The 54373-nt window shown below is 71.2% G+C and carries 44 protein-coding genes and 4 pseudogenes; 17 read left to right on the top strand and 31 right to left on the bottom strand.

What is annotated here, in order from left to right:
* From ABT057_RS44990 to ABT057_RS44945, 10 genes and pseudogenes are all read right to left on the bottom strand, one after another.
* A pseudogene (locus tag ABT057_RS44990) lies at positions 1-155 on the bottom strand (sulfate adenylyltransferase subunit CysD); the annotation flags it as partial.
* Complete coding sequence (gene cysC, locus ABT057_RS44985; RefSeq protein WP_352350408.1) at positions 152-688, bottom strand: adenylyl-sulfate kinase; 537 nt, start codon at positions 686-688, stop codon at positions 152-154. The gene cysC and the pseudogene ABT057_RS44990, both read right to left, overlap by 4 nt.
* A gap of 29 nt (positions 689-717) precedes the next feature.
* Complete coding sequence (locus ABT057_RS44980) at positions 718-1428, bottom strand: phosphoadenylyl-sulfate reductase (RefSeq protein WP_352350406.1); 711 nt, start codon at positions 1426-1428, stop codon at positions 718-720.
* Positions 1425-1604: a hypothetical protein gene (locus ABT057_RS44975; protein WP_352350404.1), complete on the bottom strand. Its 180-nt coding sequence runs from the start codon at positions 1602-1604 to the stop codon at positions 1425-1427. The genes ABT057_RS44980 and ABT057_RS44975 overlap by 4 nt, the downstream gene beginning before the upstream one ends.
* The gene (locus tag ABT057_RS44970) at positions 1601-3298 is read right to left on the bottom strand and encodes a nitrite/sulfite reductase (protein WP_352350402.1); all 1698 of its coding nucleotides are present in this window, start codon (positions 3296-3298) and stop codon (positions 1601-1603) included. Before ABT057_RS44970 ends, ABT057_RS44975 begins: the two co-directional genes overlap by 4 nt.
* Positions 3299-3480: 182 nt before the next feature.
* Positions 3481-3564, bottom strand: coding sequence for a putative leader peptide (locus ABT057_RS44965; protein WP_309486338.1), 84 nt, complete (start codon positions 3562-3564; stop codon positions 3481-3483).
* A gap of 127 nt (positions 3565-3691) precedes the next feature.
* Positions 3692-4264 carry a GNAT family N-acetyltransferase gene (locus ABT057_RS44960; protein WP_352350400.1) on the bottom strand — a complete coding sequence of 191 codons (573 nt, stop codon included), beginning with the start codon at positions 4262-4264 and terminating at the stop codon, positions 3692-3694.
* 53 nt (positions 4265-4317) lie between these two features.
* A complete protein-coding gene (locus ABT057_RS44955; protein ID WP_352350398.1) occupies positions 4318-5646 on the bottom strand; it encodes a hypothetical protein in 1329 nt (442 codons plus the stop codon).
* Between the two features lie 195 nt (positions 5647-5841).
* Positions 5842-7128 (bottom strand): GAF domain-containing protein, encoded by a 1287-nt coding sequence (locus tag ABT057_RS44950; protein WP_352350396.1) that lies wholly within the window; start codon positions 7126-7128, stop codon positions 5842-5844.
* Positions 7129-7427: 299 nt separating this feature from the next.
* Positions 7428-9062 (bottom strand): acyl-CoA dehydrogenase family protein, encoded by a 1635-nt coding sequence (locus tag ABT057_RS44945; RefSeq protein WP_352350394.1) that lies wholly within the window; start codon positions 9060-9062, stop codon positions 7428-7430.
* Between the two features lie 122 nt (positions 9063-9184).
* On the opposite strand from ABT057_RS44945, the gene ABT057_RS44940 reads away from it, so the two are divergent.
* Both ABT057_RS44940 and ABT057_RS44935 read left to right on the top strand, forming a co-directional pair.
* Entirely contained in the window at positions 9185-10459 is a 1275-nt protein-coding gene (locus tag ABT057_RS44940; protein ID WP_352350392.1) for a YihY/virulence factor BrkB family protein, read from the top strand.
* Positions 10460-10692: 233 nt separating this feature from the next.
* Positions 10693-11370: an AraC family transcriptional regulator gene (locus tag ABT057_RS44935; protein ID WP_352350390.1), complete on the top strand. Its 678-nt coding sequence runs from the start codon at positions 10693-10695 to the stop codon at positions 11368-11370.
* On the opposite strand, the gene ABT057_RS44930 is transcribed toward ABT057_RS44935, so the two are convergent.
* Positions 11356-11754 carry a VOC family protein gene (locus ABT057_RS44930; RefSeq protein WP_352350388.1) on the bottom strand — a complete coding sequence of 133 codons (399 nt, stop codon included), beginning with the start codon at positions 11752-11754 and terminating at the stop codon, positions 11356-11358. The genes ABT057_RS44935 and ABT057_RS44930 overlap by 15 nt on opposite strands.
* Positions 11755-11830: 76 nt before the next feature.
* Complete coding sequence (locus tag ABT057_RS44925) at positions 11831-12463, bottom strand: VOC family protein (protein WP_352350386.1); 633 nt, start codon at positions 12461-12463, stop codon at positions 11831-11833.
* A 98-nt stretch (positions 12464-12561) separates the two neighbouring features.
* Here ABT057_RS44925 and ABT057_RS44920 point away from each other — a divergent pair, with 98 nt between their 5' ends.
* Together ABT057_RS44920 and ABT057_RS44915 are read left to right on the top strand one after the other, a co-directional pair.
* On the top strand, positions 12562-13173 hold the full coding sequence (locus ABT057_RS44920) for a hypothetical protein (protein ID WP_352350384.1): 612 nt from the start codon (positions 12562-12564) through the stop codon (positions 13171-13173).
* Positions 13174-13264: 91 nt separating this feature from the next.
* Positions 13265-13917, top strand: a pseudogene (locus ABT057_RS44915) (ThuA domain-containing protein).
* Between the two features lie 42 nt (positions 13918-13959).
* Here ABT057_RS44915 and ABT057_RS44910 read toward each other — a convergent pair.
* The 6 genes from ABT057_RS44910 to ABT057_RS49335 form a co-directional block, all read right to left on the bottom strand.
* Complete coding sequence (locus tag ABT057_RS44910; protein ID WP_352350382.1) at positions 13960-15003, bottom strand: LacI family DNA-binding transcriptional regulator; 1044 nt, start codon at positions 15001-15003, stop codon at positions 13960-13962.
* A 283-nt stretch (positions 15004-15286) separates the two neighbouring features.
* Positions 15287-16951 (bottom strand): glycoside hydrolase family 43 protein, encoded by a 1665-nt coding sequence (locus ABT057_RS44905; RefSeq protein ID WP_352350380.1) that lies wholly within the window; start codon positions 16949-16951, stop codon positions 15287-15289.
* Between the two features lie 95 nt (positions 16952-17046).
* A complete protein-coding gene (locus tag ABT057_RS44900; protein WP_352350378.1) occupies positions 17047-17955 on the bottom strand; it encodes a carbohydrate ABC transporter permease in 909 nt (302 codons plus the stop codon).
* Positions 17952-18839 carry a carbohydrate ABC transporter permease gene (locus ABT057_RS44895; RefSeq protein WP_352350376.1) on the bottom strand — a complete coding sequence of 296 codons (888 nt, stop codon included), beginning with the start codon at positions 18837-18839 and terminating at the stop codon, positions 17952-17954. Before ABT057_RS44895 ends, ABT057_RS44900 begins: the two co-directional genes overlap by 4 nt.
* Before the next feature lie 11 nt (positions 18840-18850).
* Complete coding sequence (locus ABT057_RS44890) at positions 18851-20185, bottom strand: ABC transporter substrate-binding protein (RefSeq protein WP_352350374.1); 1335 nt, start codon at positions 20183-20185, stop codon at positions 18851-18853.
* Between the two features lie 342 nt (positions 20186-20527).
* The gene (locus tag ABT057_RS49335; protein WP_502974072.1) at positions 20528-20818 is read right to left on the bottom strand and encodes an MmyB family transcriptional regulator; all 291 of its coding nucleotides are present in this window, start codon (positions 20816-20818) and stop codon (positions 20528-20530) included.
* Here ABT057_RS49335 and ABT057_RS44880 point away from each other — a divergent pair.
* A pseudogene (locus ABT057_RS44880) lies at positions 20748-20967 on the top strand (aldo/keto reductase); the annotation flags it as partial. The gene ABT057_RS49335 and the pseudogene ABT057_RS44880 sit on opposite strands and share 71 nt — an antisense overlap.
* Positions 20968-21027: 60 nt before the next feature.
* Here ABT057_RS44880 and ABT057_RS44875 read toward each other — a convergent pair.
* Positions 21028-22041, bottom strand: coding sequence for a hydroxyacid dehydrogenase (locus tag ABT057_RS44875; RefSeq protein ID WP_352350372.1), 1014 nt, complete (start codon positions 22039-22041; stop codon positions 21028-21030).
* Positions 22042-22604: 563 nt separating this feature from the next.
* Between ABT057_RS44875 and ABT057_RS44870 the strand changes: the two are divergent.
* From ABT057_RS44870 to ABT057_RS44850, 5 genes and pseudogenes are all read left to right on the top strand, one after another.
* Positions 22605-22712, top strand: a pseudogene (locus ABT057_RS44870) (carbohydrate ABC transporter permease); the annotation flags it as partial.
* Between the two features lie 106 nt (positions 22713-22818).
* Positions 22819-24342 (top strand): glycosyl hydrolase family 28 protein, encoded by a 1524-nt coding sequence (locus ABT057_RS44865; RefSeq protein ID WP_352350370.1) that lies wholly within the window; start codon positions 22819-22821, stop codon positions 24340-24342.
* Positions 24339-27497 carry an alginate lyase family protein gene (locus tag ABT057_RS44860; RefSeq protein WP_352350368.1) on the top strand — a complete coding sequence of 1053 codons (3159 nt, stop codon included), beginning with the start codon at positions 24339-24341 and terminating at the stop codon, positions 27495-27497. Before ABT057_RS44865 ends, ABT057_RS44860 begins: the two co-directional genes overlap by 4 nt.
* A 46-nt stretch (positions 27498-27543) precedes the next feature.
* Complete coding sequence (locus ABT057_RS44855; RefSeq protein WP_352350366.1) at positions 27544-28812, top strand: alginate lyase family protein; 1269 nt, start codon at positions 27544-27546, stop codon at positions 28810-28812.
* A 92-nt stretch (positions 28813-28904) separates the two neighbouring features.
* On the top strand, positions 28905-30686 hold the full coding sequence (locus tag ABT057_RS44850; protein ID WP_352350364.1) for a carboxylesterase/lipase family protein: 1782 nt from the start codon (positions 28905-28907) through the stop codon (positions 30684-30686).
* Between the two features lie 36 nt (positions 30687-30722).
* On the opposite strand, the gene ABT057_RS44845 is transcribed toward ABT057_RS44850, so the two are convergent.
* Both ABT057_RS44845 and mmuM read right to left on the bottom strand, forming a co-directional pair.
* Positions 30723-31796 (bottom strand): LacI family DNA-binding transcriptional regulator, encoded by a 1074-nt coding sequence (locus tag ABT057_RS44845; protein WP_352350362.1) that lies wholly within the window; start codon positions 31794-31796, stop codon positions 30723-30725.
* An 85-nt stretch (positions 31797-31881) separates the two neighbouring features.
* Positions 31882-32826, bottom strand: coding sequence for a homocysteine S-methyltransferase (gene mmuM, locus ABT057_RS44840; protein ID WP_352350360.1), 945 nt, complete (start codon positions 32824-32826; stop codon positions 31882-31884).
* Between the two features lie 454 nt (positions 32827-33280).
* On the opposite strand from mmuM, the gene ABT057_RS44835 reads away from it, so the two are divergent.
* On the top strand, positions 33281-34063 hold the full coding sequence (locus ABT057_RS44835; RefSeq protein ID WP_352350358.1) for a protein kinase family protein: 783 nt from the start codon (positions 33281-33283) through the stop codon (positions 34061-34063).
* A gap of 29 nt (positions 34064-34092) precedes the next feature.
* On the opposite strand, the gene ABT057_RS44830 is transcribed toward ABT057_RS44835, so the two are convergent.
* Positions 34093-36210, bottom strand: a complete 2118-nt coding sequence (locus ABT057_RS44830; RefSeq protein WP_352350356.1) for an autotransporter — start codon at positions 36208-36210, stop codon at positions 34093-34095.
* Between the two features lie 302 nt (positions 36211-36512).
* On the opposite strand from ABT057_RS44830, the gene ABT057_RS44825 reads away from it, so the two are divergent.
* Entirely contained in the window at positions 36513-37925 is a 1413-nt protein-coding gene (locus ABT057_RS44825) for an RICIN domain-containing protein (RefSeq protein WP_352350354.1), read from the top strand.
* 7 nt (positions 37926-37932) lie between these two features.
* Here the strand turns inward: ABT057_RS44825 and ABT057_RS44820 are convergent, their stop codons facing one another.
* Positions 37933-39612 (bottom strand): rhamnogalacturonan lyase B N-terminal domain-containing protein, encoded by a 1680-nt coding sequence (locus tag ABT057_RS44820; RefSeq protein WP_352350352.1) that lies wholly within the window; start codon positions 39610-39612, stop codon positions 37933-37935.
* Positions 39613-39801: 189 nt separating this feature from the next.
* Here ABT057_RS44820 and ABT057_RS44815 point away from each other — a divergent pair, with 189 nt between their 5' ends.
* Both ABT057_RS44815 and ABT057_RS44810 read left to right on the top strand, forming a co-directional pair.
* On the top strand, positions 39802-40854 hold the full coding sequence (locus tag ABT057_RS44815; protein WP_352350350.1) for a rhamnogalacturonan acetylesterase: 1053 nt from the start codon (positions 39802-39804) through the stop codon (positions 40852-40854).
* Between the two features lie 104 nt (positions 40855-40958).
* On the top strand, positions 40959-42704 hold the full coding sequence (locus tag ABT057_RS44810; RefSeq protein WP_352350348.1) for a DUF2264 domain-containing protein: 1746 nt from the start codon (positions 40959-40961) through the stop codon (positions 42702-42704).
* 61 nt (positions 42705-42765) lie between these two features.
* On the opposite strand, the gene ABT057_RS44805 is transcribed toward ABT057_RS44810, so the two are convergent.
* Positions 42766-44154, bottom strand: coding sequence for a hypothetical protein (locus ABT057_RS44805; protein WP_352350346.1), 1389 nt, complete (start codon positions 44152-44154; stop codon positions 42766-42768).
* 156 nt (positions 44155-44310) lie between these two features.
* Here ABT057_RS44805 and ABT057_RS44800 point away from each other — a divergent pair, with 156 nt between their 5' ends.
* Positions 44311-44691, top strand: a complete 381-nt coding sequence (locus ABT057_RS44800) for a VOC family protein (protein WP_352350344.1) — start codon at positions 44311-44313, stop codon at positions 44689-44691.
* A 132-nt stretch (positions 44692-44823) separates the two neighbouring features.
* The gene (locus ABT057_RS44795) at positions 44824-45594 is read left to right on the top strand and encodes an isocitrate lyase/PEP mutase family protein (protein ID WP_352350342.1); all 771 of its coding nucleotides are present in this window, start codon (positions 44824-44826) and stop codon (positions 45592-45594) included.
* A 10-nt stretch (positions 45595-45604) separates the two neighbouring features.
* On the opposite strand, the gene ABT057_RS44790 is transcribed toward ABT057_RS44795, so the two are convergent.
* The 3 genes from ABT057_RS44790 to ABT057_RS44780 form a co-directional block, all read right to left on the bottom strand.
* On the bottom strand, positions 45605-46204 hold the full coding sequence (locus tag ABT057_RS44790; protein ID WP_352350340.1) for a TetR-like C-terminal domain-containing protein: 600 nt from the start codon (positions 46202-46204) through the stop codon (positions 45605-45607).
* A 332-nt stretch (positions 46205-46536) separates the two neighbouring features.
* Positions 46537-47874 (bottom strand): jacalin-like lectin, encoded by a 1338-nt coding sequence (locus ABT057_RS44785; RefSeq protein WP_352350338.1) that lies wholly within the window; start codon positions 47872-47874, stop codon positions 46537-46539.
* Positions 47875-48136: 262 nt separating this feature from the next.
* A complete protein-coding gene (locus tag ABT057_RS44780) occupies positions 48137-49222 on the bottom strand; it encodes a glycoside hydrolase family 10 protein (RefSeq protein ID WP_352350336.1) in 1086 nt (361 codons plus the stop codon).
* Between the two features lie 93 nt (positions 49223-49315).
* Here ABT057_RS44780 and ABT057_RS44775 point away from each other — a divergent pair, with 93 nt between their 5' ends.
* The gene (locus tag ABT057_RS44775) at positions 49316-50617 is read left to right on the top strand and encodes an MFS transporter (protein ID WP_352350334.1); all 1302 of its coding nucleotides are present in this window, start codon (positions 49316-49318) and stop codon (positions 50615-50617) included.
* A 145-nt stretch (positions 50618-50762) separates the two neighbouring features.
* Here the strand turns inward: ABT057_RS44775 and ABT057_RS44770 are convergent, their stop codons facing one another.
* From ABT057_RS44770 to ABT057_RS44755, 4 genes are all read right to left on the bottom strand, one after another.
* Positions 50763-51569 carry an ABC transporter permease gene (locus ABT057_RS44770; RefSeq protein WP_352350332.1) on the bottom strand — a complete coding sequence of 269 codons (807 nt, stop codon included), beginning with the start codon at positions 51567-51569 and terminating at the stop codon, positions 50763-50765.
* Positions 51569-52372 carry an ABC transporter permease gene (locus tag ABT057_RS44765; RefSeq protein WP_352350330.1) on the bottom strand — a complete coding sequence of 268 codons (804 nt, stop codon included), beginning with the start codon at positions 52370-52372 and terminating at the stop codon, positions 51569-51571. The genes ABT057_RS44770 and ABT057_RS44765 overlap by 1 nt, the downstream gene beginning before the upstream one ends.
* Positions 52372-53367: an ABC transporter ATP-binding protein gene (locus ABT057_RS44760; protein ID WP_352350328.1), complete on the bottom strand. Its 996-nt coding sequence runs from the start codon at positions 53365-53367 to the stop codon at positions 52372-52374. Before ABT057_RS44760 ends, ABT057_RS44765 begins: the two co-directional genes overlap by 1 nt.
* A gap of 125 nt (positions 53368-53492) precedes the next feature.
* On the bottom strand, positions 53493-54373 hold an 881-nt coding region (locus ABT057_RS44755; protein ID WP_352350326.1), incomplete at its 5' end, for a beta-galactosidase small subunit.

Genomic DNA, 54373 nt, shown 5'->3' with positions numbered 1-54373 from the left:
GAGTCCTTGCCGCCGGAGAACAGGATCACCGGGTTCTCGAACTCGCCCGCCACCTCGCGGAAGATGTGCACCGCCTCGGACTCCAGCGCGTCCAGGTGGCTGAGGGCGTACGGACTCGCCGTGCCCTCCTCGGCCTTGGCGACGGTCGTGGTCACACCAGTCCCCTCTCGCTGAGCAGGGCGTACACCGACGCCGCGGACTCCTGCACGGTCTGGTTCTGCGACTCGATCCGCAGATCCGGCGACTCGGGCACCTCGTAGGGGTCGTCGACCCCGGTCAGCCCGGTCAGCTCGCCCGCCGCCTGCTTGGCGTACAGGCCCTTCACATCGCGTACGGAGCACACCTCGACAGGGGTCGCCACATGCACCTCCAGATACGCCGACCCGCCCTCCTGGTGGCGCTTTCGCACCGCCTCCCGGCTGTCCGCGTACGGCGCGATCACCGGGACGAGGGCCTTCACGCCATGACGGGCCAGAAGCTCGGCGAGGAAGCCGATGCGCTGCACGTTGGTGTGCCGGTCCTCGCGGCTGAAGCCGAGGCCCGCGGAGATGAACTCGCGGATCTCGTCGCCGTCGAGCACCTCGACGCGGTGGCCCTCCTCGCGCAGCCGGTCCGCGAGCTCGTAGGCGATGGTGGTCTTGCCGGCGCTGGGCAGACCGGTGAGCCAGACGGTGGCTCCGGTGGTCACGTGGTTCTCCAATGTCGGTGTCATGGGGGTCAGCCGTGCAGTCCGCACTCGGTCTTGGCCCGCCCCGCCCAGCGGCCGGCGCGGGCGTCCTCGCCTTCGAGGACCCGGCGCGTGCAGGGGGCGCAGCCGACGGAGGTGTAGCCGTCCATCAGCAGGGGGTTGGACAGTACGCCGTGCTCGGTGATGTACGCATCGACGTCTTCCTGGGTCCAGCGGGCGATTGGCGAGATCTTGACCTTCTGCCGCTTCTCGTCCCAGCCGACGACCGGGGTGTTCGCCCGGGTCGGGGACTCGTCCCGGCGCAGGCCAGTGGCCCAGGCCCGGTATCCCTTGAGCCCCTCCTCCAACGGCTGCACCTTGCGCAGCTTGCAGCACAGGTCCGGGTCGCGGTCGTGCAACTTCGGCCCGTACTCGGCGTCCTGCTCGGCCACCGTCTGCCGAGGGGTGAGCGTGATGACGTTGACGTCCATCACGGCCTCGACCGCGTCCCGGGTGCCGATCGTCTCGGGGAAGTGGTAACCCGTGTCGAGGAACACCACGTCCACGCCCTTGAGGACCCGGGACGCCAGGTGCGCGACCACCGCGTCCTCCATGGACGAGGTCACGCAGAAGCCCTTGCCGAAGGTGTCCACCGCCCACTGGAGGATCTCGAGCGCGGAGGCGTCCTCCAGGTCACGGCCCGCCTGTTCGGCGAGGGCCTTCAACTCCTGTGCCGTACGGCCTTCCTGAACCGTCGTCATATCCGGTCCCCTCCCGTTTCGTCACGCTGAACGCCCCGGGCGAGCAGCCCGAGGAACTTCAGCTGGAATGCGCGGTTGCACGCCGCGCATTCCCAGGCGCCATGGCTCTGCTCGTTCGGTCGCAGGTCCTCGTCGCCGCAGTAGGGGCAGTAGAAGGGGGCGGCCCGCTCGCTCATGAGAGGGACTCCTCACTGGCGCGCGCCGCCCAGGCGGCGAACCGCTCGCCGTCCGCGCGCTCGTCCTGGAACCGCCGCAGCACACGCTCCACGTAGTCCGGCAGCTCCTCGGAGGTCACCTTCAGACCACGGACCTTGCGGCCGAAACCGGCCTCCAGGCCGAGCGCGCCGCCCAGGTGCACCTGGAAGCCCTCGACCTGCTCGCCGTCCTTGGTCAGGACCAGCTGGCCCTTGAGACCGATGTCCGCCACCTGGATGCGTGCGCAGGCGTTCGGACAGCCGTTGATGTTGATGGTGATCGGTTCGTCGAACTCCGGGATCCGGCGCTCCAGCTCGTCGATCAGGGACGAGCCGCGCTGCTTGGTCTCGACGATGGCCAGCTTGCAGTACTCGATGCCGGTGCAGGCCATCGTGCCGCGCCGGAACGGCGACGGCTTCGCGGTCAGGTCCAGCGCCTCCAGGGCCTCGACCAGAGACTCGACCTGCTCCTCGGCGACATCGAGGACGATCATCTTCTGCTCGACCGTGGTACGGATCCGGCCGGAGCCGTGCGCCTCGGCGAGGTCGGCGATCTTCGACAGCGTGGCGCCGTCGACGCGGCCCACGCGCGGTGCGAAACCGACGTAGAACCGGCCGTCCTTCTGCCGGTGCACACCGACGTGGTCGCGCCAGCGCTCGACGGGCTGGGCCGGGGCCGGACCGTCGATGAGTTCGCGCTTGAGGTACTCGTCCTCCAGGACCTGACGGAACTTCTCCGCGCCCCAGTCGGCGACGAGGAACTTCAGGCGGGCGCGGGTGCGGAGACGGCGGTAGCCGTAGTCGCGGAAGATCGAGATGACGCCCTCGTAGACGTCGGCCACCTCGTCCAGCGGGACCCAGGCACCGAGCCGGACACCGATCTTGGGGTTGGTGGACAGGCCGCCGCCGACCCAGAGGTCGAAGCCGGGGCCGTGCTCGGGGTGGTTCACCCCGACGAACGCGATGTCGTTGATCTCGTGCGCCACGTCGAGCAGCGGCGACCCGGAGATCGCGGACTTGAACTTGCGGGGCAGGTTCGAGAACGCCTTGTTGCCGATGATCCGGCGCTGGATCTCCTCGATGGCGGGCGAGCCGTCGAGGATCTCGTCCTCGGCGATCCCGGCCACCGGAGAGCCGAGCACCACACGGGGCGTGTCGCCGCAGGCCTCGGTGGTCGACAGCCCGACGGCCTCGAGCCGGTTCCAGATCTCGGGCACGTCCTCGATCCGGATCCAGTGGTACTGGATGTTCTGCCGGTCGGTGATGTCGGCCGTGCCGCGCGCGAACTCCTGTGAGATCTCGCCGATCACCCGCAGCTGCTCGGTGGTGAGCCGGCCGCCGTCGATGCGGACCCGCAGCATGAAGTACTTGTCGTCCAGCTCCTCCGGCTCCAGGACCGCGGTCTTGCCGCCGTCGATCCCGGGCTTGCGCTGGGTGTACAGGCCCCACCAGCGCATACGCCCGCGCAGGTCGTTGGGGTCGATCGAGTCGAAGCCGCGCTTGGAGTAGATCGTCTCAATGCGTGTCCGCACATTGAGACCGTCGTCGTCCTTCTTGAACTGTTCGTTGCCGTTGAGCGGGGTGAAGTGACCCACGGCCCACTGACCCTCACCGCGGTGACGGCTCACCTTGCGGCGGGGCGCGGAGGCGGCAGGGTTCTGCGGGGTGGCGGCCATGGTGAATACGTCCTTCGGGACAGCGACGGGAAGGTGTCGGCGCGCAGCGCCGTCCATGAGGGGGGGTGGTCGGGTGACGGGCGGGAGGCTCATACCTGCGCGTACGGGCGCAGGGGGGTACTACGTGCCCGTCGTTGCGCAGGGGGAGGCTGGATCAGATGTCGGCGCTGCTGGGGCTGTGCTCAGCTCGCCGGACAGATGGCGCTGGACATGCGGCCGAGGTCGACGTGCCGCCGACTCACCAAGGCAATTCCAGTTCCAGACATGACGGAAGCGTGTCACGGCGATCTGGACACAGTCCAGCTTCGTCCGCGATGCGGACACCCTTGTCTCGATATGCGAGATTGGGGTGTCGTCGGTCACATGGTCTGCGGCTCCTCTTGTCGGTGCAGGTCAGACGCGGTATGCACCTGGCCAGGGGCCCGGCGCGGACACCTCGGCCTGCTCCTCGACCTTCGTGTCGAACAGCTGGAAGCCCCGGCGCCGGTAGTTCGCCATGGCGTGCTCGCCGTCCAGGCTGCAGGTGTGCAGCCAGACCCGCTTGGTCGGCGACAGTCCCGGCCAGCGGTCGGCGAGGTCCCAGGCGCGGGCGGCGCCGTACGACAGCAGATGCCCGCCGATCCGCCGCCCCCGGAAGGCCGGGACCAGTCCGAAGTAGACGATCTCCACGACGCCGTCGTCCTGCGGTTCCAACTCCGCATAGCCGGCGGGCGTGCCCCTGTCGTACGCCACCCAGGTCTCCACCCCGGCCCGTGACAGATGCTCCTCCCAGCGCGCGTACGACCAGCCCAGCCGGTCGATCCAGCGGATGTCCCCGCCGACGGACGCGTACAGGTAGCGGCTGAACTCGGGCGAGGGCACTTCGGAGCGGACGATCCGGACGTCGCCGTCCGGCGCGGCGGCCGGAACGAGGTCGGTCGGCGCGGTCTGCTCCAGGGACCAGGTGGTCACGGGGACGGGGCTCATGCGGTTCAGGGAATCATCGTCCCCGCGGATCTGTCGACCGCCGTCCGTTTCCGCTACTGGTCCGCGAGCTTCTGTGGCCGCTGTGCCGCCGTGCGTTCCGCGGAGGCGAGCGGTGTCGCGAACAGCACCCGCCCCGACTGCGTCCAGACCTCGCCGGTCTCCGCCCAGTAGGAGAGGGACTCGGTGCGCGGGCTCCAGCAGTCGTACGAGCCGGCGGCGCCGCACCGCGCGGCCCTCGCGTCGTCCTTCGAGGCGGTGGTCTGCCGCCACAGCACACCGTGAAGCTTCCCCGCCTCGGCAGCCCGGCTCACGTACCAGGCGTCGCCGTACGACAGCACGCCGCGCACGCCGGTGAGTTTCGTCTCGTAGGCCTGTGACACCCGCACCCGGCCGCCGGTGTCCGCGGCGAGCAGCCCCGAGTTGCCTTCGGCCCTGCTGAACGGGTACCGCCACAGCCGGGCGGTCCGGTCGCCGCCGTCGAGGGTCCACTCGCCGGCCACCAGACTGTCGGGGGAGGTGCTGCGGTCGAGGGAGACGGCGGTGGGGCGCGCGGCGTCCGCGGCGTCGTCCAGCCGGTAGGAGCCGACAGCCGACAGCACGAACCGGTAGCCGTGGGCCGACCAGCCGCCTGCCACCCGCCCGACCTCCTCGCCGGTGACGGTGGCGCGCTGGACGCGGTTCATGTCGTACACGTACAGCGCCGCGGTGTCCCCGTCGTCCGTGGTGACCAGCAGTTTGTTCTGGTACCAGACCATCCCGGAGACATGGGAGACCAGCCCGCGGTAGTCGCGCCCGCCGTCCACCGGGACGGCCAGCAGCACCCAGGTGTAGGAGAGGCGGCCCAGGTCGTCGGCGTCGACGAAGGCGACCCGGGCCAGTCCCCGGTCGGCCGCCGCGCCGCCGGAACGCGACCAGCCGGAGAGGATCACCCGATGGGAGCCCCACATGCCGTCGTCGTCCGCGTCGCCCGAGGTGGTGACGGCGCCCGGCTGCCAGCCGTCGGTGTCGCCCGCGTTCCAGCAGTACGCGCGCGTCGCAGCGGGGGAGACCGGCAGCGCTCTGCGCTCGGCGGCCGCGCAGCCGTCCGCCCCGCGCAGCCGTCCGTCGGCGGCGGCCAGCACCGCGCTCACCCCGACCGGCCTGCCCATCCCGGCGGCGAGCCGGTCCAGGTCGGACCGCGGGACCGTCTCCTCGGTCAGGCTCAACCGCTCGGCCCCGGACGCGGAGAGCGGCTTCAGGGCGCCGGGGCCTTCGTCGGTGACCGTGGCCTGGGAAGCGCTGATCATCGTGGCCGCCGCGGTGAGCGCGAGGGCCGTGCCGGCCAGGAAGGCCCGCAGCGCCCTGCCCCGCCTGCGCCGGCGATGTCGGCCGCGTTGTCTCATTCGTCCTCCCGAGGCGAGCCAACTGCGCCTGATGATCTGTACGTTGACCGAGGAGCAGGTGGGGTGGCCCGTAGAGGGATGCTACGGCAGTGAGGTGCCGTCAGGGACGAAGACCTCGCAAATATGCGGAAGATGCCACCGGGTGCCGTATTGCTGCCACACTGTGAGATCCCCTCGCTACAGTGCGCACGCCCGTCAGGGTGCCGCGCGGCCCCGGGCCACCGCGGGCGCCGTCGAGTGCGGCAACAGGTCCACCGGGTCCGCCGGGAGGAGCACCTCGACCTCCGCCTCCTCACAGAAACGATATGGCCGGTGGTCGAGGAACCCCCCGAGATACCGCCGCACCCGCGACATCTCGGCCCGCACCGTCACCGTCCGGGCCGGGTCGCCGAACATGTCCTCGGCCAGCCCCGACGCGCTGCGACCACCCCGGTGCACCGCGAGCAGGTACAGCAACTCGGCATGCCGCGGACTCAGTTCATGGGAGAAACCGCCCGGCCCGTCCGTCACCGTCACCGACCAGCGCCGCGGCCGGGCCAGATCCAGCACGATGCGGGCGGCGCCCGAAGGCCGCCCGCCCGACTCCTCACCCGAGCGCACCAGCCAGCCCTCGGCGAGCGGCTCCAGCGTGCACAACCCCAGCGTCGGCAGCCACCTGCGGCCCGCCGAGGGCGACTTGGACAGCGCGATCCGGCGGACGTACGGCATCCCCGTCACCGCGGCCGTCCAGCCGTCGCGGTCCACCACCGCGGCCCGGCCATCCAGCCGGGCCAGCACCGGCGCCGCCACCGCCCGCAGCCGCTCCAGCGAACGCATGTGCGCCTCGCGCAGTCCGGCCTCGGCGAGCTTCGCCACCGAGTCCACCCACGCCAGCGTCGCCGGATGCATCGTCTCCAGCGGACCGCTCACATCGACCACCCCGAGCAGCCGGCCGTCGCGCGGATCGGTGATCGGGGCGCCCGCGCACGTCCAGCCGGTGTGCGAGCGCGCGAAGTGCTCACCGGCGAACACCTGCACCGGCCGGCGCACCACCACCGCCGTCCCCACCCCGTTCGTGCCGACGACCTCCTCCCCCCAGTCCGCACCCACCTCCAGACCCAGCCCGTCGGCCTTGCGCAGCACGGGCGGACAGCCCTCCCGCCACAGCACCCGGCCCTCCGCGTCGGCGACGACCATGATGTGCTGGGCCACGTCCGCGACCGACAAAAGCCCCTCCCGCAGCACGGGAAGCACCTCCCGCAGCGGTGACTCCTCCCGCCGCCGCCGCACTTCGTCCCCGCTGAGCACCCCCGCTCTGAAGTCGTGCTCCGGATCCACCCCGCTGCGCAGCATCCGCTCCCAGGACTGCTCGATCACCGGACGCGGCGCGAGCCGCGCCCGCCGGCCGGCCAGCCGCGCGTCCCGCACCTCGCTCAGTACCCGCGCCGCCCGCGCGGCGTCGACGGCCGACAACCGCGGCACGTTCATCGGCGAGTGGGCCACAGGAGCCTCCCGGAAGGACACGGACGACAAGGACGGCACGACCGGATGTCAAGTTCTTCCCACCGACTGTTTCCGGTCTTGCTGAAGGCCCCCATCTTGCCGTCCACCCGGCACGGACGGACCCCCTCCGGTCGCAACCGCCGACAAGTTGCAACCCCCTGCAACCCTGGTGAACATCCACACCGTGTCCGAAACTTGAGCCACGCCGTCCCGAGCGGCGATTCTGGCCTCGCAGGGCCAATACCGCGGGGGTGGTGCCGTGTCGGCGCAGCACCACCCCCGCTCCCTGTTCCCGCAGCTCACACCCCAGGCGCGGCCCGTTCCACCACGGCCGCCAGATCCAGGCTGTGCGGCAGCGTCCCGAAGGCCGCCCCCGCGTCCCCGCCGAGCCGCGAGGCACAGAACGCGTCGGCCACCTCCGGCGGCGCGAACCGGACGAGCAGCGCGCCCTGGAGGACCACCGCGAACCGCTCCGCCAGCCGCCGCGCCCGCGCCTCCACCCCCTCCAGATCGGCCAACTCCGTCAGCAGCCCCTTGATCGCACCGTCCAGCCGGTGATCCGCCCCGCGCGCCCGCCCCACCTCCTGGAGATAGGCGTTCAGCGCCTGCGGCTCCCGCCTGAGCGCCCGCAGCACGTCAAGGGCCTGCACATTGCCCGCACCCTCCCAGACCGAGTTCAGCGGCGACTCACGCACCAGCCGCGGCATCCCCGACTCCTCGACATAGCCGTTGCCCCCCAGACACTCCGCCGCCTCCACCACCAGCGGCGCACACCGCTTGGTCACCCAGTACTTGGCGGCCGGCACCGCGATCCGCAGCAGCGCCGACTCCTGCTCGCCCCCGTCGTCGCAAGCCGCCGCCAGCCGCAGCGCCAGCGTCGTCGCCGCCTCCGACTCCAACGCCAGGTCGGCCAGCACGTTCCGCATCAGCGGCTGGTCGACGAGCTTCCCGCCGAACGCCTCCCGGTACGCGCAGTGATGCACCGCCTGCGCGACCGCCTGCCGCATCAGCCCCGCCGACCCCAGCACACAGTCCAGCCGGGTCGCCGCGACCATGTCGATGATGGTGCGCACCCCGCGCCCCTCCGCCCCGACCCGTCGCGCCCACGTCCCGTCGAACTCCACCTCGCCCGACGCGTTCGACCGGTTGCCCAGCTTGTCCTTGAGCCGCTGGAGGAAGAACCGGTTGCGGCCGCCGTCCTCCAGGACCCGCGGCACCAGAAAACACGTGAGCCCCTCAGGAGCCTGGGCAAGCACCAGGAACCCGTCCGACATCGGCGCCGAACAGAACCACTTGTGCCCGGTCAGCGCGTACGTCCCGTCCTCCGCCAGCGGCACGGCCGCCGTCGCGTTCGCCCGTACGTCGCTGCCGCCCTGCTTCTCCGTCATCCCCATCCCCAGCAGCGCCCCCGCCTTCAGCCGGGCGGGCCGCAGCTCACGGTCGTACACGGTGGACGTCAGGAGCGGCTCCCACTCGGCCGCCAGCACCGGATCGGCCCGCAGCGCCGGCACCGCCGCGTGCGTCATCGACAGCGGACAGCAGTTGCCCGCCTCGACCTGCGTCCACACCACGAACCCCGCCGCCCGCCGCACATGCCCGCCCGGCCGCCCCCAGGCCGCCGTCAGACCGGCGGAGACACCCTTGCCGAGCAGCCGGTGCCAGGCCGGATGGAATTCCACCTCGTCGATCCGGTTGCCGTACCGGTCGTGCGTGCGCAGCCGCGGGGGATGCTCGTTCGCCTGCGCCCCCCACTCCTGCAACTGCGCCGACCCCGCCGACCGCCCCAGCGCGGACAGCTCGCCGTCCACCTCCTCCAGCAGGGTGGGATCGAGATGCCGCTCCACCGCGGAGACCAGGGCACGGTCGGCGCCGTAGACGTCGTACCCGCTCAGCGGAGGCGGCTGGTTGCTCACGGTGTGCGTGCTGCCTGCCATACCGCGAACCTACCCCCCGGTACGCCCGTCATGGCCGCGGAGACCCGCGAGCCGTTCCCCGACCTGGTGACAGCACCTTCCCGGAGGTGAGTGCAGACCCGAACGGCGGATACCTTTAGGGCGTGCAGCCAGCGATTCCGTCACCCGAGCAACCCGGAGGCCCTCCAGGGCGTCTCCACCGGGCGCGTGCCCTCTACCGGAACGTCTCCAAGCGGCGGACCGCCTGGCTGCTGCTGAAGGACACCGTCAACTCCTGCGTCGAATACCGCATCCTCGGCCTCGCCGCAGAGGCCGCGTTCTTCACCCTGCTGTCCGTGCCCCCGCTGCTGCTCAGCCTCATCGGCCTGCTCGGCTACGTCGACGACTGGACCGGCACCGACTCCATCAGCAGCCTGGAGAACAACCTCCTGGAGGCCTCGCGCACGGTCCTCTCCGACAAGGGCGTCACCCAGATCGCGCAGCCCATCCTGGACGACGTGATGAAGGGCGGCCGCCCCGACGTCATCTCCATAGGCTTCCTGTTCGCCCTGTGGTCCGGCTCACGCGCGGTGAACGTCTTCATCGACACCATCACCGTCATGTACGGCCTCGACGGCGTGCGCGGCATCGTGAAGACCCGCCTGGTGGCGTTCCTGCTGTTCATCGCGGCCCTGCTGATCGGCTCGATCGCACTGCCGCTGATGGTCGCCGGGCCGGACGCGGTGGTGGGGATCCTGCCCTGGTCGACCACCGTCGTCCAGATCCTGTACTGGCCGGTCGTGATCGTCCTGTCCGTCGCCTTCCTCACCACCCTCTACCACGTGTCCGTGCCCGTGCGCTCCCCGTGGATCGAGGACGTCCCCGGCGCCCTGGTCGCCCTCGCCATGTGGGTCCTCGGCAGCTTCCTGCTGCGCATCTACCTCACCCACACCATCGAGGGCGCCACGATCTACGGCTCCCTCGCAGCCGCCGTCGCCGTCCTGCTCTGGATCGGCGTGTCCGCCTTCGCCGTCCTGGTCGGCGCCGCCGTCAACGCCGCCATCGACCGGGTCTGGCCCGCCGCCGCGACGGCCGCCGCCCGCGCCGCCAACGAGCGGCAGCGCGAGGAGGAGGTCACCCAGTACGTCGCCCGCCTGGCCGCCGCCCGCACCCACGAGGACGACGACCCCGACGACCCCGACGACCCGGACATGCCCTCCGAGTTCCCCGAACGCTGGTCCCGCTTCCTTCCGCCGGAGGACGTGACGGGCCGCTTCCGCACCCACGCCAAAACCTCCCACAAGCCGCACTCGGGCGACGGGACGAACGAGGTGAACCGGGTCAACGGGGTGGACGGGGTGAATGGTGTGAGTGGGTCGAGCGGGTCCAGTGGGTCGGGCGGGGCGAACGGGGAGGAGCAGCCGCCGGTGGAGAAGTGAGGTGGGGCGGGCCGTTCGCGGTGGCCGACGGGGCCGGGCTGTGCGCAGTGCACGGACTCCGGCCTCGCCGGGTGCATGATCCAGGGTGCGTCTCGGTCGCTCACGCCATGTGACGGGCACGTCACGCCGTCCGGCGGCCCGTATCTCCGGGGCGGCGTGACCGAACGCCGCTCCGGGTCACTCCACGTGACGGACCCCGGCGGCGTCCGCGCGGGCGGCGTAACCTGGCCCGCGTGTACGAGGAGCGGCCCTCACGCCTCGCCGGCGCGGTGGTCTGGACGAACACCCCGGAGCCGGGACCCGGCGCGCGGCCCGTGCTGCCCGACGGCTGCATGGACCTGCTGTGGAGCGACGGCAGGCTGCTCGTCGCGGGCCCCGACACCCACGCCCACTTTCCCGACGGGCCACCCGCGACCTGGGCCGGCATCCGCTTCTTCCCGGGCACCGCGCCCACCCTCCTCGGCGTCCCTGCCCACGAACTGCGCGACCGCCGCGTGGAGTTGGCCGACCTGTGGCCGGCAGCGGAGGTACGGCGCCTGACCGGCCGGATCGCCGCCGCGCCCCACCCGGCCACGGCACTGGAGAAGCTGGCGCTGGAGCGGGCCGTACCACCCGACCCCGAACTGCGCCGCCTGGTCACCTCCCTCGCCGAGGGCCGCCCGGTCTCGGCGACAGCCGACGAACTCGGCCTGGGCGCACGCCGGTTGCACCGCCGCTCCCTCACCGTGTTCGGCTACGGCCCGAAAACCCTGGCCCGCATCCTGCGCCTGCAGCGCGCCCTCGGACTGGCCCGCGCCGGAACGCCCTACGCCGACACCGCGACCCGCGCCGGATACGCCGACCAGGCCCACTTCGCCCGCGACGTACGGGAGTTCACCGGCACCACACTGAGTGAGCTACTGCGGCGGTAGCGCGGCGAACAGGTCGACTCCGTTGCCGTCCGGGTCGTGGACGACGGCGTACCGCTGGCCCCAGAAGGCGTCCCACGGCTTGAGCTCGCCGTGCCGGCCGGCGCCCACCAGCTCCTCGTACAGCGCGTCGACCTCGGCGGGTTCGTCACAGCGCAGCGCGAGCGAGGACCGAGGCCCGCCGGACGGCGGCCGCCAGCCGGGATGGAAGGACCGGACGGTGTCCTCGGTGTCCAGCAACAGCCGCAGCCCGCCCGGCAGCAGGGCCTCGGCGTGCGGCTCCCGCTCGGCTCCCTCCGGGAACACGAAGCCGAGCCGGCGGTAGAAGGCGACGGAGGCGGCCATGTCGGACACGACCAGCCCGATGGCATCGAAACGTACAGTCATGCCGCCACCGTAGACAGCGCCATGGCGGCCGGTCTTGAAGGAAACGGACACCGGGCGGCCTCCCGGACGGCGCCCCTCAGCTGAAGGCGACCGGCCCGTTCGGCGTGTCCACCGTGAAGGAGAAGGCCGCCGGGCCCTCGTCGAGGACGAGGCCGGTACCGAGCAGGGCCAGCAGGGGACGCAGCTCGTCGGGATCGGGCACCGTGGCCCTCAGCTCCAGCAACGGGGTCACCGGCAGACCGGAGGCGGAAGGGTGGGGCGCACCGCCCCAGTCGATGAGGAACGGCACCAGACCGGAAGGATGCGGACGGCCGCCGTCGGTCAGCCGCCACCGCAGGAGGGTTCCGTCGGGACGCCGCCGGCTCATGTCCCGCACGTCACCCGGGTCGTAGCCCCCGGCGCGGGCCGCCGCGACCGTGCCGTCCAGGTCGGGCGGGCTGATCGCCCAGGTGAGGGTGCGCGCAGCGGCCAGGCCGTCCACGCCGAAGGGGCGCGGGCCGTCCGGGGCGGGCTGGTCCGGGTCGGGGCCGAGGATCTCCAGATACGCGCAACCACCCAGCCCCACCAGATGATTGCGGGTGCCGTGCCCGAGGTGCACCCCGCCCGGGGCGGGCGACACTCCCGTGCGCCGGGCGAACTCGGCGACCGTCGCCGCCAGATCGGGAGTCGCCAGAACGATGTGGTCGAGGTGTGCGGGAATCGTGTCCATCCCCGCCGAGCGTACGCGCCCCGCCCCGGAATCCGGGGTGCGCGCCACGCCCCGGAAAACGCCGCGCCTGTGGAACACCTGTGCGGCAGGATGGGTGCATGATCCGTGCCGCGCGCACCCTGCCGACGTTGCTGCTGCTGCCCGTACTTCTCACCGCGTGCGGCGACGAGCGGCCCGGAGCGGCCGCGGACCCCACCGAACTCGCCTCCCGCTCCCAGGCGTTGGGCATCGCTCCGGAACTCGTCTACACCACCGACGTCCCGGGCTACACCCTCGCCCAGCAGTCCGTCGGCGTGTACGGCGACGACGGCTTCTCCGCCTCCTACTTCTCCCGCGAACGCGGCACCTTCTTCCAACTCGCCGTGGACCGCGGCACGATGACGTCCGGGAGCTGCCCCGACCAGCCGGTCGCCGGCACCGACGGTGCGTCCACCACCTGCGTCCGCGACGGCGACACCTGGTACCGCACCACCGACGGCATGAGCGAGTACGCCGTACCGGGGAAGGACCTGGTCATCCGGGTCAGCGGTGACGGAGTACCGCGCGACGACCTGCGCAGGGCCGCCCAGAACGCCCACCGCCCCACCGCCGGGGAACTCGACGGCCTCCTCCCCTCCGCCCCCGCGCGCGGCGGCCAACCGGTCGAACGCGGCGACCTGCCGCCGGAGGGAGACGGCGCGCCGAACAACGACGTGGGCGTGGGCGGGTGAGGCAAACGGAATCACCGGCGGGCCGGTGCCGAAATTTTCGGGCCGATGATCTCCCTGGGAAGCGGTCCGTCCCGGTCGTAGCCTCGGCCGTATGACCGCCCGCCTGCTCGTCTACACCCGCACCACCGCCTACCGCCACGACTCCATCCCGGCCGCCGTCACCGCCGTACACGCCCTGGACGGGTTCACCACCGACCACACCGAGGACCCGGCGGCCCTGGAGGCTCCACTGAACGGGTACGCGGCCGTGGTCTTCCTCTCCACCAGCGGCGAGGTGCTCACCCCCGCCGGGCGTGCACGCCTCGCCGGGTACATCCGCTCCGGCGGCGGCTTCGTCGGCGTGCACGCGGCGGCCTGCACCGAGTACGACTGGCCGTACTACGGAGACCTCCTCGGCGCCCGTTTCGACCGCCACCCCGCCTACCAGCCAGGCAAGGCCGTGGTCGAGGACCACGACCATCCCGCCACCTGCCCGCCGTGTGGGACTTCACCGACGAGTGGTACGACTTCCGCACCAACCCGCGCGGAGGGGGCGGACGGCTCAGGGTCCTCGCCGTCGCCGACGAGTCGTCGTACGAGGGCGGCGGGATGGGCGCCGACCACCCCCTGGTGTGGTGCCGGGAGGAGGGCGCGGGCCGCGTCTTCTACACCGCTCTCGGCCATGCGTCCGAGGCCTACCGGGATCCGGACTTCCTGGCCCATCTGCGCGGCGGGATCGCCTGGGCGGCAAGGGCGGACGCCTGACGTCCGCGTCCCCCCTCTCGCCACCCCTCCCGCCCCTCGGCATCAGCTCCCGGGGGGAGCCGTGCTCGCCCGTTCCACCAGCCGCGTCGACAGTTCCGTCCGCGTCCCCTCCGGGCGCTCGCCGTCCATCATGCGTACCAGCAGCCGCAGCGCCGTCGCCGCCATCTCCGCCAGCGGCTGACGCACGGTGGTCAGGGCGGGGGTGGTCCACCGGGACTCCGGCAGATCGTCGAAACCGACGACGCTGATGTCGTACGGAATCCTCAACCCCCGTTCCATGACCGCCTGGTAGACGCCGAGGGCCATTCGGTCGGAGCAGACGAACACGGCCGTCGGCGGCTCCGGCAGATCAAGGAGCTCGCCCATGCGGCGGCGGGCCACGGACTCGTCGAAGCCACCGCCCCGCACATACTCGGCGCGGGGCGTCAGACCCGCCGACGCCAGTGCCGAGCGATAGCCGGCCACCCGCGCGCTGCTGCACATCTTGCGCCGCGAGCCCGCGATCACGGCCACCCGTTCATGGCCGAGCGCCAGCAGATGTTCGGTCGCGGTCACCCCGCCCTGCCAGTTCGCCGCGCCCACCGACACCACCCCCGGCGGCGGCTCCACCACCGGGTCGATCATCACGAACGGAGTGCGGTGATGCTCCAGCCACGCGTACTGGGACTCCGTCAACTCGGCCAGATTGAACAGCACTCCGGCCGAGCCGCGCACGGTCAGCTTGTCCAGCCAGCCGCGCTGCGGACGGCCGGCCCGGGTGCGGGACAGACCGGCCGACACCACCACGTCCAGGCCCGCGTCGTGCGCCGCCTCCTCCACACCGTGCAGGACCGCCCCCGACCAGGAGCTCTCCAGCGAGTGCACGACGAGGTCGACCAGCCGGGGCGGCTTCGTCGCGTCGAAGCGCGGTCTGCGGACGTAACCCAGCCGGTCCAGCGCCTCCGTGACCCGGCGTCTGGTCTCGGGGGCCACGTCCTCCCGCCCGTTGACCACCTTGGACGCGGTCGGTACGGACACCCCCGCCTCACGCGCCACGACCGCCAGCGTCGGACCGGCGGCCGCGCCGGTGCTCACACCGGTGCCCACACCGGCACTTGCGCTTGCATTCGCATTGGCACTCGCACTCACATCGGCACTTGCACTCACATCGCCACTCGCACTCGCCGTGCGCACCATGGGGAACCACCTCTCCGACCCGCCCGAGGGCCAGCGAAAGCCCGACCAGCGCCCTTTCGGAGCCGATCCAGGACAGGCGGCTCGCAGAAAGCGCTTGCTATCCTAGGTGTGCCTCGACGCGGCGTGAAGACACCGGGCAAGGCGGGATCTTGGGAGAAGACCTGAGGAGCCGAACTTTCGAAAACGCGCAGGATCAGACCGGGCGGCACGTCAGCCGGAAGTCGCGGAAGTCCGCCGTGAACGACGCGTCGACCAGATCCCGTGTGTGAATGCCGGCCAGCGTGCCCGTGAAGCGCAGCCGCCCGCCGTGGTCGTCCGACAACCGGCCACAGTCCAGCGGGGGACCCACCGGCGTACGCACCCCCTCCCGGACGTACCAGAACCGCGCCTCCGCCCCCTCGACCGTCACCCCCAGAGCGACCGGTCCGCTCGCGTCCACGTCCACGACCGCCGCCTCCCGCACACCCGTCTCGTCCCGCTCCACCAGACTCAGCACGGTTCGGCCCCCGCCCCGCCACTGCTGACCGCGCTGCGGCTCACCCGCGGGCTCCGCCCAGGTCAGATCGAGCGAGAGGTACGCCTCCGCGTCGTACCGCAGGATCAGCCCGGCAGCCTGTGTGAAGGTGAACGGCCGCGCCTCGACCGTGACTTCGACGGTCGCCCGGTGCTCGGTGAGCCGCTGGGCGAGCAGACTCTGCGCCCAACGGGACTCCGGCCCGTGGCGGCCGCGCAGCCGGATCCAGCCCGGACGCGAAGTCACGTCCGCCCAGGACGGATCCGGCGGTTCGCGCAACGTGCTCCAGGGCCTCCCGTGCGGGTCGCCGGAGGGCGCGGGCACCTGGACCAATGTCCTCGGCACCCGGACCTCCGTGGCAGGGTGCCAACCGCCCTGCCGCAGCCGGGGTCTGCCCTCGGCGTCCCACACCACGGCCTGGATCGCGGTCTCCCGGCCGAGGGTGCAGCGGGGGCCGTCCGGCGTGCGGACCGGGCGGGCCGTGAGATGGCTCAAATACCACTCGCCGCCCGGCGTCTCGACCAACTCCCCGTGCCCCGCCTTCTGCAACGGCAGCGCCGGATCGTCGCGGGAAGTCAGCAGCGGGCGGTCGTCGAGCTCGTACGGGCCGGTGAGACGGCGGCTGCGAGCGGTCCGCACACCGTGCTCGAATCCCGTCCCGCCCTCGGCCAGAAGCAGGTGGTACCAGCCCTCCCGCCTGAGCAACTTCGGCCCCTCCAACAGCCGTTCATGCTGCAGGAGGAGGTGGGTGCCGCCGAGCGGGGCGAGGGTGTCGCGGTCCAGTTCGGTCAGGACGATGCCGGCGAAACGCTGCCCGCCGGGGCGATGGTCGTTCTGGAGGTTGAGCAGCCAGAGCCGCCCGTCCTCGTGGAAGAGGGCCGGGTCGAAACCGTGGCCGGGGACGCGGCGCGGGGCCGTCCAGGGGCCGGAGACGCCGGTGGCCGTGGCGATGTACGTTTCCTGGTCGAAGTACGGCGTGCCGACGGACCGCACGATCGAGTAGACCACCCAGAAACGCTCGCCGTCCCAGCTCAGCGAGGGCGCCCAGATGCCGCCCGAATCCGGCACGCCGGCCAGCGTGCCACCGGGCGCGGCCCCTTCGACGTGGCCCGCGTACTCCCAGACCGCCAGATCACGGGAACGGTGGACCGGAATCGTGGGGAACCACTCGAAGGAACTGGTCGCCACGTAGTACCAGTCGCCGACCCGGATGAGGGAGGGGTCGGGGGCGAAACCGCGGATGACGGGGTTGCGGGCGACCGTCGACCGTATACGGGCGACTGCGGTCTGCTGACTGTCCACCGTGGTCGGCTGACTGTCTGCGGTGGTCTGCCGACTGTCCATGGTGGCCTGCCGACTGTCTGCGGTGGTGTGCCGACTGTCTGCGGTGAGCGGCGTGCTGCCTGCACCATTCCACCCGCCTTCGCCGTCCGCGGCATTCACTTGAGCGCGCCGAGGGTGACGCCGGTACGCCAGTAGCGGCGCATGGCGATCATCATGATCGCCATGGGGACGATGGAGAGGAGGGCACCGGTCAGGACGAGGCTGGTGAGGTCGATGCCGGATTCGAGGCGTTTTCCGGACCAGTTGTAGAGGCCGAGGTTGAGGGTCCAGTTCTCCTCGCCGCGCAGGACGGTGAGGGGGAGGAAGAACGCGTTCCAGGTGTTGACGAAGGCGAGCAGGAACACGGTCGCCGCGCCGGTGGTCAGCATCCGCAGCACGATGCTGAAGAAGATGCGCAGTTCGCCGGCACCGTCGATGCGGGCCGCTTCGAGGAGTTCGTAGGGGATCGTGGCCTCGGTGTAGACCTTGGCGAGGTAGACGCTGAAGGGGTTGACGAGGCAGGGGATCAGCATCGCCCAGGGCGTGTCGACCAGGCCGATCTCCGAGAACAGCAGGTAGAGGGGGAGGGTGAGGAGTGCGAGGGGGATGAGGAAGGAGCCCACCACGCAGGCGAACACGACCGAGCGGCCCGGGAATTCGAAGCGGGCGAGGCCGTAGCCGGTCGCGAGAGCGAGCAGCGTGCCGCCGGCCGAGCCGGCCCCCGCGTACAGCAGGGAGTTGGCGGTCCAGCGCAGAAAGATGCCGTGGTCGTAGGTGAACAACTGGTGCAGGTTGTCCCACAGGTGCATGTCGGAGAACCACAGGCCGTTGGTGTTGTAGAGCCCGGCGCGGTCCTTGGTGGCGGCGACGGTCAGCCACCACACCGGGAACAGGCTGTAGACACTCGCGAGAACCAGTCCCAGCAGGAGGAAGCGCTGACCGCCGCGGGTGCGGGCGGCGGCGTCGGGAACCGTGCGGCGGCGCACCGCGGAGGGTGCGGCGGTGCGGTGCTGGGTGAGTGTCATGCGTCGGCCTCCTTCGAGGTGAGCCGGTAGAAGAGGAAGGAGGCGAGGCCCAGGATCAGCGCGAGCAGCACCGAAAGGGCTGCGGCGTAGTGGTAGTTGCCGGCGTTGAAGGCCTGGTTGTAGATGACCATGATGGGGGTGAAGCCGTCGTCGACGGTCTGCGGTGTGATGTTGCGGAAGAGGGCGGGCTCGTTGAAGATCTGCAGCATCTGGATGATGGAGAGCAGCCCGGTCAGTACCAGTGCCCCGCGGACGTGGGGGACCTTGATGCTGCGGGCGATGCGGAACTCCGAGGCTCCGTCGAGGCGTGCGGCCTCGAAGAGTTCCCGGGGCACGGCCTGCAGTGCCGCGTAGATGATCACCATGTTGTAGCCGATGCCGTGCCAGGTCAGCAGGTTGCCGATCGACGGCCACACCATGGCGGGTGCGAAGAAGTCCCAGTCGAAGCCCAGCCAGTGGCCCAGCGGGGTGAGCGGGCCCACCTGCGGGCTGTAGAGGTTGATCCACACGATCGCCGCGACGACACCCGGGATCATGTAGGGCACCAGCAGCAGGACGCGGAACCTGCCCGCCGCGCGAGCGGTGAGCGCGTCCAGCAGCAGCGCCAGCACCAGGCTTGTCGCCAGCATGAGCGGGATCTGCACGCACGCGAAGAGCACGACCCGGCCGATGGAGCCGAGGAACGCGGCATCGGTGAGACCAAGCCGGTAGTTGGCCAGGCCGGCGAACTCCTGCGTCGACCCGCCCAGCCCCAGCCCGGACTGCCGCTCACGGAAGAGTGACTGGTAGACGGCGTAGCCGATGGGCAGCACATAGAGAAACGCGAAGCCGACCTGGAAGGGCACCGTGAAGGCGGCGCCCTTCCACCGCTGGGAGCGGATCATGACGGTCCGCCTCAGCCCGTGACGTTGATGCCGCGGGACTTCAGGTCGTCGACCGTCCACTTCTGCATGTGCGCCAGCAGGTCGGTGACCGTCTCCTGCTTGTCGACCACCTTCGCCCAGCCCGCCTGGAGCTCCGTGAACATGGCGGTCCAGTTGGGACCGAAGGTCCAGTCGGTGGTGATGGTGCCCAGACTGTCGGTCACGACCTGCTTGGCGGGCCCGTAGTTCTCGCCCAGCAGCTTCTGCGAGATCGCCTCGTCGACGTAGGCGCTGCTGTCGGCCAGCGCCGGCATCACCCCGTTACCGGTCTCCGGACTCGCCATCGTCCTGACCGCCCCGGTGTCGGTCGACATCCACAGCGCGGCCTCGGCGGCCTGCTGCTGGTGCGCGCACTGCTTGGTCACCAGGGTGACGCTGCCGGTCAGGTTGGTGCCCGCCGGGGTCTTGGCGGACTCGCCGGCGTACGTCGGCCAGGGCGACAGCGCCCACTTGCCGTCGGACTTGGTGAAGTTCTGCACCATGCCGGCCATCTGCCAGGTGGAGATCTGCCGGGTCACGGTGCCGCCGTCGTCGTAGTTGCGCTGGACGGCGGCGTAGTCGGCGAAGGACAGCTTGGAGTCGAGGTCGTTGTCGATGATCTCCTGGATCACCTTCGCGGCCTTGAGGGTCCCCGCATCCTGGAAGTCCACCTTCCAGGAGTCGCCGTCGATGGAGTACCAGTGCGCGCCGGCCTGCATGGCGAGCACCTCCAGCGTGCTGGGGTCCTCTCCGGCATAGTTGGTGATCTTGATGCCGTGCTTCTTGAGCACCTTGCCCGCGGCGATGAAGTCGTCCCAGGTGGCAGGGGGTTTGATGCCGTACTTGGCGAAGACGTCCGTACGGTAGATCGTGAAGTTGGGCGAGGAGCTGGTGGGGACGCCGTACAGCTTGCCCTGCACCTGCGCACCCGCCCAGGAACCGGCGTTGAACCTGCTCTTGCTGGACTCCACGTACTTCGTGATGTCGGCGAGCGCGCCCTGCGAGACCCAACTCGTGACGTACTCGGCGGTGTTCTGCACCAGGCACGGAGCGTTCTTCGCCTTGACCGCGTTGGTGAGCTGCTTCTGCATCGTCAACTGGTCGGTGACCTTGGTGTACTTGAGCTGGACGTCCTTGTGGGAGGCGTTGAAGGCCTTGACGACCGCCTCCTGGCCGTTCGCCCAGCCCCAGAAAGGCAGGGTGACCGGGCCGGACGCCGAGGAGTCCCCGTCGCCATCCGAACCGCCGCAGGCGGAGAGCAGACCTGTCAGCGCGAGACCGGCGACGGCGGCGAGGGCGAACCTTCTCCGGGGGCTGGTGGAGTTCATCTGACCGTGATCCTTCGGAAAGTAGGCGTCTCGGAAGAAGCGAGAACGGCGGCTCGGTACTGGCCGGGAACGATGGTCGGCGGGCGGCCGCAGCGGCTCGGCTGCGGCATCGGCTCGCGCTCGTGGGATCAGCCGGAGCGAAGGTGTAGAAACCGGTTGCTGAGGACCGTAGGCCGACCGGACGGGCCTAATCAAGGGGTGTGCGGGAAAAAGTTCCCGCGGGGTCGGGTGGTCGAACGGTCGACGCAGGTCAGAGTTGGAGAAACCGTTTACGAGAGGGTCGCCGACCCGTCCGACGTCCTGCGCAAGGGGTACCCGGCTCGCGCCGGGCATGCGACGGTCTCAGGCCGCCCGTGTCGGCTCCGGTCCCACCGATGCCGCTGGTGGGACTGCCGGGGTCGATGCCTTGGCGGCCTGTGGTTCTGGCTCGGGAATGACCAGCGTCTCGCAGTTCATCGGCAGGCGGCCCACCCGCGGGTACAGGAAGGTCTTGCGGTCGGCGCGCAGGACCGCCACCTCGTGCTCGGCCCGGAGCCGGCGGAAGCCGGCGCCGGCCGCCTGCAACCGGTCGACGATTCCAGCTCTGCGCCGCGTCGCCGAGGCGAAGGGGTGCGCCGCCGCCAAGCCGGCCATCGCCTGCGGCCGGCCGAGGCGCTGCCCGCGATGGAGCTCGACCCCACCGCGGACGACCTCGCCGAGATGGAGAAGGCGGTGCCGCCGGACGCGGCGCGCGGCGACCGGTACCCGGCGCCGTCATGTCCGGTCTCGGCGTCGAGAACTGAGTCCGGCTCTCCGGTGTGCGGTGGTCTCAGGCCACCCGCGCTCTCCGGTGTGCGGTGGTCTCAGGCCACCCGTGCCAGGTCCGCGTGACGCACCTCGTGTGCCAGCGGCAGGCCGTTCGCGACGCGTTCGAGTTCCTCGACGACGATGCGGCCGAGGCGCTCCAGTTCGTTCCCCAGGGAGCCGGCGATGTGCGGGGTGAGAAAGACGTTGGGGAGGCGGTACAGCGGGGAGTCGGCGGGCAGGGGCTCGGGTTCGGTGACGTCGAGGATGGCGTGCAGCCGGCCGGAGACGAGTTCGTCGGTGAGCGCGGCGTGGTCGACGAGGTTGCCGCGAGAGGTGTTGATCAGCACGCCTCCGTCGCGGATGAGGGCGAGGCGATCGCGGTCGAGCATGTGACGCGTGGCGGGGATGTCGGGCGCGTGCAGGCTGACGATGTCGCTGCGTTGCAGCAGGTCCTCCAGGGAGAGCAGCCGCGCACCCAGTCCGGCGGCCTCGGCATGGTCCACGTAGGGGTCGTGGAGGAGGACCTCGAAGTCGTACGGCCGCAGCAGTCGCAGCAGGCTCCGGCCCACCCGGGAGGCACCGATGACGCCGATCCGGCGGCCGACGTTGCCGGTGGCGGCGGTCTCGTCGAAGGTGGGGTGGGTGTGCGTACGGCGGTAGCGCTCGCGGTGCGCGAAGGCGTCCTTCCCGGCCAGCAGGATCATCGCGAGGGTGTACTCCGCGACGGGTACGGCATTGCCGGTGACCGCGCTGGAAACAGCCACCCCACGCGTCCACAGGGCCTCACCCACCAGCGAACGCACCGATCCCGCGGCATGCAGGACCGTGCGCAGCCGGGGCGCCGCGGTGAGCGTCCCCGCGTCGAGGTGCGGGCAGCCCCAGCCGGTGATCAGCACGTCGGTGCCGGCCAGCGCCGAGGCGACGGCGGGGTCGGCGAAGTCCCGCACCACGAGCGCGGGGTCGATCTCGGCCGTCCGCTGCAGGCGAGCCAGCAGCGGCGCGGGGAAGAGCAGCGGGAGATGCACCGGATCCATGGCGAACACGACCCTGGGCAGCTGAGCGCTGGGCATGACTCTCCTGAGGTGCGTGGGAAACGTTTTCTGAAAGCGTCTTCTACGGTAGGTCTGCTGTGGAGGCGGGGTCAATCGATCGGTCGGAAGCATCGCCCGACCGCAAATCTTTCAGCCGTTTCCGCGGTAAAGGTCCACTTCGGAGGATTGTCGGGTGCGGAGGGCCGGCCGGGCCGCGGCCGTTTGGCGGACGATCGTCGGCGGACGACCGTGTGCGATGGCTGTTTCCTCTATCCGGGTGGGGAGGGCGGGCGGCAGAGGAAGCGGGCGGGGTCGGGGGAGAGAGGGGCGGTCGGGTGGCGATGACGGGGGCGGCCATCGGTCGGCGGTGGCAGGCGACAGCGTGGGCGGCCTGAATAAAGCCAGGTCAGGGGATTGCACCCGGGGGAAGGGGCTCGGCTCGCGGGCAGGTCGGGCGCACGGTCGGAAGGGGCGCGGAGTTTTCGAAATTCTGCGAGGCCTCTTGACGTGTCCGCGAGAGCGGAACAAGCTCTGGCCAGCCAGGCATGGCAACCGGTTGCTATGCGTGGGCCTCTCTTCTCTCTCCCCACTTCGCTCCCCCCAACCTCCAGACGGCCGCCTCCGTGATGTACGTCGTACCGACCCTGCTGATCTTCCTCGTCGCCCAACGCGGCTTCGTCGCCGGGATGTCGACGTCCGGACAGAAGTAGACATACCGCCCGCGCCGCAGACCTCCCGCGCCGCGGACATCCCCCGTACCTCAGGCGCTCCCTCACCTCCCGCACCCCGCCCCTGTCCCGCCGCAAGGAGTCACGCATGAACACGCCCCTGTCCCGCCGCAGCGCACTCCAGGCCGCCGGTGCCACCGTCGTCGCCGCAGGTCTCTCCGGCGGCCCGACGGCCGCGGCGGCCCACGCGGACGAGCGCAAGTCCGCCCAGAAACTGGTGACTTACCCCCGCCCGGCCGTCATGCCGACCAACACCAGCTTCAAGGTCCGGGTCCGCACCGCTCCGGACGGCGAGTGGCAGACCCTCGACATCTACCGGCCCCAGCTGGAGGAGATCAACGCCGCCACCGGCTCCGGCAAGGTCTACAACTCGTCGATGGTGTACTTCGACTTCTGCGGTGCGGTGGAACTCGAGATCACGTATCTCAAGGGCGGCACCACGAAGGCGGGAGTGCGACCCGACGCGCTGGGCATCACGCCCGAACTCCTGGGTGACACCCTGCGGTTCACGCTCGACGAGCCAAGAGACCTCGTCGTCCAGATCAACGACGAGATCTTCGACTGCCTGCACGTCATCACCAACCGCGTCGACCCCCACCCGCCCTCCGCCGACGACCCCGACGTCCTCTGGTTCGGCCCCGGCGTCCACACCGTCACCGGCAACGTCCTCACCGTCCCCACCGGCAAGACCGTGTACCTCGCGGGCGGCGCGGTCCTCCAGGCGCAGGTCTACTTCAAGGACGTGGAGAAGGCCGCCCTCACCGGGCACGGCATGCTCAACGCAGGCCCCGGCGGGATCCTCTGCGAAGGCAGCACCGACATCCGGGTCCAGGACGTCATCATCATGAACCCGAACGGGTACGCGGGCACGTTCGCCGAGAGCGCCAACATCCATGTCAAAAAGGCCCGTTCGTTCAGCTCGAAGGGCAACGGAGACGGCTTCGACGTCTTCTCCGCCACCGGGATCGTCTTCGACGGCTGCTTCATGCGCAACTCCGACGACTGCTTCGCCATCTACGCCCACCGCTGGGACTACTACGGCGACACCCGCGACATCACCATCCAGAACTGCACCCTCTGGGCCGACGTCGCCCACCCGATCAACGTCGGCACGCACGGCAACACCGACGCCCCGGAGACGATCGAGAACCTGCTCATCAAGAACATCGACGTCCTCGACCACCGCGAACCCCAGATGGGCTATCAAGGCTGCATCGCCCTCAACCCCGGCGACTCCAACCTGATCAAGAACGTCCGCATCGAGGACGTACGGATCGAGGACTTCCGCTGGGGCCAGGTCATCCACATGCGGATCATGTACAACACGAAGTACAACACCTCGGTCGGCCGCGGCATCGAGGACGTGTACGTCAAGAACCTCACCTACACGGGCACGCACGCCAACCCGTCGCTCTTCCTCGGCTACGACGCCGACCACGCCATCAAGAACGTCACCTTCGAAAACCTCGTGATCAACGGCCTGGTCGTCGCCGACTCGATGAAGAAGCCGACCTGGTACTACACCACCGACGCCGTCCAGTGGTTCTACAACGAGCACGTGACCAACCTGAAGTTCCTCACCACCGCCGAGGCCGCGGCGGCCGCCCTGTGAGCCCTGTCAGCCCTGTCAGCCGCCGCGGCCTGCTGAGATCCTCCACGGCACTGCTGCTCGCCGCGGGCACGAACTCCCTGCTCCTGCCCCCTGCCGGGGCCACTGCCCAGGGGGCGGACGCCGATGGGGCGGACCTCGACGGGCCCCCGTTCACGTTCACCCACCCCGGTCTGCTGCACAGCGCGGCCGACCTCGCCCGGATGAAGGCGGCGGTGGACGGTGGACAGTCGCCCGTCTACGACGGCTTTCTCGCGCTGACCGCACACAGTCGATCGCAGACCGCATACACCATCCAGAACACCGGTCAGATCACCTCCTGGGGCCGCGGCCCGTCCAACTTCATGAACCAGGCCGTCGCCGACTCGGCAGCCGCCTACCAGAACGCCCTCATCTGGTCCGTCACCGGAGACCGCGCCCACGCCGACAAAGCCCGGGACATCCTTGACGCCTGGTCCGCCTCCCTGACGATCATCACCGGCGCCGACGGGCCGCTCGGCGCCGGCCTGCAGGCCTTCAAGTTCGCCAACGCGGCCGAACTGCTCCGCCACACCGGCTACGACGGCTGGACCGAATCAGCCGTCGCCCGCTGCGAGGAGTCCTTCCTGAACGTCTGGTATCCGGCGGTCTCCGGATACATGCTCTACGCCAACGGAAACTGGGATCTGACGGCCCTTCAGTCCATCCTCGCCATCGGGGTGTTCTGCGAGGAGCGCACACTCGTCGAGGACGCCCTGCGCTATGCCGCGGCGGGCGCCGGCAACGGCAGCGTCGCCCACCGCGTCGTCACCGCGGACGGCCAGGGCCAGGAGTCCGGCCGCGATCAGGGCCACGAACAGCTGGCCGTCGGCCTCATGGGAGACGCCGCCCAGGTCGCCTGGAACCAGGGCGTCGACCTGTGGGCCCACGAAGGAGACCGGATCCTCGCCGGCGCCGAGTACGCCGCCCGCTACAACCTCGGCGGCGACGTCCCCTTCATCCCCGACCTCGACCGCACCGGCAAGTACATCAAACAGGCGGTCTCGGCGACCGCACGCGGCACCCTGCCCCCCGTTTACGAGATGTACCACGCCCACTACGCGGGCGTCCGCGGTCTCGACACCCCGTACACCGAAGCGGCCGTCTTCCGCGGCACCGGTGGCACCCGCGTCGTCGAGGGCGGCAACGACGACCTGCCCGGCTGGGGCACCTTCGCCTATGCCGGTACGACCGCCCCCGCCCCGGCCGTTCCGGCGCCTCCCGCCGGCGTCACCGCGGTGGGGGAGCGGAAGGCGGTCACCGTCTCCTGGCTGCCGTCCGCCTTCGCCACCGGGTACACGGTCCTGCGCGCCCAGGACCTCCAGGGGCCCTACGAGGAAATCGCCACCGGCGTCACCGAGCCCGAGCTCACCGACACCGCCGTACACACCGGACGCACGTACCACTACACGGTCACCGCATCCAACTCCCTGGGCAGGAGCGGTTGTTCGGCCGTAGCCTCGGCTACAGCCGGGCTGCCGTCCCCCTGGACGACGCTCGACGTGGGCGACGTCCACACCCCCGGGTCGGCCGCCTTCGACGGCGAACGCTTCGTGCTGGAGGCGTCCGGCACCGCCGACACCTGCCGCGTCGCCCACCTCCCCCTGCACGGCGACGGTACGGTCACCGCACGGATCGTGTGGCCGCTCAGCTCCCAGTACTCCAAGATCGGCGTCACCCTGCGGGCCTCCCCGGACGACATCGGCGCACCCCACGCCTCGATGCTCGTCCAGGGACTGCCCCTGCACACCTGGAGCGGCGTGTGGACCGTACGCCAGAGGCCGGGAGCGCCCGTGACCGCCACCGGCAGCACCCTCGTGCCCCCGACCCAGCAGGAGGCGATCACCGCCAAGGCCGCCTTTCCGATCTCCGACCTCGGCACGCTCCCCGAGTCGGCGACCCCGATCGAGGCCCCGTACGTCGAGGGCGCGGGCGACGGCTACCGGCTGCGGACCCCGTACTGGGTGCGCGTGACCCGGAAGGGCCGACGCTGCACCGGCTCGATCTCGGCAGACGGTATGCGGTGGACCGTGGTCGGTACGACGGAGGTCGACGGTATGCCGCACATCGCATACGCCGGCCTCGCCCTCACCTCCTCCCTCGGCATCGCCGAGGACTACGCGGAAACCGGTACCGGCGCCTTCGACAACGTGAGCGTGACCGGACCCGCCGGGGATGTCTGGCGCACTCCCCGCCCCGCCCGCACCGCCACCGGCCTGCGAGCCGCCCCCGCCGCCGACGGCGTCCGGCTGACCTGGAGCGACCCCGACCTCGCGGCCCGCTACACCGTCCTGCGCGCGACCCGCCCCCAAGGCCCCTACCGTGCCCTCGCCACCGCGGTCGGACCGGTCGGCTTCGGCACCCGCATCCGGTACACCGACGCGAGCGGTACGCCCGGGACGACGTACCACTACACGGTCGCCAAGACCAACTGCGGTGGGACGGGCCCTCGTTCACTGAGCACCCATGCCACCGCGCCCACCGTCACCGCACCGGCCGACGGGCCGACACCTGCCCCGGACACGAATCCGCTGCCCGCACCGTGGACGTCCGGCGATCTAGGGGATGTGGTGGCCGACCGTCGGGATTACGGCACCCTCGGCGTCGTCGCCGTGCTCGCACCAGGCAGCACGGTCCACGAGGACGGAACGTTCCTCGTCCGCGGCGCCGGCTCCGATCTCAACACCAACTCCCAAGGAATGACCGGCCAGTTCGTCCGGCAGGCTGTCACCGGTGACGGTGAGATCACCGCACGGCTGCTCTCCCGCGAGGGCACGAGCGCCGACCGGGTCGGGCTGTTGATGACCAAGTCGCTGTCGCCGTTCGACCAGGCGGCCGGAGTGATCGTCACCGGCGGCACCACTGCGCAGCTCATGCTGCGTCCCACGGTGGCCGGCGCCTCGGCCTTCACCGGGACCACCTCCGTCCGACTCCCCGTCCTCCTAAGGCTGAAGCGCACCGCAGGCGCCTTCACCGCCCACGTCTCCACCGACGACGGCGTCACCTGGACCACCCTCGCCGAGGGCACGATCCCCGGATTCGGTGACGCCCCCTACCACGTGGGCCTGGTGGTCTGCTCCCGCAGCCAACCGGCCCTCGGCACAGCACGGTTCGGCGAGGTGATCGTCACCTCGGCATAGACGACCGGGGATCCCCCACAGGTCCCCCACGATGGGAGCCGCACCCATGAGCCGCACATCCCCCCACCAACCGCACCACGACCCGGCGGGCGCGAGCCGCCCCTCCCCGCCGAACACGAGCCGCCGCGGTCTGCTGAAGACCGCCGGCGGACTCACCGCGGCCCTCGCCCTGGGCGTGGGCGCCACCACGGCCGATGCCGCGCCCGCGGCCTTCACCCACCCCGGCATGCTCCACAACGCGGGCGACATCAACCGGGCCAAGGTCAGGGTCGCGGCCGGCACCGACCCCTGGCTGTCCGGCTGGAACGCGCTGACCGCCAACTCCCACTCCCGGTCCACCTGGACGCCCCGGGCGACGGCGACGATCGTCCGCGGCGGCACCGGCGAGAACTACGGCCTTCTCTACAACGACATCGCCGCCGCCTACCAGAACGCGCTTCGCTGGCGCGTCGGCGGCACCGAGGCCAACGCCCGGTGCGCCGCCGCCATCCTCAATGCCTGGGCCACCACCCTGACTTCGGTCACCGGCAACGCCGACCGCTTCCTCGCCGCCGGCATCTACGGCTGGCAGTTCGCCAACGCGGCCGAACTCATGCGGGACTACGACGACTTCGACCTCGCCGCGTTCCAGGACATGATGGAGAGCGTCTTCTACCCGCTCAACAACAGCTTCCTCACCAACCACAACGACGCCTGCATCACGAACTACTGGGCCAACTGGGACTTGTGCAACATGGCCTCCGTCCTCGCCATCGGCATCCTCAACGAGGACAACGCGAAGTACGACCAGGCCGTCACCTACTTCACGTCGGGCGCGGGGAACGGTTCCCTCGCCCACGCCGTCCCCTACCTCTACACCGACGCGGACGGCTACGACCTCGGCCAGTGGCAGGAGTCCGGCCGCGACCAGGGGCACACCGTCATGGGCATGGGCCAGCTGGGCGCGATCTGCGAGATGGCCTGGAACCAGGGCGACGACCTGTACTCCCACGACAGCCGCCGCTTCATGAAGGCCGCCCAGTACGTCGCCAAGTACAACCTCGGCAGCGACGTACCCTTCACGACCTACACCTGGGGCACCGGGCAGAACTGCGCCCAGCAGTCCCAGACCGCCATCTCGTCCTCCTCCCGGGGCCAGGTCCGTCCGGTCTGGGCGATGCTCCACTACCACTACAACCGGCGCATGTACCTCGACGACAAGTACATCTCCCGGATGTGCTTCTCCGTCGCACCCGAGGGCGGCGGCGGGGACTACGGGTCCACCAGCGGCGGCTACGACCAGCTCGGTTTCGGCACCCTCATGTACGCCAAATAGCCCTCGTACAGGCTCGTGCACCGGAATACCGGGCACCGATGTGGTGCTCTGGTGTTATCGGTGCACGAGCGCGGCGAAGGGCTGGTGGGCAGATGACCGCAGACCAGACGAACTCCGTGGCCGAGGACCAGCAGGACCCCGACCCGGTCGTGGGAACCCCCTACGGGGCCGTCCGCGGACGGTACGAGCACGGCGTCGCCGTCTTCCGGGGGATCCCCTACGCGGCACCCCCCTTCGGAGCCCGCAGATTCAGACCGCCCGAGCCGCCCGAACCCTGGGACGGCGTCCGCGACGCCGTCGCCTTCGGGCCGACGCCTCCGAAACCCCCGTACTCGGAGGCCTTCGCCCAGTACCTGTCCGATCCGGTCGTGCCCGGCGACGACTGTCTCAACCTCAACGTCTGGACCCCCGCCCCCGGCCCCGAAGCCCGCCTCCCCGTCCTGGTCTGGCTGCACGGCGGCGCGCTGACCAGGGGATCCTCGGCCGTGCCGGTGTACGACGGACGTCACTTCGCCCGCGACGGAATCGTCTTCGTCTCGATCAACTACCGGCTGGGGGTGGAGGGCTACGGACTGTTCCCGGACGCCCCCGCCAACCCCGGCCTGCGCGACCAGCTCGCCGCGCTGGAATGGGTCCACCGCTCGATCAGGGCCTTCGGCGGGGACCCCGACAGGGTCACCCTGGCCGGACAGTCCGCCGGAGCCATCAGCACCGGCGCCCTGATCGCCGCCCCGCAGGCGCAGGGCCTGTTCCGGCGGGCCGTGCTGCAGAGCGGACCGCCGGAGGCCTTCGAACGCGACAAGGTGCGCCGCATGGTGCGCCGGATGGCGGCCCGGCTGAAGATCCCCGCCACCGCCGAGGCCTTCGCCGCCGTCGACCGGGACCTGCTGCTGCGTACCCAGGCCGACGTCGGCCGCCTCAGCAGCCCCGTCCTCGGCGGGCCCGCCTTCGGCATCGTCGTCGACGGCGATCTCGTCCCGCGCGACCCGCTCGAGGCCCTCGTCGACGGCGGCGCCGCCACCGGCACCGACCTGCTGCTGGGCTGGACCCGCGACGAGTACCGGCTCTGGCTCGTCCCCGGCGGCCTGCTGGAACGCGTCGACCGGCTCGGCGCCGTCGCCCTGGCCGGCGCCATGGCCCGCTGCCACTGCGGCCACGAGGTGCCGCGCGGCTACCGCGTCCTGCACCCCGGGGCCAACGCCGCCGAGATCGTCGGCCAGATGGTCACCGACCACCTGCTGCGGATGCCCCTGCACCGGCTGGCCGACGCCCGCCCCGGCACGTCGTACGTCTATGAGTTCGCCTGGCCCTCGGGCCGCCCCGGTCTCGGCGCCTGCCACGCCCTCGAACTCGGCTTCGTCTTCGACACCGGCCGCACCCCCGAGTCCGCGAAACTCGCCGGAGAGGACGCGCCGCAGGAACTGGCCGACGCGATGCACGAGGCGTGGGTGCGGTTCGCGGCGACGGGCGACCCCGGATGGGAGGCGTGGGACGCGCGTCATCCTGTGCGGATCTTCGGGGAGGGGGAAGGGGCGGCCGAGGACGGCGGCGTACCGTATGCGGGCGACAAGGAGCTGTATGCAGGCGACGGTGACCTGCCTGCGGTCGGCGGCGGTCTGCATACGGCGGTCAGCCCGCCGCATACGACATCCGGGAGACCGTATACCGCATACGGACCCCGCGACCAGGAACTCGCCCTCTGGGCCACCGACGCCAGAGCCGAGGCCCAGGCAGACACCTCCCCGGACGGCCCCGGACGCGCCGACCCGGTCCCGTCGCCCGACCAGCCGGCCGGCGGCCGGCCGGCTCGCGGCGCGGACCTCAGGTCGGCCGTCCGCCGCCTGCGCCGGGCCGGGGGTGTGCGCCGGAGCTGAGCCCCGTTCCCCGGCGCACCGCCCGCGCCTCCTGCCTCACCGCACGGCCAGGGACCCGCGCCCCACCCCCGCCACCGACCCCCGCACCACCACATGCGTCCCCAGCAACAGGTGCTCGCCCGGTGTGTCCGGGATGCGGGCCAGTACGGTGCGGACGGCGAGGCGGCCCAGTTCCTCGTAGGGGACGTGGACCGTCGTCAGGGCGGGGTGGAGGTCGCGGGCGAACGGGATGTCGTCGTAGCCGGCGAGCGACACGTCGCCCGGGACGTCGAGGCCGGCCTCGTGCAGGGCGGTCAGGGCGCCCGCCGCGACCATGTCGGTGGCCGCGACGACCGCGGTGAAGTCCAGGCCCCGTTCCAGGGCCCGGCGCAGCAGCCGGTGTCCGGTGTCGCGGGTGAAGTCGCCGTGCAGGACCAGTTCGGGGTCCACCGCGATGCCGCGCGCCCGGTGGGCCTCGGTGTAGCCGCGTTCGCGGCCCAGGGCCGTGGTGTGGTCCGGTTTGCCGCCGAGGAACAGGACCCGCCGGTGCCCCTGTGCGAGCACGTGCGCCACCAGGGCGAAGGCGCCGCCCTGGTTGTCGTACTCGACGACGGTCACCGGCGCCCCGGGCCCGAGCGGCGGGCGTCCGCACAGCACCAGCCGGGATCCCGCCGACGCCAGCGAGTCCGCGATACGGCGGGTGTGCGCCCGGTACTCCGGGGTGTCGGCGGCGCCGCCGACCAGGATCACGGCGGCGGCCCGCTGGGCCCGCATCGTCTCGACGAAGTCCAGCTCGTGCCGCATGTCGCCCTCCGTGCTGCACACGAGGCACAGATGGCCCAGCCGGTGCGCCTCGCGTTCGACGCCGTGCGCCATGAGCGCGAACGACGGACCGGTGATGTCCTCCAGTACGAAGGCCAACGTGGGCGTTCCGGCGCCCGCGACCGCCTTGGCGCGCGCGTCGGCGACGTAGTCGAGTTCGTTCACCGCCCGCAGGACCCGCGTGCGGGTCTCGGCGCTCACCGGGTACACCCCGCCGAGCACCCGTGACACGGTCGACGCGGACACCCCCGCGCGGGCCGCCACGTCCCGGATGGTGCTGCCCGCCGCGTCCGGGCTCTTCCTGGTCATCCCCACCCCTCCCCTCGGAAACACCGGTAGCAACCGGTTTCCCCGAGCGGAGGCTAGCAGTGGTAGCAGGTCGTGCGGGAGAGATCTACGACGCGCCCAGTGTCCGGGCGATCGACGTCACGGCCTCCGGGCCCACCCGGCAGCAGCCGCCGATCAGCCGGGCTCCAGCGGCCTGCCAGCCCAGGACCCGGGCAGGGGCGAAGGTGGAGCGGCCTTTCCACGCCCGGGCCTCGGCGTCCCACGTCTCGCCGCTGTTGGGATAGACGACGACCGGCTTGCCCGTCACCCGGGCCGCCGTCGCCACGGCCGCGTCGACGTCCTCGGGCGCGCAGCAGTTCACGCCCACGGCGATCACTTCGTCCGCGTCGGCGGCGAGAGCGAATGCCTCGTCCAGCGGCTGGCCGGCACGCGTCCGTCCACCGTCGACCGTATACGAGAGCCAGGCCGGAACTCCGAGTCCTCGTACCGCCCGCAGCAGCGCCTCGGCCTCTTGGGCGTCGGGAACCGTCTCCAGCGCCAGGACATCGGGCCCGGCGGCGGCCAGCACCTCCAGCCGGGGCCGGTGGAAACGTTCCAGCTCGTCGACGCTCAGTCCGTAGCGGCCCCGGTACTCCGAACCGTCCGCCAGCATCGCCCCGTACGGCCCCACCGACGCGGCCACCCACATCGGCTGCGCGGCCCCCTTGCCCCGGGCCTGACGGGCGGCCTCCCGGGCCAGTTCCACGCTGAGCGCCAGCAGTCGGGCGGCTTCCTCCTCGGCGATGCCACGCCTCGCGAAACCGGCGAAGGTCGCCTGGTAGCTGGAGGTGATCGCCACGTTCGCGCCTGCCTCGAAGTATGCGAGGTGTGCCTCGGTGATCGCCTCGGGCCGCTCGGCCAGCAGTCGCGCCGACCACAGTTCGTCGCTCAGATCGTGGCCGGCGGACCCGAGCTGGTTGGACATGCCGCCGTCGAGGACGACGGTGCCGGCGGCGAGGGCTTCGGCGAGCGATGCGCCACCGCCGTGCGGGGGAGGAGAGTCGCTGGTCATGCCACGACGCTAGTCGAAGGCGGCGACGGACCGCCGTCCACGTCCACCCCGTGAACAGATCGCCCACCATGCGGGAGACCGTCTCGATAACCTTGGCGGATGCCGCAGCCTCGGGAGACACTGCCCGCCACCGACCTCGTGCGCGCCGAGTCCGGGGAGATCCTCGGCCGGCACGACGGACCCGTCTCCCTCACACCACTCACGCACAACCCGGCCAACGGTGTCACCCGCGGCGTCTGGACCGTCTCCGCCGGCGACCGGTCGGCCGTCCTCAAGGTGCTCACCCGCTCCAAGGAGACGGTGGGCCGGTGGGCCGCCTCGGACGACCCCCGGCACTGGAATCTACTGGCGGCGCGAGGCCGAGGTCTACTCCTGCGGACTCGCCGCGCACTGGCAGCCGTACGGCATCCGCGCCCCCGAGCTGCCGGCCCGTGTCGAACGGCCGGACGGCGATGTGGCGTTGTGGCTGGAGCACCTGCCTGGCGATCCGGCCACGGCCTGGCCGCTCGAACGGCACATCGAGCACCTCCACCGCCTGGGCCGGGCCCAGGGAGCCCTGCCACCGGCCGACGAACCCTGGCTGACCCGGCGCTTCCTGCGCCGGTACGTCGACAGCAACACCCTCGACCCGGAGCTCCTCGACGACGACGAGGCCTGGCGGCACCCTCTGGTCCGCGACCACTTCCCGACCGGGCTGCGGCGCGACATGGTGCGGCTGCACCAGGACCGGGAGTGGTTCCTCCACGTCATGGAGAACCTGCCCCGTGTCTTCAGCCATCTCGACATGTGGCCCGCGAACGTACGCTCCTCGGACGGCACGGACTCCGTGGCCCTCGACTGGGCCTTCGCCGGCGACGGCGCGCTCGGCGAGGACCTCGGCAACTACCTTCCCGACAGCGTCTTCGACCTCTTCCTCCCCGCGGCCCGCCTTCCCGAGTACGCGGCGGCGGCCTACGACGCCTACCTGCACGGCCTGCGGCAGAGCGGGTGGCGCGGCGACGAACGCCTGGTACGTCTCGGGATGTGCGCGTCGGCGGTGAAGTACGACTGGATCACGGCCCGGATGCTGGCCCGCGCGGGACACGAGCAGCTCGACTACGGTGGCGAACGCACCGTGGCGGCGGAACTCCGCTACCGCGAAAGGGGGTTGACGCTCGCCTTCCTCGCCGAGTGGGCGGCCGAGGCGCGCGCCCTGGCCCCTCGGGTCGGATTCCCCGAGGCTCCCAGCGGCAGGTAGCGGCGACGCCGCGGAGAGACACCGGGGCCCTATGCCGCGTGCCTGCCGCCTTCGCGTCGGGGCCGGGCGCGGCGGCGCAGGGTCATCGGCATCCCGAGCCCCGCGAGGAGCCCTGCGGCGAGCACATAGGGCCACCACCCCATTCCGTTGCTCATACCGGTGTTCACGCTGTGCGGCTCCGCCGCCGCCACCGCCCCGGAGGAGTCCGCCTTCCGGACGGCGGGCGACGGGCTCCCGGTGACGGCGCCGAGCACCACGTCGTTGCCGTCGCCGCCCCGGTAGCTGATCCGGTACACCGTGTCGCCGAGCCGCACCGTGGTCCCTTCCCGCAGCCCGTCGAAGGTGCCGGAGACCGTGCCACGCCCGGTGTGGTCGAGGACGGTGATCTCCTTCTCTCGCCGCTTCCCCGTTTTCGCCCCGGCCGCGGACAGGTCGAGCCCACCGCTCAGCCTCACCCGGCCGGCCACCTTCAACGGCGCTGCCCCCAGCACCAGTTGGCCCTGGTCGCCCTGGGTGTAGTCACCGCTCACGGTCAAGGCGCCGGTGACCACACCCTCGTTGGCCACGGCCCCCTTGATCGTGCCCGTGCCGCCGAGCGTGCTCGTCACCCGCAGCGCCGAGCCTCCCGTGTCCAGTCGCGCGCCCGCCGAACCGAGCTTGATCGAACGGGAGTTGGCGAGCGACGCGCCGTCCCGCAACGCGAGGGTGCCCTTGGTGACCGTCGTCGTGCCGGTGTACGTCACCGCGGACCCGGTGAGGGTCGTCGTCGCCGCCCCGGACTGCACGAGTCTGCCGCTCCCGCCGATGCGGGACAGGGACACCGGGGTCCTGGTGTTCCGCACGACGAGCGTCCCGTCGTTCACGACCCGTCGGCGTGCCGTGCCCATGAGCAGCGATCCGTCGCCGCCCGCGGAACCCGACCCCAGCCGCAGTACCGCGCCCTTCTCCACGGTGGTGGAACCGTCGTAGTACTGGGCGGCCGCGAAGGTCACGTCATTGCCCCTGGTGCCGGCGATGACGACGTCACCGGCACCGGGTGCGGCGAGCGTGTCGTGGTACCGGCCGCCGCCGATCGGCGCGCCGAGCGTCACCGGTCCGTCGTAGTCGAACGTCAGCAGGGACCGCCGCCCGCTGCGTTCGTGCAGGTTGACGTAGACGGTGTCCTTCGTGCCGGGCATGAAGATCCGGTGCGTGGTGCCGTCGCCCCACTGCACGTCCGCGCCCTCGACGTTGGTACCGCGTTTGTTCAACTGGTGAGGAATCGCACGCCAGTTGAGGCTGGGGTCGCTCAACGACGGGTGGGTGTCCCCGCCCTGGTCGCTGTAGCTGTACTGCCCCGTGAGGACCACCTTGCTGCCGGGCCGGCTGTGGACGTTGACGTCGCTGCCGTACTCCCGCTGGTAGAAGTCCTGGTGCAGGGTGATCGTCTGGTACAGCGGGGTGTCGATGATCCAGGAGCCCTGGTTGAGGATCGCCCGGGCGCTGGGGAGCGCCACCGGGTATTCGGGGCGGCCGACGGCCATGCCGGTGCCGTTGTCGATGACCCCGGAGAAGGGATGCGTGCCCGCCAGGTCGAGGGTGCCCCACATGTTGCGGGGCTGCGTGACCAGGCCGGAGCCGCTGATCGTGCCGATGTTGAAGGTGCGGGTCAGGGACAGGCGGAGCGTGCCGTCCACGCGGACGTTGAGCTGGTTGAGCCGGTAGCCGGGGGTGTCGTACGGGAAGTGGCCGATGAGGCCGGATCCGCCGCCGGTGCCGTACTGCAGGGTGGTGCCGAGTGCGACCGTGATCGCGGGCGGGTCGGGGTTGGCGACCGTGGTGTACGGGTGGTTGCCGCCCCGGGTGCGCACCACCTGCCGCTGCCTGGCCTTCGGCAGGGTGAAGTCGCTGTCCTTGGTGAGGATCAGCGTCCCGCCGCCGCGCACCGTGAGCGTCCCCTCGCCTCGGAAGACACCGTCGTACGTCGTCGTCCCGGAGGGCACGGTGACCACCGTGTCGCCGGTGAGGGTCACGTCGCGGTTCGCGAGCACGTCGGCGGAGACGTCCCGGCCGCCCGCGGCCGCGGCCGGGGGAGCGGTGGTCAGGAGGGCGGCGACCGCCGCGAGGGCACCGAAGGCCGCGCTTGAGGTGTGGAGGGGGCTGCGCACGGACCGGAGACGGTTCGGGGCGCGGACCGATAACAGAAAAATCGCTGCCGCGCCGGAAACATCCGGGCCCCGCCGCAAACCTCCGGAAAAGGCTTTCTATCAAGTCCCGTCCGACCCGTTGACCTGCTCGTAACACACCCTTACCTTTTCGGCGTTCGTCATTCCACATGTTGTTCGCAGTTCCGAACGCTCCCGCCGTACCGAACGCGCCTTCCCTCCGACGTGGCGGCCGCCCATGCCCTGTTCCGCAGCGTCCGAGTCCATGCCCGCCTGAAGGTGGTCATTCCCGGAGAGGTATCCCCATGAGACGTGTGTACGCCACCCTGCTCGCCCTCTGTCTGGTGCTGATCGGCGCCCTCGCCACCGCCGGACCGGCCCAGGCCGCGGCCCAGACCGTGCCCAACGGCGTCCAGTTCACCGACACCTCCGGCAACGTCGTGCACGCGCACGGCGGCGGTGTCATCAAGGTCGGCAGCTACTACTACTGGTTCGGTGAGGACCGCAACGCGGACAACACCTTCCGGTACGTGGACGCCTACCGCTCAACGGACCTGAAGAACTGGGAGTTCAGGAACCACGTCCTGACCCAGTCCAGCGCCACCGAGCTCGCCACCGCCTACATCGAGCGGCCGAAGGTCGTCTACAACGCGTCCACCGGCAAGTTCGTGATGTGGATGCACAAGGAGAACGGCACCGACTACAGCGAGGCCCGGGCGGCCGTCGCCGTGTCGGACACCGTCGACGGAACCTACGCCTACCAGGGCAGCTTCCGCCCCCTCGGCCAGTACATGTCCCGCGACATCACCACGTTCGTCGACACGGACGGCACCGGCTACATGGTCTCCGCCGCCAACGAGAACTACGACCTGCACATCTACAGGCTCACCGCCGACTACACGGCCATCGACAGCCTGGTCGCCAATCCCTGGGCGGGCGGCCACCGCGAGGCCCCGGCCCTCTTCAACCGGAACGGCGTCTACTTCATGCTGACCTCGGGCGCCACCGGCTGGAGCGCCAACCAGCAGCAGTACGCCACCGCGACCAGCCTCTCCGGCCCCTGGACGTCGATGACGAACGTCGGCGACTCCACCGCCTACGGCTCGCAGACCGCGTACGTCCTTCCGGTGCAGGGCACCTCGGGCACCTCCTACCTCTACATGGGCGACCGCTGGGGCAACTCCTTCGGCGGCACCGTCAACGACTCCCGCTACGTGTGGCTGCCGCTGACCTTCCCGACCTCGACCTCGCTGTCGATGTCCTGGGCGCCGGAGGTCACCGTCGACACCGCCGCCGGGACGGTGACCGGGACCAGCGCCACGTACAACACGCTGATCGCCCGCCACAGCGCCAAATGCGCGGACGTGACGAGCCAGTCGCTGTGGCAGGGCGCCCAGGTCAAGCAGTACGACTGCAACAGCGGCAACAACCAGAAGTACTGGTTCAAGTCGCTCGGCAGCGGCTACTACCAGCTGGTGGCCCGCCACAGCTCCCTGTGCGTCCAGGAGAACGCGAGCACCGTCACCCAGGAGAACTGCGACTCCTCGGCCACCACCCAGCAGTGGTCCCTCACCACCAGCGGGAGTTACGTGAACGTCGTCTCCCGGGCGAGCGGCGAGTGCCTGGACGTGAACGGCGCGTCCACCGCCAACTCCGCCGCGATCATCACCTACACGTGCAACGGCGGAACCAACCAGCAGTGGACGCGCGGGAGCTGACGTGACATCAGACGAGCAGGTCGATCGCGTCGATCGACGTGCCCGCGCTGAGGAAGGACGTCGTCCCCGAACCGCTCGCCACATAGATCTTCAGCTGGTTGTACGCCCCGGTGTCCGTCAGCCAGGCGGACGCCGGGACGCTGTAGGTGAAGGTGTTGTTGTTGCCCCGGTACGAGCCGACGGTCAGCGACCGGGTGCTCGGCTGGGCGGGCGGGGAGGGGACGGCGGACGTCCAGGTGTCGTTGACGACGATCTGCGGGCGGCCGTTGGCGTAGGCCGTCGTCACGCCGATGCGCAGGGTGTGCGCGGCGGCGGCCTGGGCGGCGGTGAGCTTGAAGTAGACGATGATGCCGCTGTTGACGTCCTTCCACAGGTAGCAGGGGAAGGCGGACGTCTCGCTGCCGCTGCCGATCACGACGTTCCCGGTCCAGGAGGCGGCCCGGACGTCGGACGGGTGCGCGTACGTCATCAGGTCGGCGTTCTTGAAGCCGCCGGGTGTGCCGTTCCAGTCGCCGATGCGCCAGATCGCGCTCGCGTTGCCCGGGTCGTTGGAGGACGGGATGGCGATCGTGTTCAGGGTGGTCGTCCCGCCGGCGGACACGGTCACCTGTGTACTGTATACAGCCAACTCGCCCTTGTGGACCGTCAGCGTGTACGTCCCCGGCAGCACCCCGCCGACGGAGAAGTAGCCGTCGGAGGCCCGCGCCGGCCCCCAGTACTGCGCGGCGGAGTTGGCCAGCCCGACCGTGTACGCGTACGCCGTGTTCCGCCCGGTGATGCCGACGCCCGCGACCCGGCCCCGGCCGCTCGCCGCCACGTAACCGGAGATGCCGAGGGAGTCCGCCCAGGACGTGGTCAGGGTCCCGGGGTAGAGGGACGAGGAGGGCGCGCCGCCGTCCGTGAAGGCGATGACGTAGGGCCCCTGGAGGCCGAAGCGCTGGGCCTCGGTCTGGTTCTCGCCGTAGTACAGGATCTCGTACAGACCGCCGCCGTCGGCGCTCTGGTGGCGCAGGAGGGAGCGGTAGAAGGGGCCGCCGGAGGCCTTCTCGTGGTTGCTGCGGACGATCCACAGTCCGACGGATCCCGTGGTCCAGCCGACGTAGTCGTAGTCGATCACGCGCAGCTTCGCGTAGTGCTTGGAGCGGGTCTGGCCGTCGGACTTCGCGAACACGTCCGAGGCCTCGACGGTGGTGGGGGCGTACGTGTACGAGTCGGGCTCGTCGTTGAGGAACAGGCCCTTCTTCACGCGCACGATGTAGCGGGTCGCCGAGACCGAGGTGTCCGCCTTGTTGGTCCACAGGTAGACGTTGTTCTCGCCGCTGCGGGCCGCGTAGTAGTGCTTGAGCGTGCCGTACGTGACCGAGATCAGGATCGTCGACCCGGACTGGCCGATCGTCACCGTCGAGGTGCCGAGGCCGGATTCGATGTGCGAGTTCTTGCCGTCGTAGCCCTGGTACTCGGTGCCCTTGTAGACCAGCGAGGTCAGGTCGCCGTTGGTCTTGCTGACCTTGAAGACGAGACTGGCGCCGGTGTCGACGACGTAGTTCGAGCCGTCGTCGGTCCAGCCGAAGCTCGCGGCGGACGCCGGGGTGGCGAGCGGCCCGGCGAGGGCGGCCGTGCCGGCGGCCGCCGCGGCGGAGAGGACGAAGGTGCGGCGTCGGACCGGGTGGCTGTCGGATCCGGACATGGGGGTGCCTCCTTCGGAGGTGTGGGGCGTGCGGGTGTGGGAGAGAGTGACAGTTGAATCGATTTCGCGAAAGGGCTTTCGCTCGCCGGAAGTTGGCAATCTTGTGAAAGCGACCCGAAGACTAGAAAGCGCTTGCCCGAGGCGGTACGGTCCAGCGCCTGGACTGCCGACGCGACGGAGGAGCCGCAAGTGAGACGTTTCGACATCGCCGTGCCGGTGGCGCTGGCCCTGACCGCCGTCCTCACGGCCGTGGCCCCCGCGACCGCCCGGCCGCACCCGGGCCGCGCGCCCCTCGGCATCGACCACTGCACCGCCGGCGCCTGCCACTTCGACGTCCCGCCCGGCACGTACGACGTCACGGTCCTCCTCGGCGGCGACACGGCCTCCAGCACGAGCGTCAGCGGCGAGACCCGGCGTGCGCTGCTCCCGGAGACCGCCGCCGCGGCCGGGAAACGCGTCGCCCGCAGCTTCACGGTCAATGTCCGTACACCGGAGGGCGAACCGACGGGCGCCGAGGGAACTCCCGGACTGGACTTGACACTCGGCGGAGCGGCCCCCGCCCTCGCCGGCATCCGGGTCACCCCCGCCCGGCACACCCGGCAGATCTTCCTCGTCGGCGACTCCACCGTCTGCGACCAGCCCGCCGACCCCTACACCGGCTGGGGGCAGGAGCTGCCGCAGTACCTGCGAAAGGGCGTCTCGGTCGCCAACTACGCCGATTCCGGGGAGAGCACGGTCACCTACCTGGGGAACCCGCAGCTCTGGGCCACCGTCCAGCCGCTGATCCGCCCCGGCGACCTGGTCCTGATCCAGCTCGCGCACAACGACAAGACGACCGACGAGGTGACGTACCGCACGAACCTCGGGACACTGGTGGCGGGAGTCCGTGACAAGGGCGGCCGGCCGGTCCTCGTCACGCCCATCGTGCGCCGCTGGTTCAACGCCGACGGCACGCTGAACAACGGGACGGCTCTGCTGGTCAACGGACTGGGCGTGGACCACCCGGCGGTGATCCGGTCGGTCGCCGCCGAGCGGCACGTCCCGCTGATCGATCTGACCGCCAAGACCAAGGCACTGGTGGAGTCCCTGGGCGTCGAGGGCTCCAAGGCGCTCTACCTCTACAACGAGAAACGCGACAACACGCACACCTCAGTGCACGGTGCCACGGTCTACGCCGGCCTGGTCCGTGACGAACTCGCCGCCCTGCGTCTGGTGCCCGAGCGCACCGTGCGGGTGGGATGAGCCCCTGGGGGCGCCCCGACCGGAACCGGGACGCCCCCAGGTCCTGACCCATGGGACCAGGGGCCCGGCTCCTGCCCCGCCGCGCGCCGAGAGAGAAACCGCCGATGCACCTGCCCCCGCCCGACCCCGCCCTCAGCCCCCGTACGGGATACACCCGCGCCCACTGGGAGGCGGCCGCCGACGCCCTGCTGGCCGCGGTGGAGCCGTACGCCACCGAGGACAAGGCCCTCTACCACCTGCCCGGCGACCGGCAGAGCTGGTCGGGCCGCCTCTCCGACGGCCTGGAGGGCTACGCCCGCACCCTCCTTCTCGCCGCGTTCCGCCGCGACGGGACGGCGCTCCAGCGGTACGCGGACGGGCTCGCGGCCGGCGTCCAGGGTGTCTGGCCCCGGATCGAGGACCGCGGGCAGCCGCTCGTCGAGGCCGCGTCGGTCGCCCTCGCGCTGCGGCTGACCCGGCCCCTCCTCTGGGACCGTCTGGACGACGCCGTACGGCAGCGCGCGGCCGCCTGGCTCGGTGACGCGCTGACCGCCGAACCCTGGCCCTGCAACTGGGAGTTGTTCCCGGTCACGGTCGGCGGCTTCCTCCAGGAGATCGGCTACGAGGCCGAGGCGTCCCGCAAGGCGGTCGACCGCGGTCTGGAGCGGATCGAGGAGTGGTACGTCGGCGGCGGCTGGTACACGGACGGCGACAGCCGAAAGTACGACTACTACAACGGCTGGGCGATGCACCTGTATCCGGTGCTGCATGCGTGGCTCGCGGGCGACAGTCGACTGCTCACTGTATACGGCGGCCGTCTCGAGACCCATCTCGCCGACTATGCCCGTCTGTTCGGCGGCGACGGCGCCCCCATGCGGCAGGGCCGCTCCCTCACCTACCGCTTCGCGACCACCGCCCCCCTCTGGCTGGGCGCCCTCACCGGCCACACCCCGCTCGCCCCGGGGGAGACCCGCCGGCTGGCCTCGGGGGTACTGAAGTACTTCCTGGAGCGGGACGCCGTCGACGAGCGAGGACTGCTCACCCTCGGCTGGCACGGCCCCGACGCCACCGTTCTCCAGGGCTACTCGGGCCCCGCCTCCCCCTACTGGGCGAGCAAGGGCTTCCTCGGCCTGCTGCTGCCCGCCGACCACGAGGTGTGGACGGCGGCCGAGGAGCCGGGCCCGGTGGAGCGGGAGGACGCGGTGACGCCGGTCTCCGCCCCCAACTGGCTGCTGCAGTCGACCCGTTCGGACGGGCTGGTGCGGCTGCACAACCACGGCAGCGACGACGTCCGCTACGACCCGTACTACACCCGGCTCGCGTACTCGACGATGACCGCGCCCACCCCGTCGTCCTCCACCGTGCACGACAACAGCGTGATTGTCGGGGGCGACCCGAGTCGTACGGGTATCGAGCCGCTGGGCGTGGGCGACGGCTGGGCGGCCTCGCGGCACACCGCGGGGGGCGGGGCGCGGGTCACCAGTGTCGTCCTCGCCCACGGGGCGGTGGAAGTGCGGGCCCACCTGGTGACGGGGGCGCAGCCCGGGACGCCGGTACGGGTGACGGGGTGGGCGGCGCCTGACGGGGTGCGGGCGGAGCTGGTGCCCGTCCTCGGCCTGGACGCCTCCCTCTCGGGTACCACGGGAGGCACCGCCACCGGCGCCGCCCTCTTCGTCGCGCTGGCCCGTCTCACCGCCGAGCCGGAGCCGGCTCCCCTGGAGGAGACGGTTTCGGTGCGGGCGGCGGGAGCGGACGGGATCCTCGTGCGCTGGAGCGGGGGGCCCGAGCTCCGGGTGACTCTCGCCGAGGACGCCGTGGGGGTCGGGCGATTCGGCGCCGGGGCGGAAGGCCGACCGCCGCGCCAGGGGTGAGGGCGGCGGTCGCACGGCGGCGGGAGACCGGTGCAGGACACGGGCCGGGGCCCGGGGAGTCTCAGGGCTTGAGGCGGGCGATCCTCAGGGTCTTCGTGGTCGGCGACGCCCCCGTCAGCGGCTTCGCGTAGGTCGGCGTCACCGGTGCGTAGGCCCAGGTCAGCGTTCCGTCCTTGAGGACCGCGATGTCCCCGGTGATCCGCGCGCCCACCACCTTGCCCGCGCTCTGGAACTTGCCGTTCCAGTCGATGAGGCGCAGATGGGTGCCGGTGAACGTGCCGGTGCAGGTGCCGGCGGCGCACTTGGCGTTCTTCAGGGACTCCCAGGACAGCAGCAGGCGGTTCTTGCCGTACGGGGCGAGGTGGACGTTGACGTTCTCCGTACCGGCGGCGCTGGTCAGGTAGACGGCCTTGCCGGGACCGGAGTTGCGGTTCTTCATGAAGGCGACGGCGACCTGATGGGTGCTGGTCCTCGGCTTCACCGTCCAGCCGCGGCCGCTGGAGTCGTCCGGGTTCTTCTTGGCGGAGGCGGCGCCGCGCGAGGCGAACGCGGTCGCGTAGCGGCCGGTGGCGGACTTCACGAGATCGCCCGTGCGGCCCGGGAAAGTGCCGCCGCAGTACCCGGCCCAGCACTGCTCGCGCTGCACGACCGGAGCGATGTCCGGGGCGCCGATCCCGGTGGAGACGAACAGCCCCGAACGCCAGTCGTCGAAGCACAGGGAGGTGAACGCGCCGGAGGACTCGGCATGCAGGGCTATGCCCTCGTTGTGGCTGCAGCCCCAGCCCCAGCCGCCGCTGAGCTTGGCCCCCTTGGCGCTGATGTACGTCAACTTGTCGCCAAAGTGCCCGTCGGCGAAGCCGCCCGCGCCGTGCACCACGAAGTACGCGCCGTACTTGCTGCCGTTCCAGGTGAGTTGGCCGTCGAGCAGAGGAGACGTGTCGTGGGACGCGGTGCCGGTGAGTTTCGTGCGGAAGGTCTGTCTGCCGTTCGTGTAGCGGACGATCGCGGCGGCCGTCTCCTTCCACTTGTTGGTGTCGGAGACGCGGGTCAGCAGCGCGAAGCCGTCGTTGTGCGCGACCAGACCGCCGACCTCCTTCGCGCCCTTGACGACCGTGTCCGCCCCCGAGCGCTTCCCGGCCGCGGTGAGCGGGGTGACGTGGACGCCGTCCGCGGCGGGCCAGGCCACCCGCAGGGTGCCGTTCGGGGCCACCGCGGTCGTCGTCCGCGTCCACTCGCGCGTGTTGTTGTAACCGGCGGACAGGTAGGGGAACTTGGCGGCGAGGGCCACAGCGGTGCTGGTGGGCGTGAGGTTCGGGGCGGCCGTGGTCGCCGCTCCGGCGGTGGCGTACCACGCGCCGGCGGCGACTCCCGCGGCCGCGAGGGCGCCGATCACGGGCTTGCGGGCGGCACGGATACGGCGGTGGCGCGTCGAGCGTCGTGCAGATGTCATGGCCTGTGGTTGCCGCCGGGGCGGGAGAGGTTGCCGGGACGGGAGGGATTCTCGGAGCGCGGCGTCGCGGGTGTGGTCCGCAAGCGTTTCCGCGACCGTCCGTGGCCCGGCGAAATCGCGTTGCCGGGTCTGAAGGGCCTGCACAACAATCCCCAGATGACTTCTGCCATCCGTCACATGACGATCGACTGCTCCGACGCCTACGCTCTCGGCGGTTTCTGGTCCGAGGTGCTCGACCTGCCCCTCCACCCGGACGACAAGCGCGGCGACCCGGAGGCACTGATCGAGGGCGCCCGGCTGCTGTTCGTCACCGTGCCCGAGGGGAAGACGATCAAAAACCGTATCCACTTCGACCTCCAGCCGCAGGACCGCACTCGCGAGGAGGAGGTCGAGCGGCTGCTCGCCCTCGGCGCCACACTCGTCGACGACCGGCGCAGGCCCGACGGCACGGGGTGGGCCGTACTCGCCGACCCGGAGGGCAACGAGTTCTGCGTGGAGCGCAGCGAGGCGGAACGGGCGGCCACGGCATCCGGCTGAGTGAGCCTCCGCCGGAGACGGCGTCCGTCCGAGACGGCTTCTGCCCGGGACGGCACCGGCCGGCTGAGACGGTCGTCCAGGGCGGCGACGGTTCGGTCGGCGCCGAACCGTCGGGGCGCCAGCATGGACGGCATGACCCCCTTCGCCGCCCTCCACCACGCCGCCGCGCCGCTCCTCCTGCCCAACGCCTGGGACCACGCCTCGGCGCTGGCCCTGGCCGGGCAGGGCTTCCGGGCGATCGGCACGACGAGCCTGGCCGTCGCCGCGGCCGCGGGGCTGCCGGACGGGGTGGCGGCGACCCGTGAGGAGACCCTCCGCCTCGCCCTCCTGCTCGGCTCGCGGCCCTTCCTCCTCTCCGTCGACGCGGAGGACGGCTTCAGCCGGGACCCGGACGAGGTGGGGGAGTTCGCGGGGCGGCTCGCCGCGGTGGGAGCGGTCGGAATCAATCTGGAGGACGGCCTCGGCCCGGCCGACCGGCATGCCGCGAAGATCGCCGCCGTGAAGCGGGCCGCGCCCGGTCTCTTCGTCAACGCCCGCGCGGACACGTACTGGCTGGGCGACGGCGAGCGCCGGGGCGAGACCCTGGCCCGTCTCGACGCCTACCAACAGGCGGGCGCCGACGGGGTGTTCGTCCCCGGCCTGACCGACCCCGGCCGGATCGCCGAGCTCGTCGCCCGCGTCGACGTCCCCCTCAACCTGCTCTACTCGCCGGCCGGTCCGACCGTCCGCCACCTCGCCGACCTCGGCGTGCGCCGGATCAGTGTCGGTTCGCTGCTCTACCGGCGGGCCCTGGGCGCGGCCCTGCAGGCGATGACGGACATCCGCGAGGGCCTGACCCCACGGGGTCCCACACCGACGTACGACGACGTACAGGCGTTCGGCACGCGGCTCTCTCCCGGGTGACGGCGTGCGGTCAGCCGGCCTCGGCGCTCTCCCTGGGCCAGTGCGTCAGAGCCGTGTGCAGGGCGTCGACCGCCTTCTCCCACGAGCGCTGCACGTCCCGGGGCGCGGCGAAGGCCCCGCCGGCCTCCAGCGCGCAGTACCCGTGGAAGGTGCTGCGCAGCAGGCGGACGGCGTCGGTGAGGTCGGGTTCGGTGAGGCGGTAGGCACGCAGCATGCCGTGGGTGAGGTCGACCGTGCGGCGCAGGGCGGCGGCGGGGTCGCCGGCGATCTCGCGGACGACCTCCGGGTCGACCCGGATCTGGCCGGCCGTGTACCGGCCGGGATGCTGGAGGGCGTACTCGCGGTAGGCCCCGGCGAAGGCCGCGAGCGCGTCCCGGCCGGCGAGTCCGGCGACGGCCACGGCGATACGGTCGGTCATCTCGCCGCCGACGAACAGCGCGAGCCTGGTTCGCAGCTCCTGGAGGTTCCTGATGTGCGAGTACAGGCTCGCGTCCTTCACGTCGAAGCGGCGGGCCAGTGCCGACATGGTGACCCCGTCGGCGCCGGCCTCGTCGGCCAGCTCGGCGGCGGCCGCGACGAGACGGTCGGTGGTGAGGCCGGCGCGGGGCATGAGGGACCGCCTTGGATGTACTCGGACCGTGACAGGCTGGGAGCATCCTAGTGCCGAGGCAGGCAACGTTCGCCCCGTCGGGACGCCCGGCACGCTCCCCCACTCTCGACTTCGCTCGAGCGGGAGGGGCCCCCACCGCCGCACCGGGCACAAGCCCAAGTACATCCAGTACGAGGGCTTGCACCCGGCACGCCGGGAGCACGCGCCGGACGCCGCTCCTCGACGGGCAAACGTTGCCTGCCGCGGCACTAGAACCTGTCGGCGGGCCCGAGGCCCGGGCGGTCCCCGTCCGAGGGAGTGGCGCGGGCAGCCCCCGAGCCGGTTCGCCGGGCTCAGCCGATCGGCGCGTACAGCAGGCCCAGCTTGTCCATCTCGTCGCCCGAGCGGCCGGTGAAGCCGACGATCTGCCAGCCGCTGGGGGCGGTGAAGGTCGTGGTGTCGGTGGTGGCCGTGCCGGAGGAGAGGGTGCGGCCCTTGTCGGTGGTGAAGGCAGCCGAGAAGAGCCGTGTACGGCCGTCCTTCTGACCCTGCGTCAGCTTCACAGAGGTGAGGTGCTCGCCCGACGCCAGGGTGAGGGAGGTCGCCGTGCCGCCGGTGCCGCCGTGGGTCAGCGTGGTGCCGCCGTCGTGGGTCAGCGCCACCGCGTCGAGGCGAGAGCCGCCTCGCAGGGTCAGGGTGCGCGGAGCGGGGGCGGCGGGCAGATCGTCCGCGTCGTTGAACGCCGTACCGTGCGGGCCGCCGAAGAAGTCACTTGCCCGCAGGGCGGAGTTGAGGGTGTAGGAGAAGCCGACCGTGTGCGGGAAGTGGTCGGACAGGTTGCCGCCGGCGGAGTCCAGGAACGACGCCCACTCGTTGTTGTAGCGGGTGGCGGAGAGGGACAGCAGCTTGCTTCCCCGGTAGAAGACCTTGTCCACCACCTCGCAGTCGTTCGGCGGCTGGGTCGTCGGGCACAGCAGCGCGTCCGTGCCCTGGGTGGGCCGGGTGCCGCCCTTCACCAGCTGCACCCACGCGTCCGTCAGACCGTTCTCGTCGGCCAGGGTGCGGATGTTGTCGCCGGCACGGGTGTAACGGGTGTTGGTGTCCCCCATCACGATCACCGCGTTGCCGGAGGAGTTCGCCTGGATGAAGTCCGACAGCTGCTCGACGTTGGCGCGGCGGGCCGCCAGCGCGTCGTCGGTGTCGTCGGCGTTGGTGTGCACGTTGTAGAGGTCCACGAACACGCCCTCCGCGAGCCGCACCCGGGCCAGCGTGAAGCCCTTCGGGGTGAGGCAGTTGGTGCCGGTGCAGTCGTTCCAGCGCACCCGTTCGAAGTCGTCGAAGGGGAAGTCCGAGAGGGTGTTGAGGCCGTCGCCGATCCCCGCGCCACCGCTGGTCGCGGTGCGGTACGGGTGGTTGTCGCCCGCGTACAGCGCCGCGTGGTAGTTGAAGTCCTCCTGGACGTTGACGATGTCGTAGGCGGCCAACCGGGGTGAGATCAAGGGGGTGTTGGTCGCCGGGTGGCCGGAACTCAGGCCCTCGGGCAGGCCCGCGACGTTGTAGGTCAGGACGTTGAAGGTGCCCGAGGCGGCGGTGGCGGAGGCGGTGTCGGCCTGGGCGGGGGCGGTGGCCGCCGCGGTGAGTCCGGCGAGGGCCAGGACGCCGGCCGCCAGGGTGCCGATGAGTCGTCTCATGTGAGGGGTGTCTCCGGTCGAGAGAGAGGGGGAAGCGGGGAGGACCGAGCAGGAGTTGAACAATGCTCAGATTGGGGCCGACCGGAGTGACGCACAAGGGTTGCCGAGCAAACAGTGAGTGCCGGGACGGAAATCGCTTACCCCCGCTCGTGCCGCCCGTGCTGGTTCTGCTGCTGCTTGTGCTGTTTGCGTTCGTTGGGGCGTTCCCGGCGCGGGCGGGACGGCGCCGGCACCGACATTCCCGTGCCGGAGCCGTCCGTCGTCACGCGTTCGGGTTGAGGCCGTTCGACAGGCCCGTGTACGCCGGTTTCGCCGCATAGCTCTCGTTGTACGGCAGGGCCGCCCCGTACCCGCTGAACGTGCCAGGCACCCACGAGTACTTGTCGGTGAGTCCCCACAGGGTGACACCCGCGCAGCGCGGTACGCCGAGGCAGTTCTCGCTCGCCGTCTTGTAGTCGGTGGACTGCTGGGCGAGTTCCGCGGAGGAGGCCGGGAGGGGGATGCGGATGTCCAACTCGGTGACCGACACCTCGAGTCCGAGGTCGGAGAACCGCTTCAGGTTCGCCTTCATCGACGCCGGCACCTTGCCCACCTCGAAGTGCGACTGGAAGCCGATGCCGTGCAACGGCACGCCCTGCGCGAGGAGTTGCTTCGCCAGCGCGTACAGGGCGTCGCTCTTGGCGTTGTCGGCCTCGATGTTGTAGTCGTTGATGTACAGCTTCGCGGCCGGGTCGGCGGCGTGTGCCCATTTCAGCGCGTTCGCCACGTAGCCGGTGCCGAGCTTGTCCTGCCACAGCGAACTGCGCATCGAACCGTCCTCGTTGAACGCCTCGTTGACCACGTCCCAGGCGTACACCTTGCCCTTGTAGCGGCCCATCTCGGTGTCGATGTGGCTCTTGAGGAGGGTGTTCAGCTCGCTCGCGGAGAAACCGCCGTTCTTCAGCCAGGACGGCAACTGCGCGTACCAGACGAGGGTATGGCCCCGTACACCTTGGTTGTGCGCGGCGGCGTGCGCCACCAGCCGGTCGGCGGCAGCCCAGTTGAAACTGCCCCGGCTCGGCTCGACGGCGTCCCACTTCATCGCGTTCTCCGCCGTGACCGAGTTGAACTCCCGGTCCAGGACGGTGGTGTACGACGCGTCGGAGGTCAACGGGGTGTCGCCGACCGCCGCGCCGATCCGGACGCCCCGCCCGTCGGCGTATCCGCGCAGGGTGGTGGCGGCCGAGGCCCCGGGCGTCAGGTGCGGCAGTGCCACGGCGGCCGTGGCGACGAGCGCGCCCGCGACGGCGAGCGGGACGGGGCGCAGGAGGCGGCGTCGGCGGCGATGGTTCACCGGTGTGTGGGGCACGGCTGCTCCTCTGGGGGAATGCGGGTGTGGGTGCTTCGTCCGTGGGTCGCCGCCGGGGGCCGTAAGGTTGCCGGGGATCGTGGAGGGGGACGGGTGGCGTACCGGGCGGGCGGCGAGCGAACTTCACGGAGGACCGGTTCCGGCACCGGGGAAGGCCAACCCCTCTGGAAGCAACGGGACTTCGGGATCTTCTGGGCGGCGCAGACGCTCTCCTTCCTCGGTGACTCCTTCGCGCTGATCGCGCTGCCCCTGCTCGTCCTGCAGGCCACCGGCTCGCTCGCCAGGATGGGCCTGCTGACCGCGGTCGGCGGCGCCGCCTCCGTGGTGGCGGCGGTGTTCGCGGGCGCGGTGGTGGACCGCGTCGACCGGCGCCGCCTGCTCATCGCCTGCGACCTGGTCCGGATGGTGCTGTACGGGCTGATCCCGCTGGTCTGGCTGTTCGGGCCGCGGATCTGGCTGCTCTACACCGTGCTGCCGCTGTGCGAGGCCGTCGGCATGCTGTTCGCCGTCGGGTATGTGACCTTCGTCCGTGGTCTGGTCGGCACGGGACAGCTCACCGAGGCCAACGGGCGACTGGGCGCGACGGCTGCCGCGGCGGGGGTCCTCGGTCCTCTGTGCGCCGGTCTGCTCGCCGCCTGGACCGGCCCGGCCGCCGCCGTCGGCGTGGACGCGGCCAGCTTCGGCGTCTCGGCGGCCTGCCTGAGTGTCGTACGGATCCGGAAACGGCCGCCGGACGAACAGTCACCGGGGGAACCCGGCGCGCGGACGGCGGGGCTGTGGCGGGACCTGCGGGCCGGAGTGGCGTTCCTGTACCGGCATCCCGTGCTCCGTGCGCTGACCGGACTGCTCTTCGTCTTCAGTTTCCTCACCCTCGGCCTCAACGACCTGGTCATCTACCACCTCAAGCACGACCTCGGCCAGGACGACGGCACGGTCGGGTCCGTGATGGCGGCCGGGGCGCTCGGCACCATCGCCGGTTCCCTGCTCGTGGCCCGGGTACGTCGCCGGCTCGGCTTCGGGCCCACCTGGACCGTGTCCGTCGCGGTGAGCGGGGTCGCCGTGGCGGGCCTTGGCTGGGCCCGTGACGTGCCCGTCGTCGGCGCTCTCGCCGCCGTCTTCCTGGCCTGCGTCGCCGTCGCCGGCACCTGCTCGATGTCCCTGCGCCAGGAAGTCACCCCCGAGCCCCTGCTCGGCCGGGTCACCTCCGCCTTCTGGACGCTCCACTACGCGGCGGCCCCGGTCGGCGCGGCCGTCCTCACCTGGGCGGCGCAGCGGCACGGGACGGCACCGGTGGCGCTGGCGGCGGGCGGGGCGTGCGTACTGGTCGCGGGCGTGGCGCTGGTGACGCCGGTGCGCGGGGCGGGGCGCGGTGACGCCGGGGGCCCCGCCACCTGACCCGACGGCCGCCGGACGGCCAAGTAACGGTGTGCCCACCGCCGCCCCGGCAGCCCGGTCGTCGGTATCGGAGCGAGCGCCGGTGGTGTCGCGGCGTTCGTACGGGCCTACCGGGCGGGGTGGGGGCGGCGCACTGGGATGCCGGTCAGCCGTTCACCCCGGAGTAGTGGGCGAGACTCCACCGCCACAGCAGCCGCGCCCCGAGGTACGCCAGCACGCCGAGCAGCGGGGACGCCGCCGCCAGCCAGGAGGGGAAACCGGTGTCGTGGCCGTGGCCGGTGAGGAAGGCGGCCGGGAAGTAGGCGACGAACGCGAGCGGAAGGCCGAAGGTGAGGAGACCGCCGACCGCCCGGGGCAGCACGTTCAGCGGGTAGCTGCCGAAGGTGCCGAGGAGTTCCTCCAGCCAGCTGCCCCAGTAGTCGGCGGCCGGGAACCGCAGCGAGGCGCTCGCCAGGGCCGTGAACAGCGCCGCCTCGAGCAGCATGCCGCCGAGCACGGCCGCGACCAGGTACGCGATCCGGCCCGCCGTCCAGTCCAGGTCGCTGCGGCTGAGCGCGCCCGCCATCAGACCAATCGCGACCGTCAGGTCGCCGATCGCGTTGGTCGGGAAGTACGACAGCTGGACCTGGCGGTGGACGGGCATCGGGCGGACCAGATACGTGTCGATGACGCCTTCCTGGATGTGCCTGCCGAGACCGAACGTCCGGCCCAGGAACAGCACGAAAAGCCCGTGTGCCAGCATGCGCGTCGCCGGTATCAGCAACACGTCGGAGCTGTCCCAGCCGCCCATCCGGGTGAACCGGGTCAGCAGCACCGTCGCGAAGACGATGACGGACACCTGCCAGATCGCGCCGATCGCGATCATCATCAGGAACTCGGAGCGGTACTCCAGCTGGGAGCGGAAGTTCAGGCGCGTGATGCGCCACGCGATCCGTACGGCGTTCAAGCGCATCAGCCTCCTTGGGAGATGACACGGCGGCCGGCCTGCCGCCACAGGAAACGGGTGACCAGCGCCAGAACGACCACCCAGGCGGCCTGGATCGCCAACTGGCCGGGTGCGTCCGAGAGTTGGATACGGCCCACGTACAGCGACAGCGGCACGCTGAGAGTCGCCTGGAAGGGCAGGAAGGAACTCGCCGTCACGAACCAGTCGGGGAAGAACCACAGCGGCGCGTACACCCCGGCCAGCAGGTTCTGCGCGAAGATCAGGATCATCACGGCGGCGCCGTTGCGCAGCGTCCAGAAGCAGAGCTGGTCGATCACCAGCATGATGTAGTACAGCACCCACTGGCCGAGCAGCAGACTCAGCGCGAACACCCCGCCCGCGGCGGCGGAGTGCGGCGGCTCCACGACCCCGGCCGCCAGGCACACCGCGTACCCGGCCAGTGCCCAGGCGAGCCCGTAGAGCTGCTCGCCGAGCGCGCGCAGCGCGTAGTACCGGCGGGGCGCCAGCGGACGCAGGTACCAGTACACGATCGTGCCGAAGTGCATGTGCTGAATCACCGTGTCCCGGCCCGCGTACTGGTCCAGCATGCGCAGCCGTGACGCCAGTACGGCCAGCACCGCGTACGTGACCGCCTGGTCGCGGCTCATCCCGGCGGTCGTACCGGTCTGGGCGTACAGGCCGTTCCACAACGACGCCACCAGCACCACCTGGACGGACAGCCGCAGCAGGGCCGCGGTGATCCGGGGAGGGGTGTTCAGTTCGCCGAGCGGAGTGACGCGGGTGGCACGCCATCCGTGCAGGACGGCCATCACGCCTCCCCGGCCTGCACATAGGCCGCGCGCATCACGTCTTCCAACTCGGCCTCGTCCAGCGCGATGTCCGTCACCTCGTACCGCTCGATGACCGACTTCAGCGCCTGGTGCACGGTCGGCGCGGCGGATCCGTCGGGGCCGAACACCACCCGTGCCCCCTCCCGCCGGACCACCGCGATCCCCGGCAGCGGGACCATCTCGGTGTGCGGGTCGGCGAGCGTGGCCCGCACCTGCCAGGTGGAGCCGAACTTGCGGCGGATCTCGTCGAGTGTGCCGTCCAGCACCAGCCGGCCGTGGTTGATCAGCACCACCCGCTCGGCGAGCCGCTCGACCTCCGTCATGTCGTGCGTGGTCAGCAGGACCGTACGGCCCCGCTGTTCGACCTGGTGGCGGAGGAACTCCCGGACCTGCTCCTTGACCACCACGTCCATGCCGATGGTCGGCTCGTCGAGGAACACGACCGGTGGATCGTGCAGCAGCGCGGCCGCCAGGTCGCTGCGCACCCGCTGGCCGAGGGAGAGATGGCGCACGCGGGTGTCCCAGAAGGAGGAGAGGTCGAGCAGGTCGTCGAACTCCTTGAGGCGGGCGGCGTGTTCCGCCTTGGGCACCTCGTAGATGTCCCGGAGGATCGCGAACGACTCGCGCACCGGGAGGTCCCACCACAGCTGGGTGCGCTGCCCGAACACGGCACCGATGTTGCGGGCGTTGCGCTCCCGCTCCCGGTACGGCACGACGCCCGCGACCCGAGCCTCGCCGGAGGTGGGGGTGAGGATCCCGGTGAGCATCTTGATGGTGGTGGACTTGCCGGCGCCGTTCGGCCCGAGCAGTGCGAGGAGTTCGCCCGCGTCCACGTCGAAGGTGATGTCGGACACGGCGTGCTTGGCCACCCGCTCCGGGTTGACCAGGGAGCGCAGGCCTCCGGCGAACCCGGGCCGGCGGACGGTGGTGTGGAAGGTGCGGGACAGACCGCGCACCTCGATGGTGCCGCTCACTCGTTCAACCTCCAGTGAAGCGCGGCCGGCCAGCGGGGGCCGGACGGCCGCGGGAGACGGCATCACCGTGTCAAAATTCCGATCAACTGGTCAATCGGTTAATCGGTTAATCGATCGGCGGGTGGTCAGTCGACTGTCGTGAAGACGAACGAGAACGCGGCGGGCGCCACGTCGAGGAAATACCGCGGGAGGGGGCCCGGGCCGCAGGACTGGGAGCCGAGGCCGTGCTGACCGTGGTCGAGATGGACCCACACCGTGTCCCCGGCCACCAGATCGGTGCGGTGCCGGGCGGCGTCCAGCTGCTCGCTGGTCCAGCGGCGGGCGCTGAACCAGAACGCCGGGTCGCCCTCGACGCGCAGTCCGCCGAGCTCCGCCCAGCGGACGTCGGCGCGGGCGCCGTTCTCCTGCGGACGGACGTACGGCGTCTGCATACGGTCGACCGTCGACTGCCAGCGGCCGACCGCCGACGCCGTCCTGCTGTCCGGATACGCCTCACCGGGGCCTCCGCCGAACCAGGTCACCCTGTCCGTCGCGGCCCCGGAGAGCCCGAGGCGGAGGCCGAGACGGGGCAGCGGGACCGTCCAGTCGCCCTCCGGCGTGACGGACACGGTCAGCTGCAGACGGTCGCCGTCAGAAGTCCACCGGTACACCGTCGACAGACCCACCTCGGCGGCGGCCGGTGCCACCCGGGTCCGTACCGTCAGCGCCTCGTCGCCGAGTTCCACCGCGTCCAGCCGGTGCCGCATCCGGTGCAGGCCCAGCTTGCGCCAGAGCACGCCGTAGCGGATGTCCGACTGCCAGGCCGCGCCCTCGTCGTTGTCGGTGGTCGCCCGCCACACGTCCAGCCGCGGACCGCTCACCGCCACCGGACCGATGGCGGTGAGCGCGCCCGTGCGGGCGTCGAAGGAGGCCGGGCCCAGGGTGATCAGCCGCCCGTCGGACACCGGTCCGGCGGCCGCGGCCTCCCGGGCACCGTCGACCGGGGAGTCCTCTCCGCCGCGGATGT

The sequence above is a fragment of the Streptomyces sp. NPDC002588 genome, from assembly GCF_040295925.1.
Taxonomy (GTDB): domain Bacteria; phylum Actinomycetota; class Actinomycetes; order Streptomycetales; family Streptomycetaceae; genus Streptomyces.
The sequence above is the reverse complement of the archived record's forward strand: the minus strand, read 5'-3'. Positions and strand labels throughout refer to the sequence as shown.

Excerpts from the sequence above, each read along its gene's own strand:
- ABT057_RS44980 (WP_352350406.1), bottom strand. The coding sequence starts at position 1,428 with ATGACGACGGTTCAGGAAGGCCGTACGGCACAGGAGTTGAAGGCCCTC.
- ABT057_RS44975 (WP_352350404.1), bottom strand. The coding sequence starts at position 1,604 with ATGAGCGAGCGGGCCGCCCCCTTCTACTGCCCCTACTGCGGCGACGAG.
- ABT057_RS44970 (WP_352350402.1), bottom strand. The coding sequence starts at position 3,298 with ATGGCCGCCACCCCGCAGAACCCTGCCGCCTCCGCGCCCCGCCGCAAG.
- ABT057_RS44965 (WP_309486338.1), bottom strand. The coding sequence starts at position 3,564 with ATGTCTGGAACTGGAATTGCCTTGGTGAGTCGGCGGCACGTCGACCTC.
- ABT057_RS44960 (WP_352350400.1), bottom strand. The coding sequence starts at position 4,264 with ATGAGCCCCGTCCCCGTGACCACCTGGTCCCTGGAGCAGACCGCGCCG.
- ABT057_RS44955 (WP_352350398.1), bottom strand. The coding sequence starts at position 5,646 with ATGAGACAACGCGGCCGACATCGCCGGCGCAGGCGGGGCAGGGCGCTG.
- ABT057_RS44945 (WP_352350394.1), bottom strand. The coding sequence starts at position 9,062 with ATGGCAGGCAGCACGCACACCGTGAGCAACCAGCCGCCTCCGCTGAGC.
- ABT057_RS44930 (WP_352350388.1), bottom strand. The coding sequence starts at position 11,754 with ATGACTGTACGTTTCGATGCCATCGGGCTGGTCGTGTCCGACATGGCC.
- ABT057_RS44925 (WP_352350386.1), bottom strand. The coding sequence starts at position 12,463 with ATGGACACGATTCCCGCACACCTCGACCACATCGTTCTGGCGACTCCC.
- ABT057_RS44920 (WP_352350384.1), top strand. The coding sequence starts at position 12,562 with ATGATCCGTGCCGCGCGCACCCTGCCGACGTTGCTGCTGCTGCCCGTA.
- ABT057_RS44905 (WP_352350380.1), bottom strand. The coding sequence starts at position 16,951 with ATGGACAGTCGGCAGACCACCGCAGACAGTCAGCCGACCACGGTGGAC.
- ABT057_RS44900 (WP_352350378.1), bottom strand. The coding sequence starts at position 17,955 with ATGACACTCACCCAGCACCGCACCGCCGCACCCTCCGCGGTGCGCCGC.
- ABT057_RS44895 (WP_352350376.1), bottom strand. The coding sequence starts at position 18,839 with ATGATCCGCTCCCAGCGGTGGAAGGGCGCCGCCTTCACGGTGCCCTTC.
- ABT057_RS44890 (WP_352350374.1), bottom strand. The coding sequence starts at position 20,185 with ATGAACTCCACCAGCCCCCGGAGAAGGTTCGCCCTCGCCGCCGTCGCC.
- ABT057_RS49335 (WP_502974072.1), bottom strand. The coding sequence starts at position 20,818 with ATGGCCGGCTTGGCGGCGGCGCACCCCTTCGCCTCGGCGACGCGGCGC.
- ABT057_RS44875 (WP_352350372.1), bottom strand. The coding sequence starts at position 22,041 with ATGCCCAGCGCTCAGCTGCCCAGGGTCGTGTTCGCCATGGATCCGGTG.
- ABT057_RS44865 (WP_352350370.1), top strand. The coding sequence starts at position 22,819 with ATGAACACGCCCCTGTCCCGCCGCAGCGCACTCCAGGCCGCCGGTGCC.
- ABT057_RS44855 (WP_352350366.1), top strand. The coding sequence starts at position 27,544 with ATGAGCCGCACATCCCCCCACCAACCGCACCACGACCCGGCGGGCGCG.
- ABT057_RS44850 (WP_352350364.1), top strand. The coding sequence starts at position 28,905 with ATGACCGCAGACCAGACGAACTCCGTGGCCGAGGACCAGCAGGACCCC.
- ABT057_RS44845 (WP_352350362.1), bottom strand. The coding sequence starts at position 31,796 with ATGACCAGGAAGAGCCCGGACGCGGCGGGCAGCACCATCCGGGACGTG.
- mmuM (WP_352350360.1), bottom strand. The coding sequence starts at position 32,826 with ATGACCAGCGACTCTCCTCCCCCGCACGGCGGTGGCGCATCGCTCGCC.
- ABT057_RS44825 (WP_352350354.1), top strand. The coding sequence starts at position 36,513 with ATGAGACGTGTGTACGCCACCCTGCTCGCCCTCTGTCTGGTGCTGATC.
- ABT057_RS44820 (WP_352350352.1), bottom strand. The coding sequence starts at position 39,612 with ATGTCCGGATCCGACAGCCACCCGGTCCGACGCCGCACCTTCGTCCTC.
- ABT057_RS44810 (WP_352350348.1), top strand. The coding sequence starts at position 40,959 with ATGCACCTGCCCCCGCCCGACCCCGCCCTCAGCCCCCGTACGGGATAC.
- ABT057_RS44805 (WP_352350346.1), bottom strand. The coding sequence starts at position 44,154 with ATGACATCTGCACGACGCTCGACGCGCCACCGCCGTATCCGTGCCGCC.
- ABT057_RS44800 (WP_352350344.1), top strand. The coding sequence starts at position 44,311 with ATGACTTCTGCCATCCGTCACATGACGATCGACTGCTCCGACGCCTAC.
- ABT057_RS44795 (WP_352350342.1), top strand. The coding sequence starts at position 44,824 with ATGACCCCCTTCGCCGCCCTCCACCACGCCGCCGCGCCGCTCCTCCTG.
- ABT057_RS44790 (WP_352350340.1), bottom strand. The coding sequence starts at position 46,204 with ATGCCCCGCGCCGGCCTCACCACCGACCGTCTCGTCGCGGCCGCCGCC.
- ABT057_RS44785 (WP_352350338.1), bottom strand. The coding sequence starts at position 47,874 with ATGAGACGACTCATCGGCACCCTGGCGGCCGGCGTCCTGGCCCTCGCC.
- ABT057_RS44770 (WP_352350332.1), bottom strand. The coding sequence starts at position 51,569 with ATGCGCTTGAACGCCGTACGGATCGCGTGGCGCATCACGCGCCTGAAC.
- ABT057_RS44765 (WP_352350330.1), bottom strand. The coding sequence starts at position 52,372 with ATGGCCGTCCTGCACGGATGGCGTGCCACCCGCGTCACTCCGCTCGGC.